At 60.2% G+C, this 56,813-nt stretch carries 51 protein-coding genes (1 of these 51 running past the window's edge); 28 read left to right on the plus strand and 23 right to left on the minus strand.

Going from position 1 to position 56,813, the window contains the following annotated elements; all coding sequences use genetic code 11:
• Window positions 1–256: 256 nt before the first annotated feature.
• From eat to AC3ZVB_RS22975, 10 genes are all read left to right on the plus strand, one after another.
• Complete coding sequence (gene eat / locus AC3ZVB_RS22930) at window positions 257–1,705, plus strand: ethanolamine permease (RefSeq protein WP_162439592.1); 1,449 nt, start codon at window positions 257–259, stop codon at window positions 1,703–1,705.
• 51 nt (window positions 1,706–1,756) lie between these two features.
• Complete coding sequence (locus tag AC3ZVB_RS22935; RefSeq protein ID WP_490147810.1) at window positions 1,757–3,151, plus strand: ethanolamine ammonia-lyase subunit EutB; 1,395 nt, start codon at window positions 1,757–1,759, stop codon at window positions 3,149–3,151.
• A complete protein-coding gene (gene eutC, locus AC3ZVB_RS22940; protein WP_490147811.1) occupies window positions 3,148–3,984 on the plus strand; it encodes an ethanolamine ammonia-lyase subunit EutC in 837 nt (278 codons plus the stop codon). Before AC3ZVB_RS22935 ends, eutC begins: the two co-directional genes overlap by 4 nt.
• A 119-nt stretch (window positions 3,985–4,103) precedes the next feature.
• Complete coding sequence (locus tag AC3ZVB_RS22945) at window positions 4,104–4,565, plus strand: GNAT family N-acetyltransferase (RefSeq protein WP_162439595.1); 462 nt, start codon at window positions 4,104–4,106, stop codon at window positions 4,563–4,565.
• A 283-nt stretch (window positions 4,566–4,848) separates the two neighbouring features.
• The gene (locus tag AC3ZVB_RS22950) at window positions 4,849–5,505 is read left to right on the plus strand and encodes a DedA family protein (protein ID WP_162439596.1); all 657 of its coding nucleotides are present in this window, start codon (window positions 4,849–4,851) and stop codon (window positions 5,503–5,505) included.
• A 6-nt stretch (window positions 5,506–5,511) separates the two neighbouring features.
• Entirely contained in the window at window positions 5,512–6,324 is an 813-nt protein-coding gene (locus AC3ZVB_RS22955; protein ID WP_490147812.1) for a M90 family metallopeptidase, read from the plus strand.
• Between the two features lie 114 nt (window positions 6,325–6,438).
• The gene (gene ppa, locus AC3ZVB_RS22960) at window positions 6,439–6,966 is read left to right on the plus strand and encodes an inorganic diphosphatase (RefSeq protein ID WP_162439598.1); all 528 of its coding nucleotides are present in this window, start codon (window positions 6,439–6,441) and stop codon (window positions 6,964–6,966) included.
• A 227-nt stretch (window positions 6,967–7,193) separates the two neighbouring features.
• Window positions 7,194–7,946, plus strand: a complete 753-nt coding sequence (locus AC3ZVB_RS22965) for a S24 family peptidase (RefSeq protein WP_490147813.1) — start codon at window positions 7,194–7,196, stop codon at window positions 7,944–7,946.
• Between the two features lie 461 nt (window positions 7,947–8,407).
• Complete coding sequence (locus tag AC3ZVB_RS22970) at window positions 8,408–8,896, plus strand: LysR family transcriptional regulator (protein ID WP_490147814.1); 489 nt, start codon at window positions 8,408–8,410, stop codon at window positions 8,894–8,896.
• 218 nt (window positions 8,897–9,114) lie between these two features.
• Window positions 9,115–10,176, plus strand: coding sequence for a PDDEXK nuclease domain-containing protein (locus tag AC3ZVB_RS22975; RefSeq protein ID WP_490147815.1), 1,062 nt, complete (start codon window positions 9,115–9,117; stop codon window positions 10,174–10,176).
• Between the two features lie 66 nt (window positions 10,177–10,242).
• Here AC3ZVB_RS22975 and AC3ZVB_RS22980 read toward each other — a convergent pair whose 3' ends face one another.
• From AC3ZVB_RS22980 to AC3ZVB_RS23005, 6 genes are read right to left on the minus strand one after another with little or no spacing between them, the layout of a single operon-like run.
• Complete coding sequence (locus AC3ZVB_RS22980; protein ID WP_490147816.1) at window positions 10,243–11,058, minus strand: YfaP family protein; 816 nt, start codon at window positions 11,056–11,058, stop codon at window positions 10,243–10,245.
• Window positions 11,059–11,061: 3 nt separating this feature from the next.
• Window positions 11,062–12,681 (minus strand): DUF2300 domain-containing protein, encoded by a 1,620-nt coding sequence (locus tag AC3ZVB_RS22985; protein ID WP_490147817.1) that lies wholly within the window; start codon window positions 12,679–12,681, stop codon window positions 11,062–11,064.
• 1 nt (window position 12,682) lies between these two features.
• Window positions 12,683–17,248: an alpha-2-macroglobulin family protein gene (locus tag AC3ZVB_RS22990; RefSeq protein WP_490147841.1), complete on the minus strand. Its 4,566-nt coding sequence runs from the start codon at window positions 17,246–17,248 to the stop codon at window positions 12,683–12,685.
• The gene (locus tag AC3ZVB_RS22995) at window positions 17,245–17,895 is read right to left on the minus strand and encodes a DUF1175 domain-containing protein (RefSeq protein ID WP_490147818.1); all 651 of its coding nucleotides are present in this window, start codon (window positions 17,893–17,895) and stop codon (window positions 17,245–17,247) included. Before AC3ZVB_RS22995 ends, AC3ZVB_RS22990 begins: the two co-directional genes overlap by 4 nt.
• Window positions 17,880–19,577: a DUF2138 domain-containing protein gene (locus AC3ZVB_RS23000; protein WP_490147819.1), complete on the minus strand. Its 1,698-nt coding sequence runs from the start codon at window positions 19,575–19,577 to the stop codon at window positions 17,880–17,882. Before AC3ZVB_RS23000 ends, AC3ZVB_RS22995 begins: the two co-directional genes overlap by 16 nt.
• A 49-nt stretch (window positions 19,578–19,626) precedes the next feature.
• A complete protein-coding gene (locus AC3ZVB_RS23005) occupies window positions 19,627–20,418 on the minus strand; it encodes a YfaP family protein (RefSeq protein WP_490147820.1) in 792 nt (263 codons plus the stop codon).
• A 273-nt stretch (window positions 20,419–20,691) separates the two neighbouring features.
• On the opposite strand from AC3ZVB_RS23005, the gene AC3ZVB_RS23010 reads away from it, so the two are divergent.
• The 5 genes from AC3ZVB_RS23010 (at window position 20,692) to AC3ZVB_RS23030 (ending at window position 27,238) form a co-directional block, all read left to right on the plus strand.
• The gene (locus AC3ZVB_RS23010) at window positions 20,692–21,831 is read left to right on the plus strand and encodes a Fic family protein (protein ID WP_490147821.1); all 1,140 of its coding nucleotides are present in this window, start codon (window positions 20,692–20,694) and stop codon (window positions 21,829–21,831) included.
• A 253-nt stretch (window positions 21,832–22,084) separates the two neighbouring features.
• Window positions 22,085–22,327: an exodeoxyribonuclease VII small subunit gene (locus AC3ZVB_RS23015; RefSeq protein ID WP_003228627.1), complete on the plus strand. Its 243-nt coding sequence runs from the start codon at window positions 22,085–22,087 to the stop codon at window positions 22,325–22,327.
• A complete protein-coding gene (ispA, locus tag AC3ZVB_RS23020; RefSeq protein WP_162441034.1) occupies window positions 22,324–23,211 on the plus strand; it encodes a (2E,6E)-farnesyl diphosphate synthase in 888 nt (295 codons plus the stop codon). Before AC3ZVB_RS23015 ends, ispA begins: the two co-directional genes overlap by 4 nt.
• A 92-nt stretch (window positions 23,212–23,303) precedes the next feature.
• Complete coding sequence (dxs, locus tag AC3ZVB_RS23025; protein WP_162441033.1) at window positions 23,304–25,202, plus strand: 1-deoxy-D-xylulose-5-phosphate synthase; 1,899 nt, start codon at window positions 23,304–23,306, stop codon at window positions 25,200–25,202.
• 152 nt (window positions 25,203–25,354) lie between these two features.
• A complete protein-coding gene (locus AC3ZVB_RS23030) occupies window positions 25,355–27,238 on the plus strand; it encodes a TonB-dependent receptor domain-containing protein (protein ID WP_490147822.1) in 1,884 nt (627 codons plus the stop codon).
• Between the two features lie 152 nt (window positions 27,239–27,390).
• On the opposite strand, the gene AC3ZVB_RS23035 is transcribed toward AC3ZVB_RS23030, so the two are convergent.
• From AC3ZVB_RS23035 to nrdR, 12 genes are all read right to left on the minus strand, one after another.
• Entirely contained in the window at window positions 27,391–28,191 is an 801-nt protein-coding gene (locus AC3ZVB_RS23035; protein WP_490147823.1) for a cobalamin-binding protein, read from the minus strand.
• Window positions 28,191–28,610, minus strand: a complete 420-nt coding sequence (locus tag AC3ZVB_RS23040; protein WP_162441030.1) for an MFS transporter — start codon at window positions 28,608–28,610, stop codon at window positions 28,191–28,193. Before AC3ZVB_RS23040 ends, AC3ZVB_RS23035 begins: the two co-directional genes overlap by 1 nt.
• Complete coding sequence (gene ribA / locus AC3ZVB_RS23045) at window positions 28,607–29,224, minus strand: GTP cyclohydrolase II (protein ID WP_162441029.1); 618 nt, start codon at window positions 29,222–29,224, stop codon at window positions 28,607–28,609. Before ribA ends, AC3ZVB_RS23040 begins: the two co-directional genes overlap by 4 nt.
• 168 nt (window positions 29,225–29,392) lie before the next feature.
• Window positions 29,393–30,127 carry a substrate-binding periplasmic protein gene (locus AC3ZVB_RS23050; RefSeq protein ID WP_490147824.1) on the minus strand — a complete coding sequence of 245 codons (735 nt, stop codon included), beginning with the start codon at window positions 30,125–30,127 and terminating at the stop codon, window positions 29,393–29,395.
• 23 nt (window positions 30,128–30,150) lie between these two features.
• Complete coding sequence (locus AC3ZVB_RS23055) at window positions 30,151–30,654, minus strand: phosphatidylglycerophosphatase A family protein (protein ID WP_056743666.1); 504 nt, start codon at window positions 30,652–30,654, stop codon at window positions 30,151–30,153.
• Window positions 30,651–31,616, minus strand: coding sequence for a thiamine-phosphate kinase (thiL, locus tag AC3ZVB_RS23060; RefSeq protein ID WP_490147825.1), 966 nt, complete (start codon window positions 31,614–31,616; stop codon window positions 30,651–30,653). The genes AC3ZVB_RS23055 and thiL overlap by 4 nt, the downstream gene beginning before the upstream one ends.
• Before the next feature lie 28 nt (window positions 31,617–31,644).
• Window positions 31,645–32,145 (minus strand): transcription antitermination factor NusB, encoded by a 501-nt coding sequence (nusB, locus tag AC3ZVB_RS23065; protein WP_162438873.1) that lies wholly within the window; start codon window positions 32,143–32,145, stop codon window positions 31,645–31,647.
• Window positions 32,142–32,618 (minus strand): 6,7-dimethyl-8-ribityllumazine synthase, encoded by a 477-nt coding sequence (gene ribH / locus AC3ZVB_RS23070; RefSeq protein ID WP_003185938.1) that lies wholly within the window; start codon window positions 32,616–32,618, stop codon window positions 32,142–32,144. Before ribH ends, nusB begins: the two co-directional genes overlap by 4 nt.
• 234 nt (window positions 32,619–32,852) lie before the next feature.
• A complete protein-coding gene (gene ribBA / locus AC3ZVB_RS23075) occupies window positions 32,853–33,944 on the minus strand; it encodes a bifunctional 3,4-dihydroxy-2-butanone-4-phosphate synthase/GTP cyclohydrolase II (RefSeq protein WP_162438872.1) in 1,092 nt (363 codons plus the stop codon).
• A gap of 16 nt (window positions 33,945–33,960) precedes the next feature.
• Window positions 33,961–34,626, minus strand: a complete 666-nt coding sequence (locus AC3ZVB_RS23080; RefSeq protein WP_162438871.1) for a riboflavin synthase — start codon at window positions 34,624–34,626, stop codon at window positions 33,961–33,963.
• Window positions 34,627–34,672: 46 nt separating this feature from the next.
• Window positions 34,673–35,806 carry a bifunctional diaminohydroxyphosphoribosylaminopyrimidine deaminase/5-amino-6-(5-phosphoribosylamino)uracil reductase RibD gene (gene ribD / locus AC3ZVB_RS23085; protein ID WP_490147826.1) on the minus strand — a complete coding sequence of 378 codons (1,134 nt, stop codon included), beginning with the start codon at window positions 35,804–35,806 and terminating at the stop codon, window positions 34,673–34,675.
• A complete protein-coding gene (gene nrdR / locus AC3ZVB_RS23090) occupies window positions 35,803–36,267 on the minus strand; it encodes a transcriptional regulator NrdR (RefSeq protein ID WP_003228656.1) in 465 nt (154 codons plus the stop codon). The genes ribD and nrdR overlap by 4 nt, the downstream gene beginning before the upstream one ends.
• A gap of 128 nt (window positions 36,268–36,395) precedes the next feature.
• Between nrdR and AC3ZVB_RS23095 the strand changes: the two genes are divergently transcribed.
• The 3 genes from AC3ZVB_RS23095 (at window position 36,396) to trxA (ending at window position 38,557) form a co-directional block, all read left to right on the plus strand.
• Complete coding sequence (locus tag AC3ZVB_RS23095) at window positions 36,396–36,860, plus strand: YbaY family lipoprotein (RefSeq protein WP_162438869.1); 465 nt, start codon at window positions 36,396–36,398, stop codon at window positions 36,858–36,860.
• A complete protein-coding gene (locus AC3ZVB_RS23100) occupies window positions 36,857–37,516 on the plus strand; it encodes a class I SAM-dependent methyltransferase (protein ID WP_490147827.1) in 660 nt (219 codons plus the stop codon). Before AC3ZVB_RS23095 ends, AC3ZVB_RS23100 begins: the two co-directional genes overlap by 4 nt.
• Window positions 37,517–37,684: 168 nt before the next feature.
• The gene (gene trxA / locus AC3ZVB_RS23105) at window positions 37,685–38,557 is read left to right on the plus strand and encodes a thioredoxin (RefSeq protein WP_490147828.1); all 873 of its coding nucleotides are present in this window, start codon (window positions 37,685–37,687) and stop codon (window positions 38,555–38,557) included.
• 135 nt (window positions 38,558–38,692) lie between these two features.
• Here trxA and AC3ZVB_RS23110 read toward each other — a convergent pair whose 3' ends face one another.
• Window positions 38,693–39,040 (minus strand): hypothetical protein, encoded by a 348-nt coding sequence (locus AC3ZVB_RS23110; RefSeq protein WP_490147829.1) that lies wholly within the window; start codon window positions 39,038–39,040, stop codon window positions 38,693–38,695.
• 136 nt (window positions 39,041–39,176) lie between these two features.
• Between AC3ZVB_RS23110 and AC3ZVB_RS23115 the strand changes: the two genes are divergently transcribed.
• The 5 genes from AC3ZVB_RS23115 (at window position 39,177) to AC3ZVB_RS23135 (ending at window position 43,380) form a co-directional block, all read left to right on the plus strand.
• Window positions 39,177–39,776 carry a DUF2796 domain-containing protein gene (locus AC3ZVB_RS23115; protein ID WP_490147830.1) on the plus strand — a complete coding sequence of 200 codons (600 nt, stop codon included), beginning with the start codon at window positions 39,177–39,179 and terminating at the stop codon, window positions 39,774–39,776.
• 139 nt (window positions 39,777–39,915) lie between these two features.
• Window positions 39,916–40,626: an ABC transporter ATP-binding protein gene (locus tag AC3ZVB_RS23120; RefSeq protein WP_162438864.1), complete on the plus strand. Its 711-nt coding sequence runs from the start codon at window positions 39,916–39,918 to the stop codon at window positions 40,624–40,626.
• Window position 40,627: 1 nt separating this feature from the next.
• Complete coding sequence (locus AC3ZVB_RS23125) at window positions 40,628–41,893, plus strand: ABC transporter permease (RefSeq protein WP_490147831.1); 1,266 nt, start codon at window positions 40,628–40,630, stop codon at window positions 41,891–41,893.
• A gap of 22 nt (window positions 41,894–41,915) precedes the next feature.
• Window positions 41,916–42,434: a DUF3299 domain-containing protein gene (locus tag AC3ZVB_RS23130; protein WP_490147832.1), complete on the plus strand. Its 519-nt coding sequence runs from the start codon at window positions 41,916–41,918 to the stop codon at window positions 42,432–42,434.
• 247 nt (window positions 42,435–42,681) lie between these two features.
• Window positions 42,682–43,380: an OmpW/AlkL family protein gene (locus AC3ZVB_RS23135; protein WP_162438861.1), complete on the plus strand. Its 699-nt coding sequence runs from the start codon at window positions 42,682–42,684 to the stop codon at window positions 43,378–43,380.
• A gap of 104 nt (window positions 43,381–43,484) precedes the next feature.
• Here the strand turns inward: AC3ZVB_RS23135 and AC3ZVB_RS23140 are convergent, their stop codons facing one another.
• Window positions 43,485–44,414, minus strand: coding sequence for an NAD-dependent epimerase/dehydratase family protein (locus tag AC3ZVB_RS23140; protein WP_194692906.1), 930 nt, complete (start codon window positions 44,412–44,414; stop codon window positions 43,485–43,487).
• Window positions 44,407–45,291: a sugar nucleotide-binding protein gene (locus tag AC3ZVB_RS23145; RefSeq protein WP_490147833.1), complete on the minus strand. Its 885-nt coding sequence runs from the start codon at window positions 45,289–45,291 to the stop codon at window positions 44,407–44,409. Before AC3ZVB_RS23145 ends, AC3ZVB_RS23140 begins: the two co-directional genes overlap by 8 nt.
• A 322-nt stretch (window positions 45,292–45,613) precedes the next feature.
• Here AC3ZVB_RS23145 and AC3ZVB_RS23150 point away from each other — a divergent pair, with 322 nt between their 5' ends.
• Complete coding sequence (locus AC3ZVB_RS23150; RefSeq protein ID WP_490147834.1) at window positions 45,614–49,918, plus strand: DEAD/DEAH box helicase; 4,305 nt, start codon at window positions 45,614–45,616, stop codon at window positions 49,916–49,918.
• Window positions 49,919–50,033: 115 nt separating this feature from the next.
• Here the strand turns inward: AC3ZVB_RS23150 and AC3ZVB_RS23155 are convergent, their stop codons facing one another.
• Window positions 50,034–52,154, minus strand: coding sequence for a mechanosensitive ion channel family protein (locus tag AC3ZVB_RS23155; protein WP_490147835.1), 2,121 nt, complete (start codon window positions 52,152–52,154; stop codon window positions 50,034–50,036).
• Between the two features lie 310 nt (window positions 52,155–52,464).
• Here AC3ZVB_RS23155 and AC3ZVB_RS23160 point away from each other — a divergent pair, with 310 nt between their 5' ends.
• From AC3ZVB_RS23160 to AC3ZVB_RS23175, 4 genes are read left to right on the plus strand one after another with little or no spacing between them, the layout of a single operon-like run.
• Window positions 52,465–53,391, plus strand: coding sequence for a DUF72 domain-containing protein (locus tag AC3ZVB_RS23160; RefSeq protein ID WP_490147836.1), 927 nt, complete (start codon window positions 52,465–52,467; stop codon window positions 53,389–53,391).
• Window positions 53,388–54,182 carry an endonuclease/exonuclease/phosphatase family protein gene (locus tag AC3ZVB_RS23165; RefSeq protein WP_194692910.1) on the plus strand — a complete coding sequence of 265 codons (795 nt, stop codon included), beginning with the start codon at window positions 53,388–53,390 and terminating at the stop codon, window positions 54,180–54,182. The genes AC3ZVB_RS23160 and AC3ZVB_RS23165 overlap by 4 nt, the downstream gene beginning before the upstream one ends.
• The gene (clsB, locus tag AC3ZVB_RS23170) at window positions 54,179–55,471 is read left to right on the plus strand and encodes a cardiolipin synthase ClsB (RefSeq protein ID WP_162438854.1); all 1,293 of its coding nucleotides are present in this window, start codon (window positions 54,179–54,181) and stop codon (window positions 55,469–55,471) included. Before AC3ZVB_RS23165 ends, clsB begins: the two co-directional genes overlap by 4 nt.
• The gene (locus AC3ZVB_RS23175) at window positions 55,458–56,447 is read left to right on the plus strand and encodes a lysylphosphatidylglycerol synthase domain-containing protein (protein ID WP_194692911.1); all 990 of its coding nucleotides are present in this window, start codon (window positions 55,458–55,460) and stop codon (window positions 56,445–56,447) included. The genes clsB and AC3ZVB_RS23175 overlap by 14 nt, the downstream gene beginning before the upstream one ends.
• 56 nt (window positions 56,448–56,503) lie before the next feature.
• Here AC3ZVB_RS23175 and AC3ZVB_RS23180 read toward each other — a convergent pair whose 3' ends face one another.
• Window positions 56,504–56,813, minus strand: the end of a protein-coding gene (locus AC3ZVB_RS23180) for an alpha/beta hydrolase family protein (protein ID WP_162438852.1). The gene runs 449 nt beyond the window's last position; 310 of the gene's 759 nt are visible here — the last part of the coding sequence; the start codon falls outside the window, past its right edge; the stop codon is at window positions 56,504–56,506.

Below are 56,813 nucleotides of genomic sequence, written 5' to 3' on the forward strand. Positions count from 1 at the left end.
TATCAGCAGACCAAAAACCTGCTGGTGAGCTACGACATCAATCCGCTGGGCTTCTTCTAAACGTCTGCCACGAGAAGGCCTCCTCTCCTACGGGGGAGCGGCGGTGCGACGATTCGACTTGCTCGCGATAGCGCTCGTCCATTCAACACTCAGGTGAATGACAAACCGCATTCGCGAGCACGCTCGCGCCCGTAAGGGAGCCTTCGCACTACCCGGCAACTTGGCCGGCCAAAACAATAAAAACAGGTGAACTCTTATGCCCAGCGAACCTACGCCCGCTCCGGCGGCCGGCTCCTCTGTCGACTTCGAAAAAGTCGGCTCCGATTATTTCCAGCAACGTGAATTGAAAAAAGGTGCAGCAGGCTGGGTCCTGCTGGTGGGCCTGGGGGTGGCTTATGTCATCTCCGGCGACTACGCGGGGTGGAACTTCGGCCTGGCCCAAGGTGGCTGGGGCGGGATGTTTCTTGCCACACTGCTGATGGCGACCATGTACTTGTGCATGTGTTTTTCCCTTGCTGAATTGTCCTCCATGATTCCCACCGCGGGTGGCGGCTACGGTTTTGCCCGGAGCGCTTTCGGCCCCTGGGGCGGATTTCTGACCGGGACGGCGATCCTGATCGAATACGCCATCGCCCCGGCAGCGATTGCCGTGTTTATCGGTGCCTACTGCGAGTCGTTGTTCGGCATCGGTGGCTGGATGATCTACCTGGCCTTCTACATCATCTTTATCGGCATCCACATATTCGGTGTCGGCGAAGCGCTGAAACTGATGTTCGTCATCACCGCCGTTGCCGCCCTGGCACTGGCCGTTTTCCTGGTGTCGATGGTGCCGCACTTCAACGTCGCCAACCTGCTGGACATCCCGGTCACCGAGGCCAAGGGCGCGAGCAGCTTCCTGCCGTTTGGCTATGTCGGCGTGTGGGCAGCCATTCCTTACGCGATCTGGTTCTTCCTGGCTGTCGAAGGCGTGCCACTGGCCGCGGAAGAAACCAAAAACCCGAAACGCGACCTGCCTCGCGGCCTGATCGGCGCCATGCTGGTGCTGGTGAGTTTTGCGCTGCTGATTCTGGTGATCGGGCCCGGTGCGGCTGGCGCCAATGCACTGCTGACATCCGGCAACCCGCTGGTTGAAGCATTGAGCAAAGCCTATGGCGGCTCGACCTGGATGGGCAGCTTCGTCAATCTCGTGGGCCTGGCGGGCCTGATCGCCAGTTTCTTCTCGATCATCTACGCATACTCACGGCAGATCTTTGCCTTGTCCCGCGCCGGCTATCTGCCGCGCAAACTGTCGGAAACCAACAAAAGCAAGGCGCCGGTGCTGGCGTTGATCATTCCCGGGATCATCGGTTTCGGGTTGTCGCTGACCGGTCAGGGCGACTTGCTTATTCTGGTGGCCGTGTTCGGCGCAACCATTTCCTACGTCCTGATGATGGCCGCGCACATTACGCTGCGTATTCGTCGCCCCAAAATGGATCGGCCTTACCGTACACCGGGCGGCATCTTCACTTCTGGTGTAGCGTTGGTATTGGCGTGCATCGCGGTCGTGGCAGGATTTCTGGTGGATCCGCGAGTGGTGATTGGTGCAGCGGTCATCTATGGAGTGTTAATTGCTTACTTCGCTTTCTACAGTCGGCATCACTTGGTAGCAGGCACGCCCGAAGAAGAGTTCGCGGCGATTCAGGCCGCTGAAAAAGCCTTGCACTAACAGCCGCAAATCACGGCGCAGGCCTGGTCTGCGCCGTCACGGAGAATCTGTATGGCTAGTTTTGCTCACACGGTCGGCAACCAGACCTATCGCTTCGAGAGCCTCAAGGAAGTCATGGCCAAGGCCAGCCCTGCGCGGTCCGGGGATTTCCTGGCAGGCGTCGCCGCCCTCAACGATGGTGAACGGGTGGCCGCGCAGATGGCCCTGGCTGACATACCGCTGAGTCATTTCCTACAGGAAGCGCTGATTCCTTACGAGGACGATGAAGTCACCCGCCTGATCATCGACACCCACGATAAACAGGCTTTCGCCGTGGTCAGCCACCTCACCGTCGGCGGTTTTCGCGACTGGCTGCTCAGCGATGCCGCTGACGAGCAAAGCCTGCGCGCACTCGCCCCCGGGCTGACCCCGGAAATGGTGGCCGCCGTTTCAAAGATCATGCGCGTGCAGGATCTGGTGCTGGTGGCGCAGAAAATCCGCGTGGTGACCAAGTTTCGCGGCACGATGGGCCTGCGCGGCCGCTTATCCACCCGTCTGCAGCCCAACCACCCCACGGATGAGCCCGCCGGCATCGCCGCGAGCATTCTTGACGGTCTGTTGTATGGCAACGGCGATGCAATGATCGGCATCGACCCGGCCACCGACAGCATCGCCTCGATCTGCGCAATGCTGGAAATGCTCGATGCCGTCATCCAGCGCTACGACATTCCTACACAGGCTTGCGTGCTGACTCACGTCACGACGTCCATCGAAGCGGTGAACCGCGGCGTGCCACTGGACCTGGTGTTCCAGTCCATCGCGGGCACCGAAGCGGCCAACGCCAGTTTCGGCATCAACCTGAACATACTTCAGGAAGGCTACGACGCGGGGTTGAGCCTGAATCGCGGCACCCTGGGCCAGAACCTGATGTATTTCGAGACGGGCCAGGGCAGCGCTTTGTCCGCCAACGCCCACCATGGCATTGATCAACAGACCTGCGAAACCCGAGCCTACGCCGTCGCGCGACATTTCAAACCGTTTCTGGTGAATACCGTCGTAGGGTTTATCGGTCCCGAATACCTCTACAACGGTAAACAGATCATCCGCGCCGGCCTTGAAGACCACTTCTGCGGCAAGTTGCTGGGTGTGCCCATGGGTTGCGATATCTGTTACACCAATCACGCCGAAGCGGACCAGGACGACATGGACACCCTGCTGACGCTGCTTGGCGTGGCCGGGATCAACTTCATCATGGGCATCCCCGGCTCCGACGACATCATGCTCAACTACCAGACCACCTCGTTCCATGACGCGCTCTATGCGCGGCAAACCCTGGGTCTGAAACCGGCGCCGGAGTTCGAGCAATGGCTGGCCAAAATGGGCATCTTCACCCAGGCGGATGGCAAGGTTCAGTTTGGCAACAGCCTGCCGCCGGCATTCCGCCAAGCCTTGGCGCAACTGGGATGATCGTTGATATGGATAAACCACCCGTCGATCCGCAAAACCCTTGGCTGGAGCTGCGCCGACTGACACCGGCGCGGATTGCACTCGGTCGAACCGGCACCAGCATGCCCACCGGTGCGCAGCTGGATTTCCAGTTTGCCCACGCCCAGGCTCGAGACGCCGTGCACCTGCCGTTCGACCATGCCGGTCTTGGCGCACAGCTGGCCGAACGCGGGCGTGAGAGCGTGCTGCTGCACAGCGCAGCCACTGATCGCAACAGCTATTTGCAGCGTCCGGATCTGGGCAGGAAGCTCAGTGACGAGTCGGCGCAGACGCTGCGAGATTATGCACAAGCCCATCCCGGCGGGGTGGATCTGGCGATTGTCGTCGCCGACGGTTTATCGGCACTGGCGGTTCATCGCCACACGATGCCCTTTCTGGAGCGCATGGAAGAGCAGATCACGGCTGAAGGCTGGTCCGTGTCGCCGGTGATCCTGGTTGAACAGGGCCGCGTGGCCGTCGCCGACGAGATCGGCGAGCGACTGGGCGCAAAAATGGTCGTCATCCTGATCGGCGAACGCCCCGGACTCAGCTCGCCAGACAGCCTGGGACTGTATTTCACCTACAACCCAAAGGTCGGCCTGACGGATGCCTACCGCAACTGCATCTCCAATGTCCGGCTGGAAGGATTGAGCTATGGAATGGCGGCGCACCGTCTGCTGTATCTGATGCGTGAAGCGTGTCGGCGGCAGCTGTCAGGGGTCAATCTGAAGGACGAAGCCCAAGTGCAGACGCTGGAAACGGAGCCAGGCGTGGAGATGAAAAGTAACTTCCTGCTGAGCCCGCCCGAAGCCTGAACCGTTTCCGCATTGCGTTTGAATGCGGATTTCAGGCAGGATCGACGCACGGCTGCCCGAGTGAGAACCGTTCGCCGTCAGAGCACGTGAAGACAGCCACTTGAAGACGAGACCTATCGATGCGGATTATTCAAGCGACCCTCGAACACCTGGACCTGCTGACCCCGTTGTTCGTCAAATATCGGGAGTTTTATGGCTCCCTGCCGTATCCGGACTCGTCCCGGGCGTTCCTTGAGAAACGCCTGCGCCGCAAGGAGTCGGTGATCTACCTGGCACTGTCCGATGAGGACAACAACAGGCTGATGGGTTTTTGCCAGCTGTACCCGAGTTTTTCATCGCTTTCACTCAAACGCGTGTGGATCCTCAACGACATCTACGTTGCCGAAGATGCCCGCCGTCAACTGGTCGCCGATAACCTGATTCGTACCGCGAAAAAAATGGCCAAGGACACCAATGCCGTGCGTATGCGCGTGTCCACCAGCAGCGACAACGAAGTCGCGCAGAAAACCTACGAATCGATCGGATTCAAGGAGGACACCGAATTCAAGAACTACGTACTGCCGATCAGCGACGAGCTTTAAGCCTCACGGTAGGAGCAAAGCTTGCTCGCGATAACGTTGTGTCAGCATCGGATGCGCTTAATGACACACCGCTATCGCGAGCAAGCTTTGCTCCTACTGAAAAAGCAAAAAGCACCGTCCGTCTCCGCGACATCCCCCGCTACAAACTCGACGCGCTTTTCAGTTGTCTGTCCGTATAATGCCGACCTTTCCGGCTTGTAAGAAAAACTACACCCGTCTGTAGCCTTTCGCGAAGTCATCCGCACAGGCCTGCAGAGTCGGGCCGTCACCACAGGTGCTTTCCATGGATTTCAACCCGCTTGACCTCATCTTGCATCTCGATGTTTACCTCGACATGCTGGTCACCAATTACGGGCCATGGATCTACGCCATTCTGTTTCTGGTGATTTTCTGCGAGACCGGTCTGGTCGTGATGCCTTTCCTGCCGGGTGATTCCCTGCTGTTTATTGCGGGCGCCGTCGCGGCGGGCGGAGGCATGGATCCGGTGCTGCTGGGCGGGCTGCTGATGCTGGCCGCGATACTCGGCGACAGTACCAACTACGTGATCGGACGAACGGCCGGAGAACGCTTGTTCAGCAACCCGAACTCGAAAATCTTTCGCCGTGACTACCTGCAACAAACCCATGATTTCTACGACAAACACGGCGGCAAAACCGTGACCCTGGCGCGCTTCCTGCCGATCATTCGGACCTTTGCGCCTTTCGTCGCCGGCGTTGCAAGAATGCCCTACCCGCGTTTCTTCGGTTTCAGCGTCCTCGGTACGATCCTCTGGGTCGGCGGCCTGGTGACCCTCGGTTACTTCTTCGGCAATGTACCGTTCATCAAGACCAACCTGTCGCTGCTGGTCGTCGGCATCATTCTCCTGTCCTTGGTGCCCATGATCATCGGCGTGGCACGCAGCCGCTTTGGCGGTTCGAACTCGAAAGCCCAACCGCGCTGATCACCGATGTGGTCCCTTAGCGCCTGGCGTCGCCAGCGCATCCTGGCCAGACACCCGATTGCCGACGACATGTGGCAACGGGTGCGTCACCACCTGAGTTTTCTCGACGGCATCACCGCTGCCCAAGACCAGTGGTTGCGCGAAGCCAGCGTACTGTTCCTCAAAGACAAACACCTGACCGCCCTGCCCGGCGTAGAGCTGCACCAGGAACAACGCCTGTTGCTGGCGGCCCAGGCGCAATTGCCACTGCTGAACCTGGGCGATTTGAACTGGTATCAGGGTTTCCACGAAATCGTGCTCTACCCCGACGACTTTCTCAGCCCTCAGCGTCATCGAGATGCCAGCGGCGTCGAACACGAGTGGGATGGCGAGCACAGCGGCGAAGCCTGGCAGCAAGGCCCGATCATCCTCGCCTGGCCCGGCGTAATGGCCAGCGGCGGTTGGGAGGGCTATAACCTGGTTATCCACGAACTGGCGCACAAACTGGACATGCTCAACGGTGACGCCAACGGCCTCCCACCGCTGCATGCCGACATGCGGGTCAGTGACTGGGCGAAGGTCATGCAGGACGCCTACGATGATCTCGATCAGCAACTGGAGCGTAATCCCGACGCCGAAACCGCCATTGATCCGTACGCTGCGGAAAACCCGGCAGAGTTCTTCGCCGTCACCAGCGAATACTTTTTCAGCGCCCCGGATTTGCTGCACGAGGCTTATCCACAGGTCTACGAGCAGTTGAAGCGTTTCTATCGGCAGGATCCTTTGGCCAGGCTGCGGCAACTTCAGGCCAATGACCCGGTCTATCAGGCACACGACTAAGGTCTCTACGACCCTGTCGCGCATGGCATCGGCGGCGGAATATGCCTATAATCGCCGCCACTTTTTGGTCAATCCGGCCAAGTGTTTTTGGTCAACTAACGGGGGCACCGCCCAATGAGCTACAGCAAGATTCCGGCTGGCAAAGACCTGCCGAACGACATCTACGTCGCGATCGAGATTCCGGCCAACCACGCGCCGATCAAATACGAAATCGACAAAGACAGCGATTGCCTGTTCGTTGACCGTTTCATGGCCACCCCGATGTTCTACCCGGCCAACTACGGTTTCATCCCGAACACCTTGGCTGACGACGGTGATCCCCTCGACGTGCTGGTTGTAACCCCTTACCCGGTTGCTCCAGGTTCGGTCATCCGCGCTCGTCCAGTCGGCATCCTGAACATGACCGACGACGGCGGCGGCGATGCCAAAGTCATCGCAGTACCCCATGACAAGCTGTCTCAGCTGTACGTGGACGTGAAGGAATACACCGATCTGCCACCGCTGTTGCTGGAACAGATCAAGCACTTCTTCGAGAACTACAAAGACCTCGAGAAAGGCAAATGGGTGAAGATCGAAGGTTGGGGCGACGCTGAAGCTGCCCGCGCCGAGATCATGAAGTCGGTTGCAGCCTACAAAGGCTGAGAAGCTCCAGGCTTCTAGCAACAGGCATTAAGAAAAACCCCGGTTGATCCGGGGTTTTTTGTAGACGCCTATAAATCACCATAAACGTTTCGTTTAACCGGCATCCGTTTTGGTTTTTTCTTGTTTAATTTCCCTACATTACGTCTTACATCCGGTCGTAAAATTCCCTCGATATTTGAACGGCTCGTTGATTCAAAGCCCTGCCCCGCGACATTAGACTCGCGTTTATGAAAAAGAATAAAACCTGCGGTAAACGATTCAAGGTTCTCCTCAAAGAGGCGAAAATCTCGACGACGGCATTTGCCGATTTCTTGAACATCCAACAGGCTCAAAACGTTCACAACTGGTACACCCGCGGCGTGCCCGAATACCGTATGGAAGAAGTCGCCAGAATTCTGTCCGTTAAAAGCGAGTGGCTGAAAACCGGCGAAGGTCAAAAAGACGCCAAGGAACTGCGACTGACCGACGAGTCCGGCGATGCCCTGGATGCCCAAACGATCCGTGGCTCCTACCGGGTGATCGAGCCAACCGATGTCGAACTGCATTTCTATAAAGAAGCACCCGTTACGCCCGGCGCCACCAAAACCCATGTCATCAAAGATCCCGGCCAAACCATCCGCCTGCCCCGCAGCGATCTCGATTCCCTGGAAATCAAACACATCGACGCCATCTGCGTTCGCATGACAGGCAACAGCATGGCCGAAAAAATTGACGACGGCTCCATCGTCGCCATAGACCGGGGACTGACGCAAATTATCGATGGCGAGATTTACGCGATAGAGCATGACGGCATGCTGTTGATCCGCTACCTGTATCGGGTACCGGGCAATGCGATACGCATGCGCAGCCACAACAACAGCCGATACCCGGACGAAGTCTTTCGCCCACCGCAAATTGATGATGAAAATATACGCGTCATAGGGTGGGTGTTCTGGTGGTCGACCCTGAACAAACGACGACCGCCCATTCCATTTTTGTAAGCGGGTTCTGTAGCAACTGGTACAGGTTGTGTCCGGTAGATCGCCGAACGCAGGCTTCGCCAGCTGCTACAGATTAGCGTGAACGAGCAATCACCCACATCAAGCTGGGAATTGCGTAAAAAAATCAGTATGCTGCGCCCCACATTTGCGCATCGACCCTCCCAGAGGCTCAGATCGCACCGACCAGGCAGATGATTTTCTCGCCGAGTCCCACAGCCGGACGCAAGATCCGGGTGTACGTTTTGAAGGCTGGCGCGGTTTACCAAAAATGAATCAAGCCAGTCCCCGAGAAGCCGGCCACAAGCCGGCTTTTTAATGCCTGAAAAACCCCCTTCGCTCCAAACCAGCAACTGCCCCCTTCCCTGCCCTCATCTGATTGTGATTACTATAGCGCCCTCCCGCACCCCCATTGCCCATGGTTCAGGCTGCTCGCTGCACCCAAGCGTAACTCGAGGTTCTGCATGAAGTTCACCACGATCTCCGTTGCGCGCAAGCTCAAGTTTTACCAATTGGTGGTGTTCGATCAGGTGCTGCAAAGTGGTTCGCTGGTGCGTGCTGCGCAGGCACTCAACCTGACTCAGCCGGCGGTGACGAAGATCATTCACGAGTTGGAGTCGTACTTCGATGCGCCGTTGCTGATCCGTGGCAATCGTGGCGTCACGGCCACCGAACTGGGTGAGCTGGTGGTACGTCGGGCCAAGTCGCTTCTCGCGGAGTTGCGCTCGCTGACCGACGAGGTCAATGCCTTTCAGGAAGGGACTTCCGGGCACGTGATGGTCGGTACATTGATCTCGGCTTCTACATCGTTGCTGCCCAGGGCCATGCAGTTGCTCAAGCAGCAGGCGCCCGGCGTGCTGGTGTCGTTGCGGGTCGGGCAAATGGATCAATTGTTTCCGGCGCTGGCGGTGGGAGAAGTCGATCTGGTGGTGGGCCGAGTGCCTGACGATTGACCGTAAAAAGGGACAGATTTATTTTCCGCGCATTGAGCAACAACGGCCTAAAAGTAAGCATCTTCGCTGCCTTTTGAAGGAAAGTTCCTATAAATCCCAACCTGCTTGCGCCTGACAAATGAGCTGACTAATCTTCGACCGTCGCTACTGACCTCTAAACAGAGATCGCGGCACACGCGGCGAAGGCCGCGCCGAAAAAAGCCATCAGGGAAAAATGCATGAGCGACACCCCCGCTAGCCTGAGCACGCCACCCGAAGGCTATGGCGATTGGCTGGCCGAACTCAAAACCCGAATCCATCAAGCCCAACAGCGCGCCACTCTGGCGGTGAACCGCGAGCTGGTGCTGCTCTACTGGCAGATCGGTCAGGATATTTTGATCCGACAAGCGCAACAGGGCTGGGGCACCAAGGTGATCGACCGACTGGCTCAGGACTTGCGCGCAGCCTTTCCTGATATGAAGGGGTTTTCTCCACGCAACCTCAAATACATGCGCGCGTTTGCCGAAGCGTGGCCCGATGCGGAATTTGTGCAACAAGCTGCTGCACAATTGCCTTGGGGTCACAATCTGATGTTGCTAGACAAGCTTCACAACCCTGAAACCCGCCGCTGGTATGCCGCACAGGCCATCGAGCACAACTGGTCGCGCAATATTTTGGTGGTGCAGATTGAAACCCGTCTGCTGGAACGCAGTGGCAAGGCTGTCAGCAACTTCGATAGCCAGTTGCCCAAACCGCAATCCGACCTCGCCCGCGAATCACTGAAAGACCCTTACCGTTTCGACTTCCTCGGCCTGACTCTTGATGCCCAGGAGCGCGAGATCGAAAACGCTCTGGTTAAACACGTTACCGACTTTTTGCTGGAACTGGGAGCGGGCTTTGCCTTCGTCGGCAAGCAAGTGCTGCTGGACGTAGGCGGTGACGAGTTTTTCATCGACCTGCTGTTTTATCACCTCAAGCTACGTTGCTATGTGGTGATTGAACTCAAGGCTGGCAAGTTCAAACCCGAACATCTGGGTCAGCTTGGTTTTTACCTCACTGCAGTGGATGCTCAGCTCAAGCATCCACAGGACGGCCCGACCATCGGCCTTCTGCTGTGCAAGAGCAAGAACAAGGTCGTGGCCGAATATGCCTTGCGCGATAACGCCCGCCCCATTGGCGTGGCCGAGTACCAATTGGTGGAATCCCTGCCGGCAGAGTTACAAACCAGTCTGCCCAGTATCGAACAGATCGAACGCGAGCTGGCAAGTGATGACGCATCCTTGGAGGACGATGCGCAATGACGGAACAGACCTATAAATTTAAGGAGAGCAGCCGCATGCAAACTTTGCAGTCGCTGAATCTGAGCCTCACGGATAACTAAACCCCTTCACCAACGTCAGCTCCCCCACCGCCCGCATCGGCACCAGAAACGTCTCCATCTTTTCGTTCGGCGTCCCCTCTTCCGTTATCACCGTCACCTGCGCCGTCGTCAGCGGCTGAACCGCGTCTTCCTGCCCGTCTTCATCACTGCGATAACCGCCCCCGAAGTAGTTCACATACACCAGGTACTGCCCCTTGATCGGTGCAGGCATGGCGAAGATTTCCGGGCCGTAGCCGGTGGTGACGTCGACATCGAGTGCGGCGCCGTTGGGGGCGACGCGGTCGCCGTACCAGATGTGTGCGCCGTCGGGGGTGACCAGGTGCAGATCCAGGTCGGTGTTGTCGCTGTCCCACGCCAGCAGTACCCGTAATTTGGCCGGGGTGGCGCCGCCGCTGCTGTTGAAGAATTGTGTGCGACGCCGTTGCTGGCCATCCGGACTGCGGACCTCGACGCTGTTGCTGCCGTTGGGGAATGAGAACGGCCGATCAAAGCGGCCAGCGTCATCGATTTTCAGAGGCATGCTGACGCCGTTGACGATCAGCCGTCCCGGCTCGGCGGACTTGGGCGTGGTGTTGATCTGGCCGGTGATGCGTGCCGTGTTGGCCTGGCCTGCCGGGGTGTTGACCGATGATGCGGGGTAGTTGACGGTCTGGCGGAAGTTTTCACCTTCCCCCTCGACGGCGCCGGTGCGCCATCCACCGACGGGGGTGTCGAGTTTGACGGCGTTGTCGGCGGCGTAGGCTGTGGTGCCCACACAGAAGGAGCAGAGGAACAGGAAGACCTGTGGATAACGGAGTTTCATGGCCTATTCCAGCAAGAGGTGGCGGGCAAGCCCTTCGATGTAGGTTTCATCCTGGCCGTTGGGATGTGCTTCGAAGGCCAGGTGCAAGTATTCGTGGGTCAGGTCGAGTCGATCCTGCAGCGACAGCACGCCACGCACGTAGATGCGCTGGCGTTCGCGGTCGACGTAGGGTCGGCCAAATGCGAGGCGGCACACGGCGAACGTGCTGACTTCGTTGTAGCCGATTTCGCCTTCAAGACGTGGGCGCCAGCCGGGGCGCTGGTTTTGCAGCCAGTCCTGGGCGGCGGGCAACGCTTCGCAGGAGGCGACGGGATTGTCCCAGCGGCTCAGGCTCGCACGCGGGTAAGCGTGCAGCAGGATGGCGTCGTAGCGTTGCCCGGCATTGGCTTGTTCGACGGCTTGTTGCCAGGAGAGTTTGTCGGGGCCAGGTGCGTCGGAATGGTAGGTGACGGTGCTGCCCGCGAGCACCAGGTCACTGGTCCATGCCGCGATGGCGCGGGATTCGAGGGTGGCCGGGCGTGGGGCGACGCGTTGGCGACTGCTGCTGTCGTCGATGCTCAGGCACTCGCCGTTGCGCGTAGCGTTTTGCAGCAGATACGTGCGGATCGCGACGGCGAGTGCCTTGGCGGCTTCAGCGGGTTCGGGTCTGGCCTCTCGCTGTAGCACGCGGGCGACGTATTCTTCGCGGTCCACACGGGCGACCAGCCGGTTGTTCAGCAAAAACAGTTCGCCATCGCTTTGGATATCAAGCTGATTGCCGTTGCTGAATTCGACGCGATAATCACCCTGCAACGCCCCGGAAGAAACCTCCCGATCCCCCACCAGCACACGCTTGATCGGATAGCGTGAAAACAGCCCGACCTCGACGCATCGTCCCGCCTCGGCTGGCCAACCCACCGGCAATACCGACGCCAGCACCGCACCGTAATGCTTCAAAACCATCTGGCTGGTGCCACGACCACCGGCCCAGATCGGCGTGCCATCCGCCGTCCAACCGGCAAACCCGCCCTGACGCGACGCAGGGTCCTGATCCCCCAACCAGCTCCAGGTTTTCACCTGCAACCGGCCGCCGAGTTCACCGACGACATGACCGTCGGCGGCATTCAACACCACGTCCAGCAGCACCCGCCGCGCTTGATCCTGCGCCGGCATCACCGCCAGTACTTTCAGCAATTCAGTCACGGATACTCGCGTGGCAGGTTGCAACGACGGCAAGTTCAGCAACCATTCCGGCGCCTGTCGCGCTTGCCAATACGTGCGCCACTGCGCGCCGACGATGCCCAACCGCGTCGGCTCAAAATACAAGCCGCACGACTTCACCAGCGCTTGATCGCGGCCGATCTTTCCACCGGCAGTGCAGCAGTAAACTTCTTCCTTCGACTGCCCGCGGCACTCGTACGCAGATTCCCGCGCGCCGGTGTCCACCAGCCAGGCATAGACAAACAGCTTCCACACACTGCCCAACGGCGCTTGCAGATCAGCAGGCAACGGCTCGCGGGCGATCACCTGAGTCCGGTTCAAGGACAGCAATTCCCCGTTGAAGGCCAGGCGCAGTGGCTCGTCCTGCGCCGTTGCCAGCGCAGAGATCAAGCACATCAGCCACCCGACCAGAACCCGGGGCATGTCAGTGGACCGTGACCTGGCCGAGCGCCGGTTTCTGTTCCTGAGCCTGATGCTGTGGCGCGTAGACCTGGGTGAAACGCACGGGCGGCAGGTTGAATTGGCCTTTTTGCGAGAAGCGCACCAGATGCCGCAGGCGCAGTTCACCGCTCAATGCATCAATCGGAATCGCGTAGGCCATTTGCCCCGGCTCGAAACGCGCCTTCTCCAGCGCGGAGGGCTCGGTACCCGCCTTGCCCATGAGCTTGATGCCCCACGTGGTGCGCTCAACATCGGCGCCCGGCGGCAGGGGCACTTCGAGCATGCCGTAACGCAGCGGCTTCCCGGCTTTGCTGGTGAGGATGACTTCGTCCAGATACAGGCTGTCGCTGGACAACGGTTGGTTACCGACGGCTTCCAGCTTGAAGTTGAAGGCCTCATCTCCAGGCACCAGTCGGGACAGGCGACGGGTGATGGTCACGGCCATCGGATCGACTGGCGGTTGTTGGGTCCGGTAGCTCAAGGCCGCCCGCAATGGACGCTCTTGCGTCCCGGACAACGTCAGCACCGCAGGCACTGAAGAGGCGCCCTGCCACGTCCAGTACAGTTCACCGGTAGCGCCGTGCTCCTTCTTCCAGCCTTCACCCGGTGCCAGTGCAATCGTGGGCGATGCCTGCTCGATGCTACGCTGCAGCCAGGTCAGCGCCAGGGCACGTTCCAGCGTCGATTGCTGTGGCAGCAAGCGTTGCAACAACGCTTGAGCGTGTGCCTGATCGAAGGGTTGCAGCGACAGGTTCAAGGCTTCGGCGAACGGCTGTGAACTGACCGCCAGGCGCTGTTGTGCATCCGGCAGTTGTCGACTGAAGGCGTCCGGTAAAGCAACCTTCGACTGCCTGGCCAACGAGGCCGTCAATGAACGCGCCGCCGCCAGGCCGAGCGCCGAATCCGGATCGCTCATGACGAGGCTGTCGTCACCGTCCTCCAGCAGATTGGCGGCGTTGCCCTCGCCCGCTTTCGCCAGGTCATCCATCAGGCCACTGAGCAACGTGTTGACCGGCAATTGCATCTGTTTGGCGAAGGACAGAATCAGCGCCCGTTGCAACAGCGGCGTGTTTTTCGCCTGCTTCGCATACACCTCCAGCACGCGCTGCCAATGCTCCGGCGGCAGACTGAGCTCCAGCACTTGGCTGGCGTGCCAGTCAGCGTAATAGGCGTAGGCGGTCAGGAAGGCATCCGGCTCGCCGTCCATGCCCCACCAGGTGAAACTCGCGGAAGGTCCGGCCATTTGCACAAGGCGCAGACGGCTGTTTTGCATGATCAGACGCAAGCGATCGCGAATCTGCGGGTTCGACGCCAAGGTCGGATAGGCGATGCTCAGCGGCAGCAAACGACTGGCCGTCTGCTCGACGCCACCGTACGGATAGCTCAACAGATCATCGAGGGCCGCGCGGAACAGCGCTTGCGGACTGTCATCCAGACGCAGGCGAATATCACTGGCGTCTGCCGGCAACGTCAGGGGCGTATCACCGCTGGCCACTTCCAGACTTTGGCTCTGTGTCACCTGCCAGCCATCACCGGTCGCGCTCAGGTGCACGGTCAGGGCGTCGGCGATTTTGCCGTCCTGCACCAGCTCGGCGGTCCACTCGCCACGGGTCAGCGCGAATGCCGGCAGCGCGATGTAGTTGATGCCGTTGTTCAGCGTCACGGGGACACGTTGATCAGTGCCGCCGTAATGAATCACCAGCTCAGCCTTGACCGGTTTCTCAGCCTGGCTGAAGGCGAATACACCGAGATCCGGCTTGTCGCCGTTGCGGAAATTCGTCGGGCCGCTCCACTTCAGGTACAGCGGTTTTTCCGAGCGCACGAACTGTTTCTTCTGGCCGACCTGGCCGTCATCGGCAATCGCCCGCGCGGTGATGCGCCAGCGGGTCAGCGAGTCCGGCATCGTGAACGTAAAGCGGGTTTTGCCGTTGGCATCGGTCACCAGTTCCGGCTGCCACGCCGCGGTGTCGACATCTTCGCGACGCGGCCGCTCAAGCACTTTTACGCCACGCTCGCTACGATTGGCTTTGCCCGGTGCACCTGGGCTGCCCGGCAACGCCACGTCATAGCTGATGAAGGACAGGCTGGCGCTGGTGCGCACGTTATTTCTGCGCGGGTGATAGAAGAACTGGTCGATGGTTGGCGCGACTTCCGGTTGCAGCGCGTAGACCATTTCGTCGACCACGCTCACTGTCAGGTGAGCTGGAACCGCTTTGCCGGCGAACTGCGTGGTCAGGTCCACGGTCACGGTGTCGCCCGGCTGATACGCCTCTTTATCCGTGGCGATGGCAACATCGATTTGTGGCGCAACCACCTTGATGCCCGCGTTCTGGAAGCTGTACTGACCACCCTTGGTGTACAGCACCGAGAAGGTCAGGTTGGGGGCGAAGTTATCTTTCACCGGGATGCGCGCGCGGTATTGGGTCTCGCTGAGTTTTTCCATCTTCAGCCAGTCGCCGCCCTTGGACAGCAGCGCCGTGGCCTCGACCTTGTCGCGCTCCAGCGACAGCAGCGCATCGCTGACCGGCTCAGGGAAGGTGATCAGTGCCAAGGCTTCATCGCCGGCCTTGTACTCGGGTTTATCGAGAACGATTTCCACGGTGCCGGGCACGGCTTTCACGCCCTCGCCGGTGACCGAATGCCCGGTGGCGCCGACGACGCGGCCGTGATCATCTTTCAACGTGAGGTTGTAAGTGCCCGGACGATCGAAGGCCAATGTGAAGCCTTTGTCCGTCGTGGCGAGTTTGCCTTCACCCGTAGACTGATCCTCCAGTCGTACCCAGCCGTAGCTGCCCGGCGTAACGGCTTTGCCTGACTCGCTGCCGCCTTCGTTGATGTAGCTGAAAGCCACCTTGTCGCCCACCGCACTGAAGCGTTGCGGCGCGCTCAAGCGGAAACTCGCGGCGCCACGGTCGATGAGGATTTCCTTGGTGGTCTTGACCCGATACGCCGCGCCATCACTGGCGAACACGGTGAGCATGTAGCGGCTGGGTTTCTCGGCAGCGGGCAGGTCGAGGGTCGCGTTGCCCTTGGCGTCGGTGGTCAATTCGGTGCTGGTCAGCTCTACCGGAAACTGTCCGAGGTATTGCAGTTCGTTGTCGACCATCGACAGTTGCTGGGCGCGCAGGCTCAGGTTCAACCTGGCATTCGCCACAGGTTTGCCGTCCGGGTACAGCAGCACCAGGCTGCCTTTCACCGGCTCGCCCGTGCGGTAATCCTGTTTGGCCAGGTTCAGCGAGATTTCGAAGTGCGGCTTGATGTACTCAGCGACGCGAAAGGCGCTGCTGTATACCTGATCCTTGTAGCTGAAACGCAGTTCATAGCCGCCGGCCACTGCGTTGTCCGGCAACTGGAAACGCCCTTGGGTTCCAGCCTTGGAATCAAGCTTCAAGGCCAGTGATTGCAAGGCGGTGCCGGTGGCATCGAGCACGGTCACGTTGACGTCGGCGGCGGTCGGCAGCACCGAATCCCGGGCATTCTTGAACTCGCGCCCGACGATTTTCAGCGACACCCAATCTCCCGGTCGATACAGCGGTCGGTCGGTAAACGCGTAGAGCTTGGTGTCGTAGATTTCGCTGTCGTAATAGAAGTTCTCGGAGACGAACACCCCGCCCTCTTCGTCTTCGCCGATGACGAATGAGCGTTCAGGGCTGACGTGTTTCAAGCGGAGCAAACCATCATTATCGGTAGCGCCGCTGCTCATGACGCCCAAGCCATCAGTCCACAGCACATTGACCTTGGGCACAGAGCTGCCTTCGTGTTTGCGTGCTGCCCACACCACCAATTCATCACCGGCAATTTTGCTCACGGCCACGGTGTTGGAGACGAACACCATGGTGGTCGCACGGTATTTGCCGATCAGCGCTTCCACCAGGTACAGCCCCGGTTTCAGGTTGCCCAACGGGATGTAGACGTTACCCGGCGCAACGCTGACGAACTCGCTGGAAGAACCGGCCAGGTTCACACCGGCCGGCGGCTGGATAGGTTTGGCTTCCCACAATGGATAGCGGAATTGACTGACGACCGGCAGGCCCGGGATCAACGCGAATTGCGGCTGAGCATCGTAGGGGGTCGGCGCGGCGATGGCGGTGCCCATTTTCAGTTCCGGCACTTCCTCGGTGACGTGTTGGCGCGACTCGTAGGAGAACGCTCGCTGCATCACGCGCCGGGATTTGCGGTACCAGTTGTCCCACAGGTACGCGAGGGTGTTCGACAGGCCTTCGCCCTTGAACTGGCCATCGCTGACCACGCGGTGCAGGTTCTTCTGGCGTTTGAGGAAATCCAGCGGCTTATCAATCCGATACACCCGGATATCCGCCCCACCGTAGGGCTCCATGCGGAAGCGTCGATAGTCGCGACCCGGCGCTTCGAGGCGCACCATGGCCTGCTCATCGCTGGCGAAACTGCTGTCGGCCAGCAGGAAAAAACTTTCACCGGCCACCGGCGTGTAGCCACTTGGCTCGACGGTGTCTTCGGCGTGAACCGCCGCAAAAGGCAGTACCAGAACCAACAGCAAAGGCAGAAAACGCAGCATGCGGGCACCGATCATTGGGAGAGAAAATTCAGTCGATAGACGCCGATGAAGTTGGGGTTGGCTGCGTCGGGTATCCATCGGGTGTCCTTCCATGTCATGAGTTGCTGCAGGCTCGCGGAGCGCATGCCGTTGTCAGTCGGGGTGGTGGTGCCGGTGTGATAGGCAATGTTGCGGCCCATCCAGATCATCAAGTGCTGGTCGTCACCCTGGTCAAAAAACAACAGGTCGCCAGGCCTTGCCTGGGCAACGTCGCGACCGACCAGGTGGCTGTTGAACTGGATCAGCTTGATCGCATTGACGTACGGCCCGGTCTTGCCGCCGCCTTGCTGCCATTGCTGGGCCAGACTGCGTTGCGCCTCGCTCAATTGCAGTTCGGGCGGCAGGTAGCGATTGGACAAGCCGTTGCTGCGCAGCCATTTGTCGTCATGGACTTTCAGCGCTTCATTGGCGGCAAAGCGCACGAGTCCGGCGCAGTCCTGCTGATACCAGCGCGGGCTCGGGCCCTGGGTCAGTTGCTCTTGAGCGATGCGTACGAACCAGGCGCGAAATACCTGAGATTGCTGCACATCGAGCGGCGGCGCCTCAAGGGCGAATACCCGACTGCCCAGCAACATCGCCAGCAGGCCAAGGCCTCGGATGAGTGCGGTCACAGGGCTTTCCATTCAAGCGGCAGCCATTGCCAGTGGCCATCGGGTTCGCTGCCCTCGGGCAAGGTCAGGGCATATTTGCCGTACCCGCCGAGCGTGCGCAGTTTCGGAATCAGGTAGGTTTGCGCGGCGTTGTAGAACACCGGCTCCATGTCCTGCGGCAGGCTGTCGAGGGTTTCCTGTTGCATCAGCTGCGCCATGGAATCCGGACCGAAGTAGACCGGCATCAGCAGGTCTTTCGGCACCACATCGGCCATCGGCGGGAAGCGCTTGTCGAGGGTGCCAAGGGCTTTGTCCACGAGCTTGTCGTCGAGGGAAAACAGCAGGGTCGAACCGTGACGGGCCAGGCTGACTTTCATGAAGGCCTTGCCGGAAATCGCCTCCGGATTCTCAGCCTCCTTGGCTTTGTAGGGACCGAAGTTGGAGCTGACCTGACGCTGCCACTGATGAACTGGGCCGTTCTGTGTCTCGACCACCGGGAACGCGTGTTCTTCGACATTGGGCTCATAGGCTCCGACCATCGAACCGAACAGGTTACCGAGGTCGCCGTCGAGTTTGGCGCTGTCATCGTCGTCGAGGCTGGCGACCAGCAGCGGCGTGTACAGCCGCGAATCGGCGTACCAGCAAAGGCCGGCAGCGCCCGCCATGTGTTCGGTCAGCGCCTGGGCCACTTTATCGTCGGCCCCCAGCTTCACCAGCAACGGTTTCTGCTGCTCGGCCGCGAGCGGCAACGTCACGCAAGCACTCGCGCCCATGGGCATGGCTTGCCAGATCGGTTTGAAATCGAAGTCCGGCTGGTTGTCCAGTTCGTCCATTGCCAGGAAGCTGTGCCATCCCTTGTCGTCCATGTCGAAACGCAGGCCGGCGAAGTTCGGGATGAAGCGTTGATACCCCATGGCCAATACACTGAAATTGACCGACAGACGCTGTTTCACCTCCGGCGCGCGGGGTTGCAGACCAAAGGCTTCCGGGAACAGTTTTTCGCCATTGAGCAATGCGGCGATGGCCTTGATTGAAACGCTGCCGGGTTCTTCCGTCGCGCCGTTTTCAGGGTCATACAGTTTGGCCGGATTGGACAGCACCACCAGTTTGTCGCCATGGGAGGCAAACAACAGGGCCTTGCCAGCGTTGTAGGTGAGTTGGTAGAGCGGCACGTCGTCAGCACCGACTTTCACGTCGCTGAGCCTGGTCAACTGTGAGTCATCCAGCGCCACTTTCGCCAACGGCTCCAGCACCTTGGCCAGGCCTCCGCGATCCATCACCAGCAGGAAGTCTTTCAGGCGACCGTCCGCCCCGCGCCACAGCGCTACGTCTGCCGGCTGATCGAAAAGCTGTTCGATCAGGCTGTCCTGCAACTTCAGGTCGTGCTCGTAAATGATCCGCCGCAGACTGCCGATCAAACCGAGCCGATCTGCATGGGTCTCGTAATAGAAGACGAAATCTTCGGTCAGGGTTTCCTTGAGGAAAGGCACCGCCAGCAGGTCTTTGGGCAATTGGCTCAGGGAATGGGTTTCCAGCAGCCCGTCCGGCCGGCTCATGCCCAGCTTGTCACTGGCCAACTGCGCCACCGGCGCCTTGGGTTTGTGCATGAACCAGCCGAGCCCGGCCGCCACACCCGCCACCAGGCACAGCCCGACCAGCAGCGCCGGCCAGCGACGGGGAGTGGGGGCCGGCGGGGTAACAGTGTTATCGCTCATGTTCACGCTCATTGTTCACAAAGCACAATTCACCCGGGGTGCGGGAGGCTTAATAGTTGAAAGTCTTGACCAGCAGCAGGTCGCCTATCGCGCGTAACGGCACGATGAAGGTTTCGCGTTTTTCGTCGACGGTGTTTTCGTTGAGCACCAGGTTGATTTGCGAGGTGATCACTTCGTTCTGGTTGCTGGCCTCATCGAAGTTATAGCCTTCGCCGCCAAAGTTGCCCCAATAGTTCACGTAAACCAGATAAGTGCCATGCATCGGCGCGGTCATGGTGAACATTTCCGGACCGGGGCCATCGACGCCATCCGGGTCCAGGCCGCCACCGTTGGTCAACGCCGTATGGGCGAAAAACGCGTGCTGTCCGTCAGGGGTAATGATGTGCAGATCAAGTTCTGCCTTGGGATCGTCCCAACCCAGCACCACGCGAATACGCGCAGGGGTACGCAGGTTGTTGGCTTCATAGAATTGAACGCGCTTGAGTGACTGGCCTTCGGCACTGCGCACTTCGACGCTGTTGGACCCTGCGCCGAACGCATAAGGCCGGGCAAAACGCCCTTGATCGTCGGTGTACAGGTTCAGCGGATTGCCGTTGACCGCCAGCGTGTGCGGCCCACGCTGAGTGCCGATCGCCTTGAGCTGCCCCTCGATCATCGTGCGATTGCGCTGCACGCCCCGGTCAATAGGCGGCGTCGGGTAGGCAACTTGCGGGTATTCACTGCGATCGAGCAGGCCGTTATAGCGCCAGCCGCCCACCGGCTCGGACAACCCGGCCGTCGGCTCGGCGCTGGCGGAGGTCGCGCCGACCCAGGCGATCAGCAGTAAAAGAAAGGAACGCATGTAACGCCTCCTGCCATGCACAACGAAACCTTGCGCCTGATCCTCGGCGCGTAACAGATAAAAACTGTGTTTCGTCAGAGTGACCCGTGACTGACGGGTCGTTATTGGGTGGAGGTTAGCGATGTGATGGTTTTTTAACAATCGGATGCCTGTTGATTTGCGGCGCGGGTCACGCTCGTGACTGGACGATGAGCCGATTAGGCGTCATATTCGGCTCACCGCATGAGCCGAATAATTTTGTATTCGGCTCATCTCCTTAAGAGAAGCGACCCCATGGCACCTCAATGGATCTGGCAGCAGCCTGACTGGCCGAATTTCAACTGGAAAGCTGAACACCTGTCGCCTTTGCTGCGTGAGTGTATTCAGGCCCAAGGACGGTTAATGGGTATGTCCAGCTCGGTGGGCAGTTCGCTGAGCGCGCAAAGCGAGCTGGATGCGTTGCTGCAGAACATCGTTACGTCATCCGCCATTGAAGGTGAACAGCTGAATGTCGGCTCGGTGCGATCGTCCCTGGCGCGGCGATTGGGGCTGGAGCAGATCGAGGGTGATCGTGTCAGCCAACGCAGCGAAGGGCTGGCGCAGCTGATGCTCGACGCCACGCAGAGCTTTGCGGAACACCTGACAATGGAGCGCTTGCTGAAATGGCATGGGTGGCTCTTTACGGACCAGCCTATCGAATTTGCGCCGCGCAGGATCCGTGTTGGTACGTTACGCGGTGATGAACCGATGCAAGTCGTGTCCGGACGACTCGACCGACCGACTATTCACTTCGAAGCACCGCCCCGTCTGGGACTGGAGCTGCAGCTCGATACCTTTCTGAATTGGTTTGAAGTCAGTCGAACCCAGACGGACCTCGATCCGTTGCTGCGAGCCGGCATCGCGCATTTTTGGTTCGTGACGTTGCATCCCTTCGACGACGGCAATGGCCGACTGACGCGAACCCTCACTGACCTGGCATTAGCACAGGGCGAAGCCCAAGCCATTCGTTTTTACGCCATGTCAGCGAGCATCCTTGAAGATCGCTCCGGCTATTACCGCGTACTGGAAAACAGTCAGAAAGCCACATCGGACATCACCGAGTGGCTGGAGTGGTTTCTACAGACCCTGCTGCGTAGCCTGCAGCAGGCCATCGCCCGAATCGAATCGGTGCTGGCCAAATCGCACTTCTGGCAGGCGCATCGGGAGTCCGGGCTGTCGGCCGAGCAGATCAAGGTACTGAACCGCTTGCTGGATGGTGGGGAGCGAGGTTTCGAGGATAGAATCAGCGCAGCTCAATATCAGGCTGTTTCGAAGGTGTCCAAAGCGACTGCAACTCGCCATCTCACCGACTTACTGGAGAGGGGTTATTTGAAACGGCTCCCGGGTGGCGGGCGCAATACTCGATACAAGATAAATTATCCCGATGATGTTTGAGCGACAGACAGCCTGTGGCGAGAGGGCTCGCTCCCGCTCGGCTGCGCAGCAGGCGTAAATTTATTACTGCGGTATTCCTGAGAAAGTCAGTTGGATGGTTTTGGGGCCGCTACGCGACCCAGCGGGAGTAAACGCCCTCGCCACAGGGTTGTTTTCAGCGCGGGACGGAGGCTCAAACTCCCCTGCTCATTTGCCCATAACCCCCATGTCTGCTAGTGTCGCGCCGGTTTAACGTCAACCGGAATTAGCCGCCATGGCCCGCAAAAAAGCTGCACTGGATTTCGAACAATCCCTCGCTGACCTGCAAACGCTGGTAGAGCGACTGGAGAACGGCGAGTTGTCGCTGGAAGACTCGCTGACGGCTTTCGAGCAAGGCATCGGTCTGACCCGCGATTGCCAGGCAGCGCTGGCCCAGGCTGAACAAAAGGTTCAAGTGCTGCTCGAGCGCGATGGCGAGCTCGCCGAGGAACCCTTCGACGCGGAACAACCAGAATGATTGCAGCGTATTCGGCGACCAGCCAGGCTCGGGTCAACGCAGCACTGGAACTCCTGTTCAACGCGCCGAGCCCTGAGCTTGCACGCCTTTACGAAGCGATGCGCTACAGCGTGATGAATGGCGGCAAACGCGTTCGCCCGCTGCTGGCCTATGCCGCGTGCGAAGCATTGGGCGGTCCGGCAGAACAAGCCAATGGCGCAGCCTGTGCGGTCGAACTGATTCACGCTTATTCCCTGGTTCACGACGATTTGCCGGCCATGGACGACGACGATCTGCGTCGTGGCCAGCCGACGACCCACAAAAAATTCGACGAAGCGTGCGCGATCCTTGCCGGTGACGGTTTGCAGAGCCTGGCCTTCAGCGCCCTGCTCGACCCGCGTTTGAGCACGCTCGATGCCGAGATCCGCCTGCAAATGGTCAGCGCCCTGGCATTGGCAGCCGGTCCCGAGGGCATGGTCGGCGGGCAAGCCATTGACCTCGGTTCGGTAGGCCTGAAGCTCGATCAGAAGGCCCTCGAATATATGCATCGGCACAAAACCGGGGCATTGATCGAGGCCAGCGTCAAACTCGGCGCCCTGGCCAGCGGCCGTGCCGAGAAGAGCGAACTGAAGTCCTTGCAGACTTATGCACAGGCCATTGGCCTGGCTTTTCAGGTTCAGGACGACATTCTCGACGTCGAAAGCGATACCGAAACCCTGGGCAAACGCCAGGGAGCGGACATCGCCCGCGACAAGCCGACCTACCCGGCCCTGCTGGGCCTCGATGCAGCCAAGGCCTACGCCCTGGAATTGCGCGATCAGGCGCTGCACGCACTGCGACCGTTTGACGCGGATGCAGAGCCGTTACGCGACCTGGCGCGCTATATCGTCGAGCGGCGCAGCTGAAGGCGTATCCACCAAGTTAAAACCAACGCGTGGGCAGGGGGCGATGCATCAGGTAAACTGCCGCATCTTTTATACCTATAACGATTCGCCTGATGCCCACGACGTTTCATGAGATTCCCCGCAAGCGCCCGACCACGCCCCTGCTCGACCGTGCCAACACGCCGGACGGCCTGCGCCGGTTAGGCGAAGCCGAGCTGGAAACCCTGGCTGATGAGTTGCGCCTGGAATTGCTCTATACGGTCGGTCAGACCGGCGGGCATTTCGGTGCCGGCCTGGGTGTCATCGAGCTGACTATCGCGTTGCATTACGTTTTCGACACCCCGGATGACCGGCTGGTGTGGGACGTGGGTCATCAGGCTTATCCGCACAAAATCCTCACCGGCCGTCGCGAGCGCATGGGCACCCTGCGCCAGAAGGACGGCGTCGCTGCTTTCCCGCGTCGTTCCGAGAGCGAGTACGACACCTTTGGCGTCGGCCATTCAAGCACCTCGATCAGCGCAGCGCTGGGCATGGCCATTGCCGCCCGCCTGCAGAACAGTGATCGCAAGGCGATCGCCGTGATCGGCGACGGCGCGTTGACCGCGGGTATGGCGTTCGAGGCGCTGAACCATGCGCCGGAAGTGAACGCCGACATGCTGGTGATCCTCAACGACAACGACATGTCGATCTCGCGCAATGTCGGCGGACTGTCGAACTACCTGGCGAAAATCCTTTCCAGCCGCACCTACGCCAGCATGCGCGAGGGCAGCAAAAAGGTCCTGTCGCGCCTGCCGGGCGCCTGGGAAATCGCCCGCCGTACAGAAGAATATGCCAAAGGCATGCTGGTTCCCGGCACGCTGTTCGAAGAACTGGGCTGGAACTACATCGGCCCGATCGATGGCCACGACCTGCCGACCCTGATCGCCACCCTGCGCAACATGCGCGATCTGAAAGGCCCGCAGTTTCTGCACGTCGTCACCAAAAAAGGCAAAGGCTTCGCCCCGGCGGAAGTCGATCCGATTGGTTACCACGCCATCACCAAACTCGAACCCGTCGATGCCCCGGCCGCTGCGCCGAAGAAAGCCGGCGGACCAAAGTACTCAGGCGTGTTTGGTGAATGGCTGTGCGACATGGCCGCTGCCGATCCGCGTCTGGTCGGCATCACACCGGCCATGAAGGAAGGTTCCGACCTGGTGGCGTTCAGCGAACGCTTCCCGCTGCGCTATTTCGATGTGGCGATTGCCGAACAACACGCCGTGACCCTGGCCGCCGGCATGGCGTGCGAAGGCGCCAAGCCCGTCGTGGCGATCTACTCGACGTTCCTGCAACGGGGCTACGACCAGCTGATTCATGACGTCGCGGTGCAAAACCTCGACGTATTGTTCGCCATCGACCGTGCCGGTCTGGTGGGCGAAGACGGTCCGACCCATGCGGGCAGTTTCGATCTGTCGTTCCTGCGTTGCATCCCCGGCATGCTGGTCATGACCCCGAGCGACGAGAACGAGCTGCGCAAGATGCTCAGCACCGGCCACCTGTACAACGGTCCGGCAGCCGTGCGTTATCCGCGCGGCAACGGTCCGAATGCCACCATCGAAAAAGACCTCGAACCGATTGAAATCGGCAAAGGCATTGTTCGCCGTCAGGGCAGTAAAGTCGCCTTGCTGGTGTTCGGCGTCCAACTGGCCGAAGCGTTGAAAGTTGCCGAGACCCTGGACGCCACCGTGGTCGACATGCGTTTCGTCAAGCCACTGGATGAAGCGCTGGTCCGCGAGATCGCCGGCAGTCACGAACTGCTGGTGACCATCGAAGAGAACGCGATCATGGGCGGCGCCGGTGGTGCGGTCAGCGAATTCCTGGCGCGCGAGAATATCCTCAAGTCGATGCTGCACCTGGGCTTGCCGGACATCTACGTCGAGCACGCGAAGCCGGCGCAGATGCTGGCTGAGTGTGGGCTGGATGAGGCCGGGATCGAGGCTTCGGTGCGTCAGCGCCTGGCGCTGCTGAACATCTGAATCTCTGGATACATGCAACACCCTGTGGGAGCGAGCCTGCTCGCGATGGCGGACTGTCAGTCGACTCAAATGTTGACTGACGCACCGTCATCGCAAGCAGGCTCGCTCCCACATTTGATTTGCGCGCATCGAAAAATACCAACGGATTACCTATGAAACTTTCCCGCCTCGCTCTGACGCTGACGCTGCTGCCGGCCGGTCAACTCTTGGCCGATACCTTCGAACGCGACCAGGCCCTTAAACTGCCTGATGTGCTGATCAGCGCCAATCGCCAGGTCGAGGCCCGTAACGACAGCAGCGCCGCCAACACCGTGTTCACCCGCGAAGACATCGACCGCCTGCAACCGAACAGCGTCACGGACTTGCTGCGTCGCGTGCCGGGTGTGCAAGTCGGGCAAACCGGCGGGCGCGGCAGCCTGCCGGGGATTTACCTTCGCGGCACCAAATCGGCGCAGAGCCTCGTACTGGTGGACGGCCAACGCATCGGCAACTCGACCTCCGGCGACAGTAACCTGCAGCACATCAACATCGAACAGGTAGAGCGCGTGGAAGTACTGCGCGGCTCCCGCTCGGTGATTTATGGCAGCGATGCGATTGGCGGGGTGATTCAGATTTTCACCCGCCGGGGCACCGAACCAGGCCTGCAACCGCGCCTGCACATTGGTTTTGGCAGCAACCAGACCTGGGAGCGCAGCCTCGGAGTATCCGGTGGCGATGAAAAAACCCGCTTCAATCTTGGGGCCAGCCTCGATGAAACGGCCGGGATCAATCGCACCCACGAGTCGTATCCCAGCGATGGTGATCACGATGAGTACCGCAATAAATCGGTCAGTTTGAGCCTGAGTCACGCCCTCACCGATGACATCGAAATTGGCGCCAACGTGCTGGATAACCGTGGAAAAAGTGAGTTCGACAATCCGTTCGGCCGCTTCGACTTGGACACGTTCGAGTCAGTCCAGCAGCAGCCCTACAGCGATTTTGCCGTGAGCAGCATTAGCAGCTACGTGGACGCTCGGGTTAATGACCTGTGGAAAACCCGCATCGAGCTCGGCCACAGCGAAAACCGCGAAAAGACCCTCGATAAACTCAGCGATGAGCGCAGCGTGTTCAACACCTACCGTGATTCGGTGAACTGGCAGAACGACCTGACGCTCGACGATCGCAACAGCCTGATCCTTGGCGGCGACTGGTACGAAGACCGCATCAACAGCAGCACGCCGTTCGACGAAGACAGTCGCTGGAACCGCGCGGCGTTTATCCAGCATCGCTATCAGGCGGACAGTTTCTCGACGGAACTGGGACTGCGCCGCGACCAGAACCAGCAATTCGGCGGCCAGAACAGCTGGAGCGGCACGCTCACCCTGCCGCTGAACCCGGACAACGATGTGCTGTTGACCTACAGCGAAGGCTTCCGCGCGCCGACCTTCAACGACCTGTATTACCCGGATTTCAGCAACCCCGATCTCAAGCCGGAAACCTCGAAGAGTTACGAACTGCAATGGCGTAGTCAGTTGACCGAGACCAGTCGCCTGGAAGCTTCGTTGTATCGCACGGACCTTGAAGACGCGATTATTTTCGGCAGCAACTCACGACCGCAAAACGTCGCCTCGGCACGCATCAACGGTTTAGAGGCGGCATTAAAGCAGGAATTGTTCGGCTGGCAGAGCAACCTGGGTGTGGCGATCATCGACCCTCGGGACCGCGACAGTGGACACACCCTCGCACGTCGGGCGCGGCGCACCTTGAGCCTGGATCTGGATCGGCAGTTTGATCGGCTGGGTCTTGGCGCGAGCTGGCAGGCGGTGAGCAGCAGCTATGACGATGAAAACAACCTGCAGCCGCTGGGAGGATATGCGTTGGTAGGGTTGCGCAGCAGTTGGGCGTTGAATCGCGAGATCCAGCTGGAGCTGAAGGTGGATAACCTGCTGGACAAGGGGTACAGCCGTGCGCTGTACAGCTATGACGGCAGTCAGTATGGGTATCACGAGGAAGGTCGGGCGTGGATGTTTGGGGTGACCTGGACGCCGGAAATATAAAGAATGGCGCAGTCACCTGTGGTGAGGGAGCTTGCTCCCGCTCGGCTGCGCAGCAGACGCAAAACCGGCAAATGCGGTTTAACAGGAAAATTGAGTAGTCAGATATTGGGGCTGCTTCGCAGCCCAACGGGGATAAATCCCCTCGCCACAGGTTACCGATGTGGCTGAATTAGTTGGCACAGCTTCGCTGTCGCTTCAATCATCTGGCCGCTCGGTCGCTCCAGGCCTTTGTCCGTGACGAGCAGCAACTGCCCGTGCGCCACCGCGGCTACCTGAGGCCAGGCTTTCCACACATCGAGTTGCGCCTGATCACTGGCCAGGATCACGTCGGGATTTCGCTGCAGGACCGCCTCTACGCTGACCTGAGGTGCAGGTAGCGCCAGGTCGGCAAACACATTGCGTGCCCCGCACACTTGCAGCGCATCGCTGATGACCTGCCCGCCACCGACCGTATACAGCGGCCGATCCCAGACCTGATAAAACACTTTTAACGGCTCATCCCGCTGGTAGCGCTGACGCAAGGAATCCAGTCGTTGGCGCAGCTTCGCCGCCAATACCACGCCCCGTTCGGGTCGCCCGAGTTGTGTGGCAATCGCCTCGATCTGCCGAGTGAGTTGCTCCAGGTTATGGGGTTCGGCTACGTAGGTGGGGATATTCAACCGCGCAAGCTGTTCACGTTGCGCCGGGCCGACGCTACCGGGCCACAGCAGCAGCAAGTCAGGTTTCAGACTGAGCAGGCGCTCCATGTCCAACTGGCCGTAGCGACCTACGGAAGCAAGGTTATTGATCTCGACTGGACGCTCGCCGGCATCCAGAACGCCCACCAGCAGGTCGGCCGAATGCAGTTCAACGACGATTTCCGTGAGGGATGGGGCAAGGCTGACAACCCGCTCTACCGCGATAGCTGAGCCACTGACGGCCAGCAACACAACTGCCAGCCAATGGCGCAGCATCAGCCTAGTTGACGCGGAATACGGTAAAGGTAGAACAGCACCATCGTCGACAGCGCCAGCAACATCAGCGGCACGGCTTCCAGACCGACGAAAACCGCCAGGGCACCGATCCAGGCGGGCAACGATGCAGCCAGGAACGCCACACGACGCTTGGCGGCCAATGCAATCCAGGCGGCGGGCTCTTCAGGCGTATCCAGGGCTTTCTGGGTGGCGATCAGCCCGTGCTTGTAGCCACCAAAAAATTTCAGGCTGACAAACATCGAGGCAACACCGGCAATGAACATCGGCATTGCCAGCACCGGCAGGATCGCCTCGCTTTGACCGAAGACGCCGTTGATCACGAACAGTGGCAACAAGGCCAGCGCCAGGTATTGCCACCAGTTGACGGACAGTCGCCGCCGGACCTGACCGCGCGTCACGCCCGACCCACCTCGCCCTGATGCTCGTTGCCCATCATGTGGTCGAGCTTGCTGGCCTTGGTAGCCAGGTAAAGTTTGTTGTGCGGGTTGTGCCCGGTGTGCAGCGGCACGCGCTCGGCGACCACGATGCCCATGTCGGTCAAGGCTTTGACCTTGCGTGGGTTGTTTGTCATCAGTCGCAGGGACTTCACGCCCAGATGCTCAAGCATCGGCAGGCACATGGCGTAATCACGCTGGTCGGCGGCAAAGCCCAGGCGTTCGTTGGCTTCAACAGTATCGGCACCGCCGTCTTGCAACTCGTAGGCGCGGATCTTGTTCAGCAGACCAATACCACGGCCTTCCTGACGCAAGTAGAGCAATACGCCACGGCCTTCACGGGCGATGGCTTGCAACGCCGCCTCAAGCTGCGAACCGCAGTCGCAACGCTGGCTGAACAAGGCATCGCCCGTCAGGCATTCAGAGTGCAGCCGGCCGAGTACCGGGGCACCATCGTCGAATTCACCCAGACTCAGCACGACGTGCTCGCGGCCGTTTTCCTCATCGAGAAAGCCGTGCATGGTGAATTGCGCAAAAGGCGTTGGCAGCTTGGAAGCGGCGACAAAAACGACAGGCACCGGTGTGCTCCTGATCTAAAGGTACTGGAGATTCGCAGACGCGGCATTGTAACAGCAGGTTCCAGCAGACGCTTAGGCTGAATTATGGGGCATAACAATCAAAATGTTCGATCTCACTCGCCCAACACCTATACAGCACAACCGAACGCCAGCTGCTACAGGTACGGGTTAATTCGAGTTGAATGGATAGGGTTGTTTCCAGCGTTCGAAGATCGGTCTCAGCTGGCCGCTATTGACCAGCAGTTCCATGCGTCGATCGAACAGCGCCATCAAGGAGCGCGCCTGAGGTGTATTGGCGAAACAGAGGTAAAGCGGCAATTCCGCGATATGTGTCCGGCGGAACTGCGACGGATCCTTGGCCCGACTGACCACATAGTCCACCTCGGTCAGCGCGTCGATGTAGTAGTCCGCGCGGTCGTGGGTGAGCATCGACAGGATCCCGGTACGACGAATGACTTCGTTGTACCGATGCACGTTGGGCAGGTAAGCCTGGTATTGGTAACCCCGAACCCAGGCCAGCCGGTAATTGCCCAAGGTTTCCAGCGTCGGCGCCGGGTTACTCGCCAGCCCCAGGGCGTAGATGTGGTCGGTATCGTAATTCCAGCGTGGGTAAAGCAGGTCGCTCACTTCATCCCGATAACCGCCGACGCAAGCGTCCACTTCGCCGCGCTGTGCCAGGCCGATAGAGCGAGTGTAAGGTTCGGAGCGGATGTCCAGTTTGACGCCGGCGGGCTCGAAAACTTCACGCAACACGTCCCAGGCCAGGCCGTGGCCATCGGCGGAGGTGTACTCTTCCCATTCTTCGCTGGCCAGATGAATCACGGAGGGTGTCGGTGTTTCGCCCGCCTGAACCAGCGAGCAAAACAGTGCGAAAATAATCATCGCCAAACCGCGTCGAGCCATCCCTTGTCCCCCTGATCAGTCCCTCAAGCAAAAATCCACACCAGGCCTTGCATCCCCAGCCAGGCAAATACACCGGCCAATACATCGTCAAGCATGATCCCTACGCCACCGTGCACATGCCGGTCGATCCAGCGAATCGGCCATGGCTTGAGGATGTCGAAGAACCGGAACATCAGGAACCCCGCGAGCAACCAGTACCAGCCTTCGGGCACCAGCCACAGGGTGATCCACATGCCGACCATCTCGTCCCAGACGATACCTTCGTGGTCGTGTACCCGTAAATCGTCGGCCACCTTGCCGCACAGCCAAAAGCCGAACAGCATGGTGATGCCCAGCATCAGCCAGTAACCCCAGTCGGGCAGCATCTGCCATAGCGGGATAAAGGGTAGCGCGACCAACGACCCCCAGGTGCCCGGTGCTTTTGGCAGGGTGCCCGAGCCGAAGCCGAACGCCAGGAAATGCCATGGATTGCGCCAGACCGACGGCGGTACGAATTCCGCCGGGACCTGTTTGGGATGATCTGTCACGGTGTCTCCCGAAAATGTTGGTAGCCCCGGGTTTGCGGGGTGATGTCTTGTCCATCGGCATCCAGCAGCATGACGCCATGCCCCGTTACTACACGTCCGACCACATGGATGGGCCAGCCGTCGGCCAGCAATGCCGGCAACTCGACGGACGGTAACGTGAAAGCCAGCACATAATCGTCACCGCCGCTCAAGGCTGCGGCTTCGGCACCCGATTGGCCGAGGAAGGCGACCAGGGCTTTGGACAACGGCAACTTGTCCTTCACGACCTCAATGCCGACCTTTGACGCGAGGGCGATATGCCCGCAATCGGCCAGCAGGCCATCGGAGATATCCAGCGCCGACGTGGCCTTGCCCCGTAGCGCTTTGCCCAACTCAAGCTGCGGTTGTGGTGACCAGTAATGCGCCAGCAGCGGATCGGCAATGGCTGCCTCGGCCGTTCGCTGGCCAAGCACCAGCGGCAAGGCGCCTGCGGCATTGCCCAGCTCACCGCCGACGCACAACAAGTCACCCGGCTTCGCGCCACTGCGCACGTGAGCCCGGCCAGCTGGCACGCGACCCAATACGGTCACGGTCAGGCTCAGCGGTCCACGGGTCGTATCGCCGCCCACCAGCGCCACGCAGCAGCGTTGGGCCATGAGGTTCAAACCACGGGCATACGCATCCAGCCAATCGGCGGTTACCGTGGGCACAGTCAGGGCGAGGGTAAAGGCAACGGGCGTGGCGCCCATGGCAGCCAGATCGCTGACTGCGACGGCAAGCGAACGCTGGCCGAGTAGAAAAGGGTCGCAAGGATCTGCGAAATGCACACCGGCCACGAGGGTGTCGGTAGAAATGGCCAACTGCTCCCCAGGGGGAACAGCCAGCAAGGCGCAATCGTCGCCGATGCCGAGAGCAACGCCCTCGCCGCCTTGCGCACAGGGCGCGGCGGCGAAGAAATTGCGGATCAGCTCAAACTCGCCCATGGCTGCGTGCCGACAGTACAAGCGCCGATTAGCGCTTGTACGCCTTCACTTCAGCTTCACGCAGACGCGGAGCCAGCTTGTCCAGTACACCATTGACGAACTTGTGGCCGTCAGTGGAACCGAAGACTTTCGCCAGCTCGATACCTTCGTTGATCACAACGCGGTATGGCACATCGACGCGCTCGAGCAGCTCCCAGGTGGACAGGCGCAGGACGGCCAGCTCAACCGGGTCCAGCTCTTCGATCGTGATGTCCAGGCACGGCGCCAGTGCGGCGTCGATGCGGTCTCTCTGTGCCGGAACCCCGTGGAGGATTTCACGGAAGTAGGCACCGTCGACATCACTGAAATCGTTATCGACCCTGAACTGCGCTTCGATCTCGTTCAGCGATTGCCGGGCCATGTGCCATTGGTACAGCGCTTGAGTCGCGAGCTGACGGGCTTCGCGACGCTTGACGCTTTTCGATGGTTTACCAGCATCCGCAGGCTTTGGATCGCGCGGGTTGAAACGATCGCTTTCGTCGCTAATCACTTGGCCTCCAACTGCGCCAGCAGGCTGACCATTTCCAGAGCGGACAAGGCAGCTTCAGCACCTTTGTTACCGGCCTTGGTGCCGGAACGTTCGATGGCTTGTTCGATGGAGTCAACGGTCAGCACGCCGAAGGCAACCGGTACGCCAAACTCCATGGACACCTGGGCCAGGCCCTTGGTGCATTCGCCAGCCACGTATTCGAAGTGCGGAGTACCGCCACGAATGACTGCGCCCAGGGCGATAATTGCTGCATATTCGCCTTTCTGAGCAACTTTCTGCGCAACCAGCGGAATTTCGAAGGCGCCAGGTGCGCGGATGATGGTGATGTCGCTTTCGCTCACGCCATGGCGAACCAGGGCATCAACTGCACCGCTGACCAGACTTTCAACGACGAAGCTGTTGAAACGGCCTACTACCAAAGCGTAGCGGCCTTTAGGGGCGATGAAGGTACCTTCGATGGTCTTCAGGGTCATTCGTTAGATCTCTTAAAGAGCCGGGACGCGTTTTTTACGCATCCCTCAGTGATATTAGCCACGAATACGCAGCCGGAAAAATCCGCATTGCTGTTCAAATGCACCCCTGTGGCGAGGGGATTCATCCCCGTTGGGCTGCGCAGCGGCCCCTGTTTTGGGACTGCTACGCAGCCCAACGGGGATAAATCCCCTCGCCACAACGGGTACACACCAGCAATACGAATCTCCGGGTCATTATTCGGAGGGCACGTATTCTACAACTTCCAGATCGAAACCGGATATCGCATTAAATTTCATTGGTGCACTCATCAGGCGCATTTTTCGCACGCCCAGGTCCCGAAGGATCTGCGAACCGGCACCGACAATGCTGTAGGTGGTCGGTTTTTTCACGACCGTCTGATCGGCGGTTTCGCGAATGTGCGCGAGCAACACGTCGCCATCGAGCGGATGCCCGAGCAGCAGCACCACGCCACTGCCGGCCTCGGCGACCGCAGCCATTGCGGCACGCAGGCTCCAGCGGCCGGGCTGTTTGACCATCAGCAGGTCGCGCAGCGGGTCCATGTTGTGCACGCGAACCAGTGTCGGTTCATCGGCGCACACGGTGCCCAGGGTCAGTGCCATGTGCACGTCGCCTTCCACGGAATCACGATAGGTCACCAGGTTGAATTGGCCCAGTTCGCTGTCCAGCGGCTGCTCGGCAATCCGCTGAACGGTACGTTCGTGGATCATCCGATAGTGGATCAGGTCGGCAATGGTGCCGATCTTGATGTTGTGTTCAGCGGCAAACGCTTCCAGTTCGGCGCGACGGGACATGGTGCCGTCGTCGTTCATCACTTCGCAGATCACGCCGCTTGGCTCGAAACCGGCCATGCGCGCCAGGTCGCACGCTGCTTCGGTGTGACCGGCACGAGCCAGGGTGCCGCCGGCCTGAGCCATCAGCGGGAAGATGTGACCGGGGCTGACAATGTCTTCAGCCTTCGCATCCTTCGCGGCAGCCGCTTGCACGGTGCGCGCACGGTCGGCGGCGGAGATACCGGTGGTCACGCCCGTAGCGGCTTCGATGGACACAGTGAACTTGGTGCCAAAACCGGAACCGTTGCGCGGCGCCATCAAAGGCAGCTTCAGCAGTTCGCAACGCTCACGGCTCATCGGCATGCAGATCAGGCCACGGGCGTGCTTGGCCATGAAGTTGATGTGTTCGGGCTGGCAGCACTCGGCGGCCATGATCAGGTCGCCTTCATTCTCGCGATCTTCGTCATCCATGAGGATGACCATCTTGCCTTGGCGGATGTCTTCAACCAGTTCTTCGATGCTATTGAGCGCCACAAGGCACCCCCTTGAGTCAGGATTTGAGGTAGCCGTTTTGGGCCAGGAAGCTTTCAGTAATGTTGCTGCCGGCGGCTGGCTCTGCGGCCTTGTCGCCCAGCAGCAAGCGCTCCAGGTAACGGGCCAGCAAGTCCACTTCCAGGTTTACCCGGCGACCCGGCTGATACGACGCCATGATGGTCTCGCTCAGGGTGTGCGGAATGATCGTCAGCAGGAATTCGGCGCCATCGACCGCGTTCACGGTCAGGCTGGTGCCGTCGACGGTGATCGAGCCTTTATGGGCGATGTACTTGGCCAGTTCTTTCGGTGCGCGGATGCGAAACTCCACAGCCCGGGCATTCTCGGTGCGGGTCACTACTTCACCCACGCCATCGACGTGACCGCTGACCAGATGCCCGCCCAGGCGAGTGGTCGGGGTCAGGGCTTTCTCCAGGTTGACCGGGCTGCCGCTTTTCAGGTCATTCATGGCGGTGCAGTCGAGGGTTTCGCGACTGACGTCCGCCGCAAAACCGTTACCTGGCAGTTCAACCGCAGTCAGGCAGACGCCGTTGACCGCAATGCTGTCGCCCAGTTTGACGTCGCTCAGATCGAGCTTGCCGGTTTCTACGTGTACCCGCACATCTCCGCCTTTTGGGGTCAATGCACGAATACTGCCGATGGATTCGATGATGCCGGTAAACATGGAGTCCTCCTCGAGAACAGGCCAGCGCTGTGGCGATGGCCGGGAATTATACGCTCGCTGCTGGCACAGGAATGGCAGTGACCCGCCAGTCATCGCCAACCGCGCGAATTTCGGTGATTTTGAGCTCGGGCGCGTCTTTCATTTGCGCGAGCGGCCAGTCCAGCAGCGGGCGTGCCGAAGAGCCCAGGAACTTGCCGGCGATGAAAATCTGGAACTCATCGACCAGACCTTGCTGGGCAAAAGCGCCCGCCAGTCGAGGGCCGGCTTCCACCAGCACATCGTTGACACCGCGCGCCGCCAGTTCAACCAGCAGTTTGCGCAGGTCGACCTGGCCATCGCTGCCGGCCACGATCAGACATTCCGGCCCGTTGGCATATTGCTCTTCGATGGCCATGCAGGTGGCCACAAGGGCCGGGCCCGCCTTGAAGAACGGCGCATCGAGCGGCACGCGCAGGCGGCCATCGATCAACACACGTAAGGGCAGACGGCTCATCACCTGCGCGGTTTGCTCGGCATCCAGACCCAATTCATCGGCGCGCACGGTCAAACGCGCATTGTCTGCCAGCACGGTGTCAGCGCCGGTCAGAACCACACTGGCCTCCGCGCGCAGACGCTGAACCGCAGAGCGTGCCGCCGGACCGGTGATCCATTGGCTTTCGCCGCTTTCCATCGCCGTGCGACCGTCGAGGCTCATGGCCAGTTTGACCCGCACGAACGGCAAGCCGTGTTCCATGCGTTTCAGGAAACCCTGATTAAGCTTTCGGGCCTCACCTTCCAGCACACCGCTTTCGATGGATATTCCGGCCTGGGCCAAACGCTGCATGCCACGACCGGCGACTGACGGATTCGGGTCCTGCATCGCGGCGACCACACGTGCCACACCGGCGTTGACCAGCGCATCGGCGCAGGGCGGCGTACGCCCATGGTGGCTGCACGGTTCGAGGGTCACGTAGGCGGTGGCGTTACGAGCCTTGTCGCCAGCAGCACGCAGGGCGTGGACTTCGGCGTGAGGCTCACCGGTGCGCAAATGCCAGCCTTCGCCGACGATCTGCCCGTCACTCACGATTACACAACCCACCCGCGGGTTGGGGTGCGTCGTGTAGTGACCTTTGCGCGCCAGTTCCAGGGCACGGGCCATGTAGTGAGCGTCGAGGATGGTCTGTTCGGGAGAGGTGGTCATTCTTTTACCGGTTCACGGGCCAGGCGATCGATCTCTTCGCGGAACTCGTTGAGGTCCTGGAAGCGGCGATACACCGAAGCGAAGCGGATGTAGGCGACTTCGTCGAGCTTTTGCAGCTCGGCCATCACCAGTTCACCGACCACGAGGGATTTGACCTCGCGCTCACCGGTGGCTCGCAGTTTGTGTTTGATGTGCACCAGCGACGATTCGAGGCGCTCGACACTGACCGGGCGTTTCTCGAGGGCGCGCTGCATGCCGGCGCGTAGTTTTTCTTCGTCGAACGGCTGACGACTGCCGTCGGTTTTGATCAGGCGCGGCAACACCAGTTCAGCCGTCTCGAACGTCGTGAAACGTTCGCCGCAGGCCAGGCATTCACGCCGGCGGCGCACCTGTTCGCCCTCGGCGACCAGACGCGAGTCGATGACCTTGGTGTCGTTGGCACCGCAGAAGGGACAGTGCATGGTGGCAGGCAACAAAAAAAGGGAGGGCCATGGTAGCGCATCCCGGTGGCAAGACAAGCCATAGGGTTTGCGGTATACAGACTGGCTATATAGATCGATCCATGGATTTCACCTTGCTGGAGCCGCAAATGTCACTCAGACCGCTCGTTTTGCTCAGTCTTTTCAGCCTGCTGGTGGCCTGCAGCAGCGATGCGCCCAAGCCCCAGCCTCCGACGCCAGGCCCGGCGCCGCAGGCTGCGCAGAAAAAAGCCCAGGAGTCGGCCAACCTCGGCCCGCTACCGGCGTACCAGCGTGAACTGAGCGGTACCCTGCAAGGCGTGCCGGCCGGCGCTGAAGTCGAACTGGCGCTGCTGGTGATCGACAGCAAGGATCGCCCGCAGCAATTGCTCGCCAGTTCCAGCCTGATCGGCACCAACCAGATCCTGCCGTTTCACCTGCGCTTCAATCCGGATTCCTTTCCGGCAGGTCAGCGGGTGGAACTGCGGGGCCGCGCCAGCCAGTCCGGACAGCTGATCCTGCATCTGCCGTCGCAAGTCATTACGCAGCCAACGACTCAGACCGTGGGTCAGCTGCAATTCGTCAAAGCGCCATGATTGCACCGCTCGACCTGCAACACGCGTTGGGTGAACTGCTCGGTGATGCGCAGCTTGTTCCGGTCGCATTGCCCGGGACTGAACTGCAGCTCTGGTTGATCGACGGTGACAAGATGGACCGAGCCTTCAGCCCGGAAGAAACCCGACGGATTCTGCACGAGCCGCCGTACTGGAGTTTCTGCTGGGCCAGTGGCCTGGCCGTGGCCCGTTACCTTGCGCAAAACCCGCGGTGGGTCGAGGGCAAGCGTGTGCTGGATTTCGGTGCGGGTTCCGGCGTGGCAGGGATTGCGGCACTCAAGGCCGGGGCACTCGAAGTGGTGGCTTGCGATCTCGACCCACTGGCGATTGCCGCCTGTCGGGCGAATGCCGAACTCAATGACGTAGCGCTCAGCTACTCGACGGACTTTTTCGCCGAGGCCGATCGCTTCGACCTGATCCTTGTCGCCGACGTGTTGTACGACCGGGCGAACCTGCCGCTGCTCGACGAGTTCCTGACGCGCGGGCGGGACGCATTGGTCGCGGATTCGCGGGTGCGTGATTTCAGGCATCCGCTGTATCAGCGCATCGAAATGCTGGAAGCCATGACACTGCCGGATCTGGCCGAGCCGGAGGAGTTCCGGCATGTGAGCCTGTACCACGCGCGACGCCCTGTCTGACGCCATCACCAGCAGGCTGGCACCCACAGTTGGCCGCATTCATGGTGGGAGCCAGCCTGCCGGCGAAGCGTCAGATCAGGCGACACAACGCTCCCGGTCACCCCCCGCTTCCGGCCACCCCCCGCCAAGCCTTATAGTTGCCCCATCCACGCTTTTACGAGATCCCCCATGAGTCAGGAAACGCCGTACATCTTCGACGCCACGACTGCCGATTTCCAACAGTCGGTGATCGAGAACTCTTTCCACAAGCCCGTGCTGGTGGATTTCTGGGCCGAATGGTGCGCGCCCTGCAAAGTGCTGATGCCGATGCTGCAGACCATTGCCGAGAGCTATCAGGGCGAGTTGCTGCTGGCCAAGGTCAACTGCGATCTGGAACAGGACATCGTCGCCCGTTTCGGCATTCAGAGCCTGCCGACCGTGGTGCTGTTCAAGGATGGCCAACCGGTCGATGGCTTTGCCGGTGCGCAGCCGGAATCCGCCGTGCGCGCGATGCTGGAGCCTCACGTGCAGATGCCGCCACCGGCTGCGGCCGACCCGTTCGAACAAGCCCAGGCGCTGTTCGACGACAGTCGCTTTGCCGATGCGGAAGCGGTGCTGGCAGTGCTGTTGGGCGAAGACAACACCAACGCCAAGGCGCTGATCCTGTATGCCCGTTGCCTGACCGAGCGTGGCGAACTGGGTGAAGCCCAAACCGTGCTCGACGCAGTGAAGAGTGATGAACACAAGGCCGCCCTGGCCGGTGCCAAGGCGCAGATCCAGTTCCTCGGCCAGGCCAAGGACCTTCCCGATGCGGCGGACCTGAAAGCCCGACTGGCGAAAAATCCTCAGGACGACGAAGCCGTCTATCAACTGGCGATTCAGCAGTTGGCCCGCCAGCAGTACGACGCGGCGCTGGATGCACTGCTCAAGCTGTTCATCCGCAATCGCAGTTACAACGAAGGTCTGCCGCACAAGACGTTGCTGCAAGTGTTCGAACTGCTCGGCAATGACCATCCGCTGGTGACCACGTACCGCCGCAAGTTGTTTGCCGCGCTGTATTGATGGCAACCCCGATCTCGTAGGAGCTGCGGCACGCTGCGATCTTCTGATCTTGTTTTTTACGGTGCTGAAAATAACCGAAGATCAAAAGATCGCAGCGTGCCGCAGCTCCTACATGAGATGTGTATTTTTCGGGGTTTATTCGATCCAGCTATAAAGCGGCGTATCCCCGCCGCTTGTCACCTTCACCTCCGCACAGTGGCGCAAGCGCACCAACAGGCGTTTGCCCGATGCGGCGCTCCCGGTCAGCCCTTCCAGTTGCTCAAGCAAGTCCGGCCCGCTCAATTGCCCGGCCTTGCGCAGCAGATCCTGGGTGATCTGCCAAAGCGCATCGTCCTGATTGACCGGTTTCGCCGTAGCGGTAGCCGCACTGGCCTCGGGCTGGGTGACCTGGAACTGCGCGCCAAGCCGCGCCCAATCGCCGTCATCCATTTCCAGCGTCAAATCCACCGGCCAATCGCCGATGCTTCCGCGTATACGCAACATAAGCTCGCTCCTGCACATTTCTTCCCTGCATGCTCCCATGGGGCTTGTGCAACGCCAAGCAGCCGGGCAAACTCTCCGCACTTACGTTATAAGATTACATAACAATATCTTCATCTTTCTATCCGGGGATCCTCACATGCGTCGTCTGCTGCTCGCTCTGCCGTTTGCCCTGTTACCGCTGGCTGTCGCCCATGCTGCGCAAGAACATGATCACGACCATGAACACGGCAGCCTCGCCGCCCATGAGCACGGCGTCGGTCGCTTGAACGCGGCGCTGGATGGTCAGACCCTGGATCTGGAGCTCGAAAGCCCGGCAATGAATCTGGTGGGCTTCGAACACGTTGCCACCACCGACGCTGACAAGGCCAAAGTCGCCGCCGCTCGGGCGCAACTGGAAAAACCGCTGACCCTGTTCAACCTGCCAAAAGCTGCCGGCTGCGTGGTCGCGACACAGAAACTGGAAAGCCCGCTGTTTGGTGGCAAGCCGCACGCCGATGATGATCACGATGAAGATGGCCACGATAAAGATGCGAAAGACGAGCATCATCACGACCACAGCGAAATTCACGCCCATTACCACTTCACGTGCTCGGCACCGGGCGCGCTGACATCTCTGGACCTGGCGAACATCTTCAACACATTCCCGGCCACCCAGAAAATTCAGGTACAACTGATCGGCCCGAGCGGGCAGCAAGGTGTTGAAGTGACGGCCAAGGCGGCTGCGCTGAAATTCTGACTTCACCCTGATCCCTGTAGGAGCTGTCGAGTGCAACGAGGCTGCGATCTTTTGACTTTAAAGATCAAGATCAAAAGATCGCAGCCTCGTTGCACTCGACAGCTCCTACAGGGTTATCTGTGTTCATGAAATGGGTGTTATGACTAAACCACTGATAGAACTATCCGATCTGGGCTTCAGCTGGCCCGGTCATCCGCTGCTGCTGGACATCCCGGCTTTTCGCCTGGAACCGGGCGAAACCCTGTTCCTCAAAGGCCCCAGTGGCAGTGGCAAAACCACCCTGCTGGGCTTGCTCGGCGGCGTGCAGAAGCCTGATCGCGGCAGCATCCGCTTGCTTGGCCAGGAACTGACCGAGCTCGGTGCCGGCGCCCGCGACACGTTCCGCGTTGATCACACCGGCTACATTTTTCAGCAGTTCAACCTGCTGCCGTTTCTCTCGGTACGGGAGAACGTCGAACTGCCCTGCCACTTCTCCAGACTGCGCGCCGAACGGGCGATCCAGCGCCACGGCAGCGTCGATCAGGCGGCGGCCACCCTCCTCGCCCACTTGGGCCTGAAGGATCAAAACCTGCTCAGCCGTCGTGCCGATTCCCTGTCGATCGGACAGCAACAACGCGTGGCGGCCGCACGCGCGTTGATCGGTCAGCCCGAGCTGGTCATCGCTGACGAACCGACGTCAGCCCTGGACTACGACGCCCGCGAGAATTTCATTCGCCTGCTATTCGCCGAGTGCCGTGAAGCGGGCTCCAGCCTGTTGTTCGTCAGCCACGACCAAAGCCTCGCGCCGCTGTTTGACCGTCATCTGTCGCTGGCCGAACTCAATCGCGCCGCCACGCCCGAAGAGGTTTGAGATGTATTTGTTTCGTCTGGCCATGGCCAGCCTGGCTAACCGCCGTTTCACCGCAATCCTCACCGCTTTCGCCATCGCCCTGTCGGTGTGCCTGTTGCTGGCCGTCGAACGCGTTCGTACCGAAGCCAAGGCCAGTTTTGCCAGCACCATCAGCGGTACCGACCTGATCGTCGGCGCACGCTCGGGTTCAGTAAACCTGTTGCTGTATTCGGTGTTTCGCATCGGCAATGCAACCAACAACATCCGCTGGGACAGCTTCGAGCACTTCGCCAACAACCCGAAAGTGAAGTGGGCCATCCCGATGTCGCTGGGCGATTCTCACCGCGGCTATCGAGTGATGGGCACCACCGACGCGTACTTCGAACATTATCAATACGGTCGCCAACAGCATCTGGAATTGGCGGATGGCCGTGCGTTCGCCACCGACCCTTTTGAAGTGGTACTCGGCGCCGAAGTGGCCGATGCGCTGCACTACAAGCTCGGTGACAAACTGGTGCTGGCCCACGGCGTGGCGGTGATCAGCCTGGTAAAACATGACGACAAGCCCTTCACTGTCGTCGGCATTCTCAAACGCACGGGTACCCCGGTTGACCGCACGTTGCACATCAGCCTCGGCGGTATGGAAGCGATTCACGTCGATTGGCACAACGGCGTGCCGGCCCAGGGCAAAGGCCGGATCAGTGCCGATCAGGCGCGCAACATGGACCTCACACCGCAAGCGATCACGGCGTTCATGCTGGGTCTCAACAGCAAGATTTCGACCTTCGCCGTGCAACGGGAGATCAACGAATTCCGCGGTGAACCGATGCTCGCCATCCTGCCCGGCGTCGCGTTGCAGGAATTGTGGAGCTTGATGAGCACGGCGGAAAAAGCCTTGTTCGTGGTCTCGCTGTTCGTGGTGCTGACTGGATTGATCGGGATGCTCACGGCGATTCTCACCAGCCTCAACGAGCGCCGTCGAGAGATGGCCATCTTGCGTTCGGTGGGCGCTCGGCCGTGGCATATTGCATCGTTGCTGGTACTGGAGGCGTTTGCTCTCGCCTTGTCCGGGGTGATTGCCGGCGTGGCGCTGCTGTACGCCTGCATCGCGGCGGCCCAGGGTTACGTGCAGGCAAATTACGGGTTGTTTCTGCCATTGGCGTGGCCAAGCGAATATGAATGGACGCTGCTCGGTGGCATTCTGGGCGCCGCGTTGTTGATGGGCAGCGTGCCGGCCTGGCGTGCGTATCGCCAATCTCTGGCCGATGGCCTGTCGATCCGATTATGAATGCTCCATGAAGAGACTGAATATGCCCCGCGCTCTGCTTGCGCTGTTGATGCTGGTCGCCCTGCCCCTGTGGGCGGCCGAGCCGAAAGACCTGACCTGGTCGGAAATGATCCCGCCGGACGCCGCGCCTGAATTACCCAACATGACGCCGTTGCACGACCTGTCGCAGATGAGCGACGCGCTGTCCGCCGAATCGGCACCAGCGGCGAAGCAGGACATGCCCAATGCGCCGGTGGTGAAAGGTCTCGACGGTCAGAGCATCCGGCTGCCCGGCTATATCGTGCCACTGGAAGTCAATGAAGACGGGCGCACCACCGAGTTTTTGCTGGTGCCGTATTTCGGCGCGTGCATCCACGTCCCGCCACCGCCGTCGAACCAGATCGTGCATGTGAAAAGCGAGGTGGGCGTGAAGCTGGATGAGCTGTACCAACCGTACTGGATCGAGGGGGCGTTGCAGGTCAAAGCCTCCACCAGCGAATTGGCGGATGCGGGGTATCAGATGGAGGCGGACAAGATTTATGTGTATGAGCTGCCGGAGTGAATCCGGTGGTCTTGTGTTGAGGGGTCGATAGCTATCGTCGGAGCGACGCCTGGGGCAGGCTCACTCCCACAGGGGATTTGTGTGGATGCGCAGGACCAATGTAGGAGTGAGCCTGCTCGCGATAGGGCTCACAAAGGTTCCACAAAAACCAAGGACATCATCGTTTCATTGAGCTGTATCAAAAGACCGGATTGTTAGCCGCCTTACCATTGGACATCGAAAACTTTTAACGTCCTTTGGAGCCCACATGCACAAGTCCTTGCTCAGCGCTTCGCTGTTTGCCCTCGCGCTCGCAGCCCCGCTCGCCTACGCCCACGAAGCGGGTGACATCATCGTTCGTGCCGGTGCGATCACCGTTAACCCGAAAGCTGACAGCTCCAGCGTCAAGGTCGACCAAGGCCCGTTGGCAGGTGCCGATCTGGGCGGCAAGGCCACCATGAGCAGCGACACGCAGCTGGGTTTGAACTTCGCTTACATGCTCAACAATAACTGGGGCATCGAGTTGCTCGCAGCCTCGCCGTTCGAGCATGACGTGAAGCTCAAAGGCACCGCCCTGGGCGCGGCCAACGGCAAACTCGGCACCCTGAAACACCTGCCGCCCACCTTGAGCATTGTGTACTACCCGCTGGACCATAAGTCCGCGTTCCAGCCTTACGTCGGTGCCGGTATCAACTACACCTGGATCTACGACGAGCACGTCGGCAGCGAAGCCAGCGCCAACGGCTTCAGCAACTTCAAGGCGGAGAACTCCTGGGGCATGGCGTTCCAGATCGGTGCCGACTACATGATTACCGACAACATCATGCTCAACGCCCAGGCGCGTTACATCGATATCGACACGACGGCGACCGTGGAAAACAACGCTGTGGCGCCGGGCACCCGGGCCAAAGTCAATGTGGATGTGGACCCGTTCGTTTACATGGTGGGTCTGGGTTACAAGTTTTAATACAGACGTGGACTGCTTTTGTGGCGAGGGAGCTTGCTCCCTCGCCACAGGGAACGATCAAAAAAAAAGGCGCCTCGAAAGGCGCCTTTTTTTGGCCGGGACAATCAGCGTCCCAACAATCGCGCCAGACCGACGCTCATGGGTGTCTGCTCTGGATAGGTAAAGCGCTCCAGCAACCGACGGTTGTTCGCCCGCGAATGACGAATGTCACCGGAGCGCGCCGGGCCGTAGCTCACGGGCGGCAACTCTCCCACCACCGCTTCCAGCGCCTCAAGCATCTGCTTGAGCGTGGTGGCCTGATTCCAGCCGACATTGACGGCGCCTACTTCAACCTGCGGTTTCTCGATGGCTTGCACCAGCAAGTCGACCAGATCTTCGACGTAAACAAAATCCCGCGTCTGCTCGCCATCCCCAAACACGGTGATCGGCAGGCCTTTCTGGGCTCGTTCGCTAAAAATACTGATGACCCCGGAGTACGGCGAGGAGGGATCCTGACGCGGTCCGAAGATGTTGAAGAAGCGGAAAATCACCGGTTCCAGTCCATGCTGGCGGCGGTAAAAATCGAAATAGTGCTCGCTCGCCAACTTGTCCGAAGCGTACGGCGTCAGCGGCGCTTTTGGCGTGTCCTCGTCAATCGACTCGCCCTCACCGTTGTTGCCATAGACCGCTGCACTGGAGGCAAACAACACGCGTTTGACGCCGGCCTGCCGCATGGCTTCGCAGACGTTGAGCGAACCGATGAAGTTGCTCTGATGGGTTTTGACCGGATCATCGACCGACGCCTGTACCGAAGCGACCGCCGCCAGGTGCGCCACCGCGCTGCATCCAGCCATCGCCCTGGCCACCAGATCGGCGTCGGCGACGTCGCCCAGGATCAACTCGACCTTGGGATTGTCCAGCGGCAGGTTGCTGCGTTTGCCGGTGGAGAGGTCGTCGAGAATGCGCACCGAATGCCCCTTGGCAAGCAATGCGTCGGTCAAGTGCGAACCGATGAAACCGGCACCGCCGGTGATCAAAACTGGGCCGTCAGCCATGGCGATAGAACCTATCCAGTAAGCCCGGGAGTGCCGCACGCCAGGCGCGTGGTTTGATCCCGAACGTGTGCAGAATTTTCTTGCAAGCCAGCACCGCGTGTTGCGGTTCTTCGCCTGCATCCGGGCGCGCAGCATGAGCCTGGGCGGTCGGTGCTTCGATGGCCAGCGGATGCAGGTTACGGGCTTCGGTGAGGATAGCCTGCCCCAATGCCAGCGGCGTGGTCGCCTCATGCCCGGCGTAATGATAGGTGCCCCACAGCGGTGCTGCACAATCGAGTTGCTTGAGCACCGAAATAATCACACGGGCCGCATCATCGACCGGCGTCGGGTTGCCCCGGCGGTCGTCGGCCATCAACAGCGCTTCGGGCTTTTCCGCCCGAGCGAGGAAACGCCCCAGTGCGCCATCGGGGCTGTCATCGAGCAGCCAGCCGAAACGCAGCAGCACATGCTGCGGGCACGTGGCACGGACGCTTTGTTCGATGCGCCACAAGGCCTGACCGCGCAAGCCCAGGGGTACGGGTTCATCTTTTTCGCTGTAGGCGGTCGCCCGGGAGCCATCGAATACGCGATAGCTCGATGGTTGCACCAGCACGATGTTGTGGTGCTGGCACAGTTCGGCCAGACGCTCGATCGCGCGCTCCTGCCCGGCCAGACGCTGATCGCTGACCGTCTCCGCCTGAAACCAGTCGAAGTAATAGGCGAGGTTGATCAGCGCGTCCGGGCGGGTGTCGTCGAGCAATTGCGTCAAGCTCGCGGCATCCCAGCCGTCTTGCGGTGGGCGGGGGGCGAGGAAGCCGATGTCTTCCTCCGCACCGAGGCGAATCAGCGCCTGCCCAAGGGCATTTCCGCCGCCCAGTAACATAAGGCGCATTCGCATAGAGTCAGCAGGCCCAGTCTGATTGGAACGATGGCTGTATCGACAGTGCCCGTAGGCGATGTCGTTGATAGTTGCCGGAATCGTTGCATTTTGCGGGTTTAGTGCGCAACCGTCATCCGTAAAGTGTAGATCCCCGGGAATTGTGGTGTTGCTTATGGCCCCATCGCGGGCAAGCCCGCTCCCACAGGGATCTTCTGTGAATGCAATATCGGTGAACAACAGAGAATAATGTGGGAGCGGCTTGCCGCGATGGAGCCAGTAGCATCTGCGAAGGTCTTGAGCGGTACTTGCATCTTCGCCACCCCACCCGCATAAATCACCCATGAATCTGCCCATTCCCCCGGACGCTGCTCTGGCAGGCTTTCACCCTGCCGTCAGCGCCTGGTTCCGCGCTACGTTCCCGACGGTCACCGCCGCCCAGGCACGGGCTTGGCCGTTGATTCGCCAGCGCCGCTCGACCTTGATTGCCGCGCCCACCGGTTCCGGCAAAACCCTCACTGCGTTTCTAGCGGTGATCGACGATCTGGTCCACCGAGGCCTGGAGACTGAAGGCGGGCTGCCCGATGAAACCCTGGTGGTCTACATATCGCCGCTGAAAGCACTGTCCAACGACATCCAGATCAACCTGCAAAACCCGCTGGCCGGCATCACCGAACAATTGCGCGCCATGGGCTTGCCTCCCTTGCGCATCAACACCGCCGTGCGCACCGGCGATACGCCGCAAAAAGAACGCACGGCAATGCGCAAGACAGCGCCACACATTCTGGTGACGACGCCGGAATCCTTGTACGTGCTGCTCGGTTCCGACTCGGGCAGAAAAATGCTCAGTACCGCACGCACGGTAATCGTCGATGAAATTCATGCCATCGCCGCCAGCAAACGCGGCAGTCATTTAGCGCTCAGCCTCGAGCGGTTGCAGGCGCTGTGCGCTGAACCCCTGACACGCATCGGCTTGTCCGCCACGCAAAAACCCATCGAAGCCGTGTCGCGCTATCTGGTTGGCCGGGATCGCCCATGCGAAATCATCGACATCGGACACGCCCGGCCACGGGATCTGGGCATCGAAGTGCCGCCCGTGCCGCTGTCGGCGGTCATGGCCAACGACGTCTGGGAACTGGTCTACGACCGCCTCGCCGCGCTGGCCCGCGAACACCGCACCACACTGATCTTCGTCAACACCCGACGCCTGGCCGAGCGCGTGAGCCGACACCTGAGCGAACGCCTGGGTAAAGACGCGGTGGCCGCCCACCACGGCAGCCTGGCCAAGGAGTTTCGTCTGGATGCCGAGCAACGGCTCAAGCGCGGCGAACTGCAAGTGCTGATCGCCACGGCATCCCTGGAATTGGGAATCGATATCGGTGACGTCGACCTGGTGTGCCAGATCGCCTCGCCGCGCTCGATCGCCGGTTTTCTGCAAAGGGTCGGGCGCTCCGGTCACCAGGTCGGTGGCACGCCCAAAGGCCGGTTGTTCGCCACCACGCGCGACGACTTGATCGAATGCACCGCCCTGCTCGACTGTGTACGTCGCGGTGAGCTCGACACCTTGCAGATTCCCAAGGCGCCGCTAGACGTCCTGGCCCAACAGATCATCGCCGAGGTCAGTTGCCAGGAATGGCCGGAACAGGCACTGCTGGACATGTTCCGCCAAGCCTCGCCCTACGCCGAACTCGACGAAAAACATTATCAGGCACTGCTGCAAATGCTCGCCGAGGGTTACAACGGCAGTCAGGGCATCCGCAGCGCTTACCTGCATCGCGACGCCGTAACCCGCACCCTGCGTGGTCGCCGTGGCAGCAAGCTGACAGCCGTGACCAGCGGCGGGACCATTCCCGACAACGCGGACTACAGCGTGCTGCTGGAGCCTCAGGGGCTGAACATCGGCAGCGTCAATGAAGACTTCGCGGTGGAGAGCATCGCCGGCGACGTCTTCCAGTTGGGCAATACGTCCTATCGGATCCTGCGAGTCGATAGCGGTAAAGTACGCGTCGAAGACGCCCAGGGCATGCCGCCGACCATTCCGTTCTGGCTCGGCGAGGCCCCGGGGCGCAGTGCCGAATTGTCATTCGCCGTGGCCCGACTGCAAGCGCAACTCGATGACTTGCTCAGCGCCACACCGGGCGACTTGCAACCGGCCCTCGACTGGCTGACCGACACCCTCGGCTTGAACCTCGACAGCGCCGAACAGTTGGTGGATTACCTGGCCCGCGCGCGACTGACCCTGGGTGCCTTGCCGTCCCAGGACACCCTGCTGATGGAGCGGTTTTTCGACGAATCCGGCGGCACACAACTGATCATCCACACGCCGTTCGGCAGTCGCATCAACCGTGCCTGGGGCCTGGCGCTGCGCAAGCGTTTCTGCCGCACGTTCAACTTCGAATTGCAGGCCGCTGCGAGCGAAGATGCGATCGTGTTGTCGCTGTCCACCAGCCACAGTTTTGAACTCGATGATGTGTGGCGCTACCTGCACAGCAATAGCGCGGAGCATTTACTGATTCAGGCAGTGCTCGACGCCCCGTTGTTCGGCGTGCGCTGGCGCTGGAACGCCAGTGTCGCCCTGGCGCTGCCGCGTTACACCGGCGGCCGGAAAGTCGCGCCGCAGATCCAGCGGATGAAAAGTGATGACCTGATCGCCAGCGTGTTTCCCGATCAGATTGCCTGCGTGGAGAACCTGGCGAGCGAACGCGAAGTGCCCGAGCACCCGCTGGTGGAACAAACCCTGGACGATTGCCTGCACGAGGCCATGGACAGCGAAGGCTGGCTGAACCTGCTGCGACGCATGGAGCGTGGCGAGGTGCGCTTGATCAGCCGCGACTTGCCGGCGCCGTCGCCGCTGGCGGCAGAAATCCTCAGCGCCCGCCCCTATACGTTCCTCGACGATGCCCCGCTGGAAGAGCGCCGCACCCAAGCCGTGCTCAACCGCCGCTGGACCGATCCGCAGTCCACCGACGACCTCGGCGCACTCGATGTCGAGGCGATTGAGGCGGTGCGCGAAGAAGCCTGGCCGGCGCCCACCAGCCTCGATGAAATGCATGAAGCGCTGATGAGTCTGGCGTGCATCACCGAAACCGAGGCGCAGGCCAATACCCATTGGCCCGACTGGCTGAACGCCTTGGCCAAGAGCGGTCGCGCCAGCCGTCTCAATGAATCACTGTGGTTTGCGCTGGAGCGCCTGACCTGCCTGCGGTCGATTTATCCACAGGCGAAGTTGCAGCCACCCCTTGAGGCGCTATCAGGATTCGATGAAGTCTGGGACGCGGACGAAGCCGTGCTGGAAGTGATCCGCGCACGGCTCAGTGCGTTTGGTCCGCTGCCGTTGCAGGCGATCGCCGACCCGCTTGGATTACCCGCCATTCAAGTCACTCAGGCCCTGGCTCAACTGGAGCGCGAAGGGTATGTGCTGCGCGGCCGGTTCACGCCCGGTGCCTCGGAGGATGAGTGGTGCGAGCGGCATTTGCTCGCGCGGATTCATCGCTACACGGTCAAGCGCTTGCGCCGGGAAATCGAGCCGGTGGCTTTGCAGGATTTCATGCGTTTTCTGTTCGACTGGCAGCACCTGTCAGCGGCGACGCAAGGCCAGGGCAGCGCGGTATTGCCGGCAATCGTCGCGCAATTCGAAGGCTACCCGGCCGCCGCTTCCGCCTGGGACAGCGACATTTTGCCAGCGCGCATCAAAGGCTACTCCGCCAGCTGGCTGGATGATCTGTGCCGCAGCGGCAAACTTGTCTGGACACGGCTGACCGCGCGCAACAAAAGCGCCACCACGGCCCTGCGCAGCACGCCCATCCTGTTGCTGCCGCGCAGTCAGGTCGGGTTGTGGAGCAGCTTGACCGAACAGACTCCGCTGAGCGACCTGTCACTCAAAACCCAAAAGGTTCATGAGGCTCTCACCCGACACGGCGCATTGTTTTTTGATGAGCTGATTCACGAGGCGCATCTGCTGCGCTCGGAACTGGAAATTGCCTTGCAGGAACTGGTGGGCGCCGGGCTGGTGAACGCCGACAGTTTTGCCGGACTGCGCGCGCTGATCACTCCGGCCAGCAAACGTCAGGCCCGCAGCAGCCGTCGTGGTCGCGGCGCGTTTATCGGCGGGATGGACGATGCCGGTCGCTGGGCGTTGTTGCGACGCGGTCCCGCCGCGCCGATTGTGGATAACAAACGTCCGGCGCCCACCCCCGCCGATACGCTGGAACACATCGCCATGACCCTGCTTCGACGTTATGGCGTGGTGTTCTGGCGCTTGCTGGAGCGCGAGGCGGACTGGTTGCCCAACTGGCGGGAACTGCTGCGCACCTTTCATCGCCTGGAAGCTCGTGGCGAGATTCGCGGCGGCCGGTTTGTCAGCGGTCTGGCGGGTGAGCAGTTTGCATTGCCGGAGGCCATTCCGTTGTTGCGCGAAGTCAGGCGGCGGCCCCATGACGGGAGTCTGGTGGTGGTGTGCGGGGTCGATCCGCTGAACCTTGCCGGCACGCTTTTGCCTGGGGCGAAGGTGCCTGGGTTGGCGAGCAATCGGTTGGTGTATCGGGATGGGGTGCCGGTGGCGGCGGTGATTGCGGGTAAGCAGCAGATTTGGGGGGAGCTGGATCAGGAGGTCGGTGCTGAGGTGCGGAGCAGGCTGATCCAGCGATGATGTTGTTCGGGCTGGCCTCATCGCGGGCAAGCCCGCTCCCACAGTAATTTGCGCCGATAAAAAAAACCTTGTGGGAGCGGGCTTGCCCGTGATGAGGCCAGCAGGACCAACATAGCTACTGACTACGCGGCTGATCCGGCAGCAACACCGACCCATGCTCTGGCGCCTGCCCCTCATCCCCAGGCTCTTCCGCCTGCCGCTTGGGCAGCAAAACCTGCTGTGGATAAGTTTGCGCGAAGTGCACCCACGGGCTGTTATCCACAAGCTTTTTCAAACGCTGATTGAACGCCCGGCTCACTGCATATTGCCCACCCGAGACGGTGCGGAATTGCGCCGTCAGCACCACGCCGTTGAGGTCCATCTTGTCGACGCCGAACACGTCCAGCGGACCTTGCAGGTTGTATTTGAGGAACGCGTCTTCGCGAATCGAATCCCCCGCTTCACGGATCAGTTCGATGGCTTTATCGACATCCGTGTCATAGGTGAACTGCACCGAGAAAAACGCGTAGGCAAATTGTCGTGATTGGTTGGTCACCGCCTTGATCTGGCCAAACGGCACCGAGTGCACAAAGCCCTTGCCGTCCCGCAGGCGCAAGGTCCGGATAGTCAGGCCTTCGACGGTGCCTGCGTGGCCGGAGTCGAGCACTACCCAGTCGCCGATCGATAGCGTGTCTTCGATGATGATAAACAGGCCAGTGATCACGTCCTGTACCAGTTGCTGCGAGCCAAAACCAATGGCCAGACCGACCACCCCCGCACCGGCCAGTAATGGCGCGACGTTGATCCCCAGGTTGGCCATGGTGGTGATTGCGCAAATCACCACCAGGATGATTTTCATCGCGTTGCGCAGCAGCGGCAGGATGGTTTTCACCCGGGTGCTGGGCTGGCGGGCCGAACGCTTGTTGGCCGATGGTTTGAGTGCTTCCTGAATCGCGGTGTCGAGCACCACCCAAACCAGCCAGGTCACCAGGAAGATCAGACCGATACGACTCAGCGAGTCACTGATCGCCCGCCCTATCGAGTTGCGCACGGCAAATTCGAACAGCGACACGCCCCAGATTCGTCCGAGGATTTCGATGAACGCCACGGCCATGACGATCCTCAGAAGGGCGTGCAGCAGGCTGAGAAAACGTTCCTTGTACGCGCTGCTGCGTTGAAGCGCCTCGGCTTGTCTGGACTTGAACAGGTGCTGGAAAATCGTGCTGAGAAATACCGTTCCGATCAGCAAAATGGTGGTGAACAAGGCACAACGCAGGGCTTTCTGATTGTCCTCGCCGACGCCGATCAGGTTGATCGCTGAAACCATCACCATCAGCAGAATCGGCCAGTACCAGAGCCCGGAAAAGATCCGCAGGGACTCTTGCATCGAAGGCTGTTTGAGCCGCTGAGCCAACGGTCGGTTACGGATCAGGTGCGCCACCGGGCGGCGCAGACGAATCACCAGTAAACCAAAGATGATCGAGGCAAAAAGTCCGGTGAATACCGCAACGCTGCTGGTGATATTGCCGCCCAGTTGCCGGGCGATCTGCGGGCTGGTCAACGCGTCGCTCAGCGCGGCGAGGAAGCCGATCAGGAACAGCGGTCTGGGGCAGTAATCACGAATGATCTGCACCGCGGGGCGCTTGTGCCCGGTGTTGAACATGACGATCACGCACAGCAGCATCGAGGTCGAAAAAATACCGCTGCTGGTGGCGTAGGCAAAACACATCGCCAGTGCGCGACCTACCGAGGCTTGCAGGAAATGACTGGCATAGAGCGTTACCGGCAGACAGATGACCGCCGGCAGCGTGTAAGGCAGCACATAGTTGAGCAGTGCCTGGCTGCGCTGGCGGGTTCGCAGCCAGCGCCCCTGGTTCAGGCGCTTGGCCAGAAGACCGCCCAGCACCGTCAGCAAAGCGAAGAGCCCGAGCCAGATGCCGGACAGCAGCAGGAAATCGCCAACGACACTCATGGGCGAGCGCGCGGATGGTTGATTCACCAGTTTGTCGACTTCATCCGCAGCCCTGTCGGCTCGCAGACGCCAGGCGTCCACCAGGTTTTCGTTGAGATCGAGTTTTTCCTGCACATCGTCGATGCTGGAACTGATGGCCCCAAGCAGACCGCCTTGCACCAGCGGCTCAGGCTTGGCCTGCTCCTCGCTGGCAGCGGGAACACCCGGTAGCGCGGCGGCTTCAAGTTCGTTGCTGCCCAGGATCAGCAACGCTCCCAGCAGTATTGCGGTTTTGAATTTGAGCAAAACGCAGGGCTCCTTAAAAACGCATCAGTTAGGAACTGATCGAAAAATGGTCAGCAAGTTCGGTTATAGCTGATAGAAACCCATCCTTGCGGGTCCGGTAAGCGCAACTGGATGAAGTTCAACACGAATCGTCGCCGGACTTAACCCCTGCGGCAGCTCCTACACAATCAAAGGCCGCGTATCGCCAGTCGATACATCAAAGGCCGTGCATCGCCAGCCGATACCATCCGTAGCCCCGTCGAAACTTTCTCCCGTTTTGTGCAGTCATCAAAAGACAGAGGCAACCGAGGACCATTAGACGGGAGGCGACATGGCGGCGATTCACATCGGTATTTCAGGTTGGCGTTACGTGCCCTGGCGCGGGGATTTCTACCCAAAGGGCTTGACCCAGAAACGTGAACTGCAATTTGCGTCGAGGGCGGTCAACAGCATCGAAATCAATGGATCGTTTTACGCCCTGCAACGGCCTGAGCGTTACGCCGAGTGGTATGCCGAAACGCCGGCTGATTTTGTCTTCAGCGTCAAAGCCCCACGTTTCATTACCCATATCAAGCGCCTGCGGGATGTGCACAAGCCCTTGGCGAATTTCTTTGCTTCCGGGGTGCTGGAGCTCAAGGAAAAGCTGGGGCCGATCCTTTGGCAATTTCCGCCCAATTTCAAATTCGATGCCGACCTGTTCGAGGGTTTCCTGGAACAACTTCCGCACAATACCCAGCAGGCCGCTGCCCTCGCCCGCCAACATGATTCGCACCTGCCGGGTCATGCCAGCGTGAAGGCTTACAAAAAAAAGCCCCTGCGCCACGCCGTGGAAATCAGAAACGACACCTTTATCGACCCCGCTTTTGTCCGCCTGCTCAAGCGCTACAACGTCGCCTTGGTCATTGCCGACACGGCGGGTAAATGGCCGTACCGCGAAGACCTCACCAGCGACTTTGTCTACCTGCGCCTGCACGGGGCCGAGGAACTGTATGCCAGCGGCTACACGTCCGAGGCGTTGAAACGCTGGGGCGACCGGATTGATGCCTGGAATCACGGGAAGCAACCCACGGATCCGCAGCTGATTGCGCCGCGGCAAAAACCTCAGGCACGCAAGTCCCGCGAGGTGTTCTGCTATTTCGACAATGACATCAAGGTCCGCGCGCCTTTTGATGCGCGACGTCTGCTGGAGCGCTTTCATCTCGATGACAGCCTGGCCACGAGACCCGGAGAGCCAGCAGCCGAAGGAGTGCTGCCATGAGCATTTCCGAACAGCCCGATGCTCCCGAGCAACTTCAGACCCACACTGCCGTGCGCCGTTTCACGGTGCTGACGGTCAATACACACAAGGGGTTCACCGCGCTTAACCGGCGATTCATCCTGCCGGAATTACGCGAAGCGGTGCGTAGCGTGTCGGCCGACGTGGTGTTTCTGCAGGAAGTCCATGGTACCCACGAGCACCATCCACAGCGCTACGACAATTGGCCGTCGATGCCGCAATACGAGTTCCTCGCCGACACTCTCTGGCCGCAGTTCGCCTATGGCCGCAACGCGGTGTACCCGGCCGGCGATCACGGCAACGCGCTGCTGTCGAAATTCCAGATCATCCGCCATGACAACCTCGACGTTTCCATCAGTGGTCATGAAAACCGCGGGATCCTGCATTGCGTACTGCGCCTGCCAGGTGACGGGCCGGAAGTTCATGCGATCTGCGTCCATTTGGGCTTGCATGAAACCCACCGAACCGAGCAACTCGAATTGCTCGCGCGCCGCCTCGCGGAGTTGCCAAGTGATGCGCCCGTCATCGTCGCCGGCGACTTCAACGACTGGCGCCAACGCGCTGATGCCTTGCTTGAACCTTGCGGTTTGCGCGAGGTGTTCGCGGAGCACCACGGCAAACCGGCGCGTAGCTTCCCGGCACGACTGCCGATTCTACGCCTGGACCGCATTTACGTACGAAACCTCAAGGCCAGCCGTCCGCAAGTGTTGGTTGCGCGACCCTGGTCTCACCTTTCCGACCACGCACCGCTATCGGTGGAGATTGAGCTATGAGCGTCCCGTCGATGGAGAAAAGCACCGTGGAACATACTTCCGAGCCTCCTGTTCGAGAGCCCGCAGCGGTTGACGTCGAATACGGCTGGCAAGGGAATAATCGGGTTGTGTTGCTGGAAAATGGCGAAGCGTATTTCCCGAGGGTCTTCGAGGCAATGCGTGAGGCCAAGACCGAGATTCTCCTGGAAACCTTCATTGTGTTTGAGGACAAGGTGGGCAACGAGCTGCAGGAAGTGCTGATCGAGGCGGCAAAACGCGGCGTGCGTGTCACCGCCAGCTTCGATGGTTTTGGCTGTGGAGAGCTGACCACCGGCTACCTCACTGCACTCAGCGAGGCCGGTGTGCACATCCAGATGTTCGATCCGGCGCCCAAGCACCTGGGCATACGCACCAACTGGTTCCGTCGGCTTCATCGCAAAATTGTGGTGGTCGACGGCACGGTCGCGTTCATTGGCGGGATCAACTTTTCCGGTGATCATCTCGCCGATTTTGGCCCCGAGGCCAAACAGGATTATTCGGTTGAAGTGCAGGGCCCGGCAGTGGCCGACATTCATCATTTTGCATTGCTGCAAAGCGGCCGCCCGGCGCGCGCCAAGTACTGGTGGCAACGGCGGCGGCAACGGCGCTCGGAACTGGCGTTCAGCGACCATGATGGTCAGGTGCGGCTGGTGTATCGCGACAATGGCGATCATCAGACCGATATCGAAGAGGTCTACCGGCAGGTGCTGCGCAGCGCCCAACGCCGCGTGGTTATCGCCAACGCTTACTTCTTTCCCGGTTATCGACTGCTGCGGGAGATCCGCAATGCTGCCCGTCGTGGCGTGGAGGTGCGGCTCATTCTGCAAGGTCAGCCGGACATGATGGTGGCCAAGCTCGCCGCGCGCATGACCTATGACTATTTGCTCAAGTCCGGTGTGCAGATTCACGAATATTGCGAGCGTCCCCTGCACGGCAAAGTGGCGTTGGTGGATGAGGACTGGAGCACGGTCGGATCAAGCAATCTCGACCCGTTGAGCCTGTCGATGAATCTGGAAGCCAACGTGTTGATACGTGACCGCGCCTTCAACCGCGAACTGTTCGAACGTCTGGAAGACCTCAGCAACAATCACTGCAAGGCCATGTCAGCCGATAAATCCCCCCGCGGTCGGGTCTGGCACATGACCGTGGGCTTTCTGGTGTTCCACTTCTTGCGGCACTTCCCTGCGTGGGCCGGTTGGCTTCCAGCGCATAAACCGCGCCTGAAACGGTTCACTCATCCAACCGGGAGCAAACTCCATGAGCCGCGCTGAAGCCCAACCGGCGCAGCATGCCGAAACCCCGGGAAAATCCCGCTGGAGCCGCTGGAAACGGCCGTTGACGATGCTGTTTTTTCTGGCGCTGATCGTGCTGTTCACGATGCTTGCTCGCCGCATCGAATGGAATGAAGTGTTCGAAACCCTGGCCGATTTCAAAGTACGCACGTTGATTATCGCCTCGGGCCTGACGCTGTTGAGTTTTCTGGTCTACGCCTGTTTTGACCTGATCGGTCGCACGTACATCCGTCAGGACCTGACCTGGAAGCAGATCCTCCCGGTCGGGATCATCAGCTACGCCTTCAACCTGAACCTGAGCGCCTGGGTCGGTGGAATCGCCATGCGCTATCGGCTGTATTCACGATTGGGGGTGAGCAAGTCCAACATCGCGAAAATCCTCGGCCTGAGTCTGGCGACCAACTGGTTCGGCTACATGTTGATTGCCGGCGTGGTCTTCAGCAGTGGGCTGGTGCGCATGCCGCCGGGCTGGAAACTCAGCAGCGATGCGCTGCAATGGGTGGGGGTGCTGTTACTGCTGGTGAGTGCGGGGTATCTGGCGGCGTGCCGGTTTTCCAAGCGTCGCGAGTGGGCGATTCGGGGAGTGGAAATCAACCTGCCATCGCTGCGCATGGCGATTCTGCAATTGGCGTTGGGTGCGTTGAACTGGTCGTTGATGGCGGCGGTGATTTTCACGCTGCTGCCGAGCAAGCTGGATTATCCGCTGGTGCTGGGCGTGCTGTTGATCAGCGCCATTGCCGGGGTGATCACGCACATTCCTGCGGGGCTGGGTGTGTTGGAGGCGGTGTTTGTCGCGCTGCTGCAACATGAGGCTTCACGGGGAAGCCTGGTGGCGGGGTTGCTGGCGTATCGGGCGATTTACTTTATTTTGCCGCTGTTGATCACGCTGGTGATGTACCTGGTGGTGGAGGCCAAAGCCAAGTCGTTGCGGATTTCGAAGAAGCCCAGGGATTGAACACATCCCTTTGATGAGGAGGGGCTGGCGTGTGGCGAGCCCCTTCTGGGAAATGCTCATTTCGATTGAATAATGCTCAACCGCTCGCCCACGACCATTTCGGTGATCCAGTCCACAAGAATCGAGGTATAGGCCTGTTGTGAAACAGGCTCGCTCAAGGCGTGATCGGCACCGTCGATGATTCGATGGGTCAGGGAGTGCGTCTGCTGGCAAGCGGCGCGGTAACTCATGATGGTTGCGTGGGGTACGTAGTCGTCCGTCTCTGACTCGACCAGCAACACGTCGCCGGTGAATTGCGAGCATGCATGCAATGCGCGATTGCTGTCGGCACGGATCAGCGTGCTGCGGTAATCGCGCAAATCCGTC

Source organism: Pseudomonas sp. MDV22-iso1, from assembly GCF_058145095.1.

What these genes read in the sequence shown, in the direction of transcription:
- eat (WP_162439592.1), top strand. Translation starts at nt 257, where the DNA reads ATGCCCAGCGAACCTACGCCCGCTCCGGCGGCCGGCTCCTCTGTCGAC.
- AC3ZVB_RS22935 (WP_490147810.1), top strand. Translation starts at nt 1,757, where the DNA reads ATGGCTAGTTTTGCTCACACGGTCGGCAACCAGACCTATCGCTTCGAG.
- eutC (WP_490147811.1), top strand. Translation starts at nt 3,148, where the DNA reads ATGATCGTTGATATGGATAAACCACCCGTCGATCCGCAAAACCCTTGG.
- AC3ZVB_RS22945 (WP_162439595.1), top strand. Translation starts at nt 4,104, where the DNA reads ATGCGGATTATTCAAGCGACCCTCGAACACCTGGACCTGCTGACCCCG.
- AC3ZVB_RS22950 (WP_162439596.1), top strand. Translation starts at nt 4,849, where the DNA reads ATGGATTTCAACCCGCTTGACCTCATCTTGCATCTCGATGTTTACCTC.
- AC3ZVB_RS22955 (WP_490147812.1), top strand. Translation starts at nt 5,512, where the DNA reads ATGTGGTCCCTTAGCGCCTGGCGTCGCCAGCGCATCCTGGCCAGACAC.
- ppa (WP_162439598.1), top strand. Translation starts at nt 6,439, where the DNA reads ATGAGCTACAGCAAGATTCCGGCTGGCAAAGACCTGCCGAACGACATC.
- AC3ZVB_RS22965 (WP_490147813.1), top strand. Translation starts at nt 7,194, where the DNA reads ATGAAAAAGAATAAAACCTGCGGTAAACGATTCAAGGTTCTCCTCAAA.
- AC3ZVB_RS22970 (WP_490147814.1), top strand. Translation starts at nt 8,408, where the DNA reads ATGAAGTTCACCACGATCTCCGTTGCGCGCAAGCTCAAGTTTTACCAA.
- AC3ZVB_RS22975 (WP_490147815.1), top strand. Translation starts at nt 9,115, where the DNA reads ATGAGCGACACCCCCGCTAGCCTGAGCACGCCACCCGAAGGCTATGGC.
- AC3ZVB_RS22980 (WP_490147816.1), bottom strand. Translation starts at nt 11,058, where the DNA reads ATGAAACTCCGTTATCCACAGGTCTTCCTGTTCCTCTGCTCCTTCTGT.
- AC3ZVB_RS22985 (WP_490147817.1), bottom strand. Translation starts at nt 12,681, where the DNA reads ATGCCCCGGGTTCTGGTCGGGTGGCTGATGTGCTTGATCTCTGCGCTG.
- AC3ZVB_RS22990 (WP_490147841.1), bottom strand. Translation starts at nt 17,248, where the DNA reads ATGATCGGTGCCCGCATGCTGCGTTTTCTGCCTTTGCTGTTGGTTCTG.
- AC3ZVB_RS22995 (WP_490147818.1), bottom strand. Translation starts at nt 17,895, where the DNA reads ATGGAAAGCCCTGTGACCGCACTCATCCGAGGCCTTGGCCTGCTGGCG.
- AC3ZVB_RS23000 (WP_490147819.1), bottom strand. Translation starts at nt 19,577, where the DNA reads ATGAGCGATAACACTGTTACCCCGCCGGCCCCCACTCCCCGTCGCTGG.
- AC3ZVB_RS23005 (WP_490147820.1), bottom strand. Translation starts at nt 20,418, where the DNA reads ATGCGTTCCTTTCTTTTACTGCTGATCGCCTGGGTCGGCGCGACCTCC.
- AC3ZVB_RS23010 (WP_490147821.1), top strand. Translation starts at nt 20,692, where the DNA reads ATGGCACCTCAATGGATCTGGCAGCAGCCTGACTGGCCGAATTTCAAC.
- AC3ZVB_RS23015 (WP_003228627.1), top strand. Translation starts at nt 22,085, where the DNA reads ATGGCCCGCAAAAAAGCTGCACTGGATTTCGAACAATCCCTCGCTGAC.
- ispA (WP_162441034.1), top strand. Translation starts at nt 22,324, where the DNA reads ATGATTGCAGCGTATTCGGCGACCAGCCAGGCTCGGGTCAACGCAGCA.
- dxs (WP_162441033.1), top strand. Translation starts at nt 23,304, where the DNA reads ATGCCCACGACGTTTCATGAGATTCCCCGCAAGCGCCCGACCACGCCC.
- AC3ZVB_RS23030 (WP_490147822.1), top strand. Translation starts at nt 25,355, where the DNA reads ATGAAACTTTCCCGCCTCGCTCTGACGCTGACGCTGCTGCCGGCCGGT.
- AC3ZVB_RS23035 (WP_490147823.1), bottom strand. Translation starts at nt 28,191, where the DNA reads ATGCTGCGCCATTGGCTGGCAGTTGTGTTGCTGGCCGTCAGTGGCTCA.
- AC3ZVB_RS23050 (WP_490147824.1), bottom strand. Translation starts at nt 30,127, where the DNA reads ATGGCTCGACGCGGTTTGGCGATGATTATTTTCGCACTGTTTTGCTCG.
- thiL (WP_490147825.1), bottom strand. Translation starts at nt 31,616, where the DNA reads ATGGGCGAGTTTGAGCTGATCCGCAATTTCTTCGCCGCCGCGCCCTGT.
- ribH (WP_003185938.1), bottom strand. Translation starts at nt 32,618, where the DNA reads ATGACCCTGAAGACCATCGAAGGTACCTTCATCGCCCCTAAAGGCCGC.
- AC3ZVB_RS23080 (WP_162438871.1), bottom strand. Translation starts at nt 34,626, where the DNA reads ATGTTTACCGGCATCATCGAATCCATCGGCAGTATTCGTGCATTGACC.
- ribD (WP_490147826.1), bottom strand. Translation starts at nt 35,806, where the DNA reads ATGACCACCTCTCCCGAACAGACCATCCTCGACGCTCACTACATGGCC.
- nrdR (WP_003228656.1), bottom strand. Translation starts at nt 36,267, where the DNA reads ATGCACTGTCCCTTCTGCGGTGCCAACGACACCAAGGTCATCGACTCG.
- AC3ZVB_RS23095 (WP_162438869.1), top strand. Translation starts at nt 36,396, where the DNA reads ATGTCACTCAGACCGCTCGTTTTGCTCAGTCTTTTCAGCCTGCTGGTG.
- AC3ZVB_RS23100 (WP_490147827.1), top strand. Translation starts at nt 36,857, where the DNA reads ATGATTGCACCGCTCGACCTGCAACACGCGTTGGGTGAACTGCTCGGT.
- trxA (WP_490147828.1), top strand. Translation starts at nt 37,685, where the DNA reads ATGAGTCAGGAAACGCCGTACATCTTCGACGCCACGACTGCCGATTTC.
- AC3ZVB_RS23110 (WP_490147829.1), bottom strand. Translation starts at nt 39,040, where the DNA reads ATGTTGCGTATACGCGGAAGCATCGGCGATTGGCCGGTGGATTTGACG.
- AC3ZVB_RS23115 (WP_490147830.1), top strand. Translation starts at nt 39,177, where the DNA reads ATGCGTCGTCTGCTGCTCGCTCTGCCGTTTGCCCTGTTACCGCTGGCT.
- AC3ZVB_RS23120 (WP_162438864.1), top strand. Translation starts at nt 39,916, where the DNA reads ATGACTAAACCACTGATAGAACTATCCGATCTGGGCTTCAGCTGGCCC.
- AC3ZVB_RS23125 (WP_490147831.1), top strand. Translation starts at nt 40,628, where the DNA reads ATGTATTTGTTTCGTCTGGCCATGGCCAGCCTGGCTAACCGCCGTTTC.
- AC3ZVB_RS23130 (WP_490147832.1), top strand. Translation starts at nt 41,916, where the DNA reads ATGCCCCGCGCTCTGCTTGCGCTGTTGATGCTGGTCGCCCTGCCCCTG.
- AC3ZVB_RS23135 (WP_162438861.1), top strand. Translation starts at nt 42,682, where the DNA reads ATGCACAAGTCCTTGCTCAGCGCTTCGCTGTTTGCCCTCGCGCTCGCA.
- AC3ZVB_RS23140 (WP_194692906.1), bottom strand. Translation starts at nt 44,414, where the DNA reads ATGGCTGACGGCCCAGTTTTGATCACCGGCGGTGCCGGTTTCATCGGT.
- AC3ZVB_RS23145 (WP_490147833.1), bottom strand. Translation starts at nt 45,291, where the DNA reads ATGCGAATGCGCCTTATGTTACTGGGCGGCGGAAATGCCCTTGGGCAG.
- AC3ZVB_RS23150 (WP_490147834.1), top strand. Translation starts at nt 45,614, where the DNA reads ATGAATCTGCCCATTCCCCCGGACGCTGCTCTGGCAGGCTTTCACCCT.
- AC3ZVB_RS23160 (WP_490147836.1), top strand. Translation starts at nt 52,465, where the DNA reads ATGGCGGCGATTCACATCGGTATTTCAGGTTGGCGTTACGTGCCCTGG.
- AC3ZVB_RS23165 (WP_194692910.1), top strand. Translation starts at nt 53,388, where the DNA reads ATGAGCATTTCCGAACAGCCCGATGCTCCCGAGCAACTTCAGACCCAC.
- clsB (WP_162438854.1), top strand. Translation starts at nt 54,179, where the DNA reads ATGAGCGTCCCGTCGATGGAGAAAAGCACCGTGGAACATACTTCCGAG.
- AC3ZVB_RS23175 (WP_194692911.1), top strand. Translation starts at nt 55,458, where the DNA reads ATGAGCCGCGCTGAAGCCCAACCGGCGCAGCATGCCGAAACCCCGGGA.